The 57,671-nt window shown below is 43.1% G+C and carries 58 protein-coding genes, 2 pseudogenes and 1 riboswitch; of the genes and pseudogenes, 26 read left to right on the plus strand and 34 right to left on the minus strand.

The window, feature by feature from the left end:
- Positions 1–293: 293 nt before the first annotated feature.
- The 7 genes and pseudogenes from myaer_RS13000 to myaer_RS13035 form a co-directional block, all read right to left on the minus strand.
- Positions 294–736, minus strand: a pseudogene (locus myaer_RS13000) (type II toxin-antitoxin system VapC family toxin).
- Positions 723–995, minus strand: coding sequence for a hypothetical protein (locus myaer_RS13005; protein ID WP_046662405.1), 273 nt, complete (start codon positions 993–995; stop codon positions 723–725). The pseudogene myaer_RS13000 and the gene myaer_RS13005 overlap by 14 nt, the downstream one beginning before the upstream one ends.
- Positions 996–1,229: 234 nt before the next feature.
- Complete coding sequence (locus myaer_RS13010; RefSeq protein WP_046662406.1) at positions 1,230–1,541, minus strand: hypothetical protein; 312 nt, start codon at positions 1,539–1,541, stop codon at positions 1,230–1,232.
- A 318-nt stretch (positions 1,542–1,859) separates the two neighbouring features.
- Entirely contained in the window at positions 1,860–4,910 is a 3,051-nt protein-coding gene (locus myaer_RS13020; protein ID WP_046662407.1) for a tetratricopeptide repeat protein, read from the minus strand.
- Positions 4,911–4,949: 39 nt separating this feature from the next.
- Positions 4,950–5,558 carry a COP23 domain-containing protein gene (locus tag myaer_RS13025; RefSeq protein ID WP_002763038.1) on the minus strand — a complete coding sequence of 203 codons (609 nt, stop codon included), beginning with the start codon at positions 5,556–5,558 and terminating at the stop codon, positions 4,950–4,952.
- 59 nt (positions 5,559–5,617) lie between these two features.
- Positions 5,618–6,718, minus strand: a complete 1,101-nt coding sequence (locus myaer_RS13030; RefSeq protein ID WP_046662408.1) for a S1C family serine protease — start codon at positions 6,716–6,718, stop codon at positions 5,618–5,620.
- A 143-nt stretch (positions 6,719–6,861) separates the two neighbouring features.
- Positions 6,862–7,356: a tetratricopeptide repeat protein gene (locus tag myaer_RS13035; protein WP_046662409.1), complete on the minus strand. Its 495-nt coding sequence runs from the start codon at positions 7,354–7,356 to the stop codon at positions 6,862–6,864.
- 178 nt (positions 7,357–7,534) lie between these two features.
- Here myaer_RS13035 and myaer_RS13040 point away from each other — a divergent pair, with 178 nt between their 5' ends.
- The 4 genes from myaer_RS13040 to myaer_RS13050 all read left to right on the plus strand — a co-directional run bounded on the left by myaer_RS13040 (position 7,535) and on the right by myaer_RS13050 (position 9,016).
- On the plus strand, positions 7,535–8,092 hold the full coding sequence (locus tag myaer_RS13040; protein ID WP_002763043.1) for a Uma2 family endonuclease: 558 nt from the start codon (positions 7,535–7,537) through the stop codon (positions 8,090–8,092).
- A gap of 20 nt (positions 8,093–8,112) precedes the next feature.
- Entirely contained in the window at positions 8,113–8,286 is a 174-nt protein-coding gene (locus tag myaer_RS21345; protein ID WP_155120481.1) for a hypothetical protein, read from the plus strand.
- A 207-nt stretch (positions 8,287–8,493) separates the two neighbouring features.
- Positions 8,494–8,784: a DUF4160 domain-containing protein gene (locus myaer_RS13045; RefSeq protein ID WP_002797746.1), complete on the plus strand. Its 291-nt coding sequence runs from the start codon at positions 8,494–8,496 to the stop codon at positions 8,782–8,784.
- Entirely contained in the window at positions 8,768–9,016 is a 249-nt protein-coding gene (locus myaer_RS13050; RefSeq protein ID WP_002785172.1) for a DUF2442 domain-containing protein, read from the plus strand. Before myaer_RS13045 ends, myaer_RS13050 begins: the two co-directional genes overlap by 17 nt.
- Before the next feature lie 183 nt (positions 9,017–9,199).
- Here the strand turns inward: myaer_RS13050 and myaer_RS13055 are convergent, their stop codons facing one another.
- From myaer_RS13055 to myaer_RS13110, 12 genes are all read right to left on the minus strand, one after another.
- A complete protein-coding gene (locus myaer_RS13055; RefSeq protein ID WP_046662410.1) occupies positions 9,200–9,538 on the minus strand; it encodes a DUF86 domain-containing protein in 339 nt (112 codons plus the stop codon).
- The gene (locus myaer_RS13060) at positions 9,535–9,828 is read right to left on the minus strand and encodes a nucleotidyltransferase family protein (RefSeq protein WP_002763046.1); all 294 of its coding nucleotides are present in this window, start codon (positions 9,826–9,828) and stop codon (positions 9,535–9,537) included. Before myaer_RS13060 ends, myaer_RS13055 begins: the two co-directional genes overlap by 4 nt.
- Before the next feature lie 86 nt (positions 9,829–9,914).
- Positions 9,915–10,166, minus strand: coding sequence for a hypothetical protein (locus myaer_RS13065; protein ID WP_103672713.1), 252 nt, complete (start codon positions 10,164–10,166; stop codon positions 9,915–9,917).
- 76 nt (positions 10,167–10,242) lie between these two features.
- On the minus strand, positions 10,243–10,587 hold the full coding sequence (locus myaer_RS13070; RefSeq protein WP_002763053.1) for a hypothetical protein: 345 nt from the start codon (positions 10,585–10,587) through the stop codon (positions 10,243–10,245).
- A gap of 190 nt (positions 10,588–10,777) precedes the next feature.
- Positions 10,778–11,074, minus strand: a complete 297-nt coding sequence (locus tag myaer_RS13075) for a type II toxin-antitoxin system HicB family antitoxin (RefSeq protein ID WP_002763050.1) — start codon at positions 11,072–11,074, stop codon at positions 10,778–10,780.
- Between the two features lie 11 nt (positions 11,075–11,085).
- Positions 11,086–11,274, minus strand: a complete 189-nt coding sequence (locus myaer_RS13080) for a type II toxin-antitoxin system HicA family toxin (protein WP_002784337.1) — start codon at positions 11,272–11,274, stop codon at positions 11,086–11,088.
- A gap of 17 nt (positions 11,275–11,291) precedes the next feature.
- Positions 11,292–14,471, minus strand: coding sequence for a tetratricopeptide repeat protein (locus myaer_RS13085; RefSeq protein ID WP_046662412.1), 3,180 nt, complete (start codon positions 14,469–14,471; stop codon positions 11,292–11,294).
- A gap of 231 nt (positions 14,472–14,702) precedes the next feature.
- Positions 14,703–17,165 carry a CHASE2 domain-containing protein gene (locus myaer_RS13090; RefSeq protein ID WP_046662413.1) on the minus strand — a complete coding sequence of 821 codons (2,463 nt, stop codon included), beginning with the start codon at positions 17,163–17,165 and terminating at the stop codon, positions 14,703–14,705.
- 15 nt (positions 17,166–17,180) lie between these two features.
- A complete protein-coding gene (locus myaer_RS13095; protein ID WP_046662414.1) occupies positions 17,181–18,308 on the minus strand; it encodes a DUF1822 family protein in 1,128 nt (375 codons plus the stop codon).
- Positions 18,309–18,310: 2 nt separating this feature from the next.
- Entirely contained in the window at positions 18,311–19,558 is a 1,248-nt protein-coding gene (locus myaer_RS13100; RefSeq protein WP_046662415.1) for a hypothetical protein, read from the minus strand.
- A gap of 580 nt (positions 19,559–20,138) precedes the next feature.
- Complete coding sequence (locus myaer_RS13105) at positions 20,139–20,915, minus strand: M48 family metallopeptidase (RefSeq protein ID WP_046662416.1); 777 nt, start codon at positions 20,913–20,915, stop codon at positions 20,139–20,141.
- A gap of 63 nt (positions 20,916–20,978) precedes the next feature.
- Positions 20,979–21,263: a hypothetical protein gene (locus tag myaer_RS13110; RefSeq protein ID WP_046662417.1), complete on the minus strand. Its 285-nt coding sequence runs from the start codon at positions 21,261–21,263 to the stop codon at positions 20,979–20,981.
- Between the two features lie 2 nt (positions 21,264–21,265).
- Here myaer_RS13110 and myaer_RS13115 point away from each other — a divergent pair, with 2 nt between their 5' ends.
- Positions 21,266–21,484, plus strand: a complete 219-nt coding sequence (locus myaer_RS13115; protein WP_046662418.1) for a hypothetical protein — start codon at positions 21,266–21,268, stop codon at positions 21,482–21,484.
- 518 nt (positions 21,485–22,002) lie between these two features.
- Here myaer_RS13115 and myaer_RS13125 read toward each other — a convergent pair.
- The 4 genes from myaer_RS13125 to pilM form a co-directional block, all read right to left on the minus strand.
- Positions 22,003–24,093, minus strand: coding sequence for a secretin N-terminal domain-containing protein (locus tag myaer_RS13125; RefSeq protein ID WP_046663768.1), 2,091 nt, complete (start codon positions 24,091–24,093; stop codon positions 22,003–22,005).
- A gap of 184 nt (positions 24,094–24,277) precedes the next feature.
- Positions 24,278–25,069 (minus strand): hypothetical protein, encoded by a 792-nt coding sequence (locus myaer_RS13130; RefSeq protein ID WP_046662419.1) that lies wholly within the window; start codon positions 25,067–25,069, stop codon positions 24,278–24,280.
- Positions 25,066–25,836, minus strand: coding sequence for a PilN domain-containing protein (locus tag myaer_RS13135; protein WP_046662420.1), 771 nt, complete (start codon positions 25,834–25,836; stop codon positions 25,066–25,068). Before myaer_RS13135 ends, myaer_RS13130 begins: the two co-directional genes overlap by 4 nt.
- 9 nt (positions 25,837–25,845) lie before the next feature.
- Complete coding sequence (gene pilM, locus myaer_RS13140) at positions 25,846–26,961, minus strand: type IV pilus assembly protein PilM (protein WP_046662421.1); 1,116 nt, start codon at positions 26,959–26,961, stop codon at positions 25,846–25,848.
- A 505-nt stretch (positions 26,962–27,466) separates the two neighbouring features.
- Between pilM and ilvC the strand changes: the two genes are divergently transcribed.
- The gene (gene ilvC / locus myaer_RS13150; protein ID WP_046662422.1) at positions 27,467–28,459 is read left to right on the plus strand and encodes a ketol-acid reductoisomerase; all 993 of its coding nucleotides are present in this window, start codon (positions 27,467–27,469) and stop codon (positions 28,457–28,459) included.
- 105 nt (positions 28,460–28,564) lie between these two features.
- Here the strand turns inward: ilvC and myaer_RS13155 are convergent, their stop codons facing one another.
- The gene (locus tag myaer_RS13155; protein WP_046662423.1) at positions 28,565–29,353 is read right to left on the minus strand and encodes an ECF transporter S component; all 789 of its coding nucleotides are present in this window, start codon (positions 29,351–29,353) and stop codon (positions 28,565–28,567) included.
- 146 nt (positions 29,354–29,499) lie between these two features.
- Here myaer_RS13155 and myaer_RS13160 point away from each other — a divergent pair, with 146 nt between their 5' ends.
- Entirely contained in the window at positions 29,500–29,844 is a 345-nt protein-coding gene (locus myaer_RS13160; protein ID WP_052734183.1) for a transposase, read from the plus strand.
- A 203-nt stretch (positions 29,845–30,047) separates the two neighbouring features.
- Here the strand turns inward: myaer_RS13160 and myaer_RS13165 are convergent, their stop codons facing one another.
- Both myaer_RS13165 and myaer_RS13170 read right to left on the minus strand, forming a co-directional pair.
- On the minus strand, positions 30,048–31,094 hold the full coding sequence (locus myaer_RS13165; protein ID WP_046662424.1) for a S66 peptidase family protein: 1,047 nt from the start codon (positions 31,092–31,094) through the stop codon (positions 30,048–30,050).
- 249 nt (positions 31,095–31,343) lie between these two features.
- Positions 31,344–31,811, minus strand: a complete 468-nt coding sequence (locus myaer_RS13170; RefSeq protein ID WP_046662425.1) for a CBS domain-containing protein — start codon at positions 31,809–31,811, stop codon at positions 31,344–31,346.
- Positions 31,812–31,972: 161 nt separating this feature from the next.
- Here myaer_RS13170 and myaer_RS13175 point away from each other — a divergent pair, with 161 nt between their 5' ends.
- Together myaer_RS13175 and nadC are read left to right on the plus strand one after the other, a co-directional pair.
- Positions 31,973–32,539, plus strand: a complete 567-nt coding sequence (locus tag myaer_RS13175) for a Uma2 family endonuclease (protein WP_046662426.1) — start codon at positions 31,973–31,975, stop codon at positions 32,537–32,539.
- Positions 32,540–32,610: 71 nt separating this feature from the next.
- The gene (nadC, locus tag myaer_RS13180) at positions 32,611–33,459 is read left to right on the plus strand and encodes a carboxylating nicotinate-nucleotide diphosphorylase (protein WP_046662427.1); all 849 of its coding nucleotides are present in this window, start codon (positions 32,611–32,613) and stop codon (positions 33,457–33,459) included.
- A 54-nt stretch (positions 33,460–33,513) separates the two neighbouring features.
- Here nadC and myaer_RS13185 read toward each other — a convergent pair whose 3' ends face one another.
- Positions 33,514–34,311, minus strand: coding sequence for an SAM hydrolase/SAM-dependent halogenase family protein (locus tag myaer_RS13185; protein ID WP_046662428.1), 798 nt, complete (start codon positions 34,309–34,311; stop codon positions 33,514–33,516).
- Between the two features lie 135 nt (positions 34,312–34,446).
- On the opposite strand from myaer_RS13185, the gene myaer_RS21685 reads away from it, so the two are divergent.
- The 6 genes from myaer_RS21685 (at position 34,447) to myaer_RS13205 (ending at position 40,797) form a co-directional block, all read left to right on the plus strand.
- A complete protein-coding gene (locus myaer_RS21685) occupies positions 34,447–34,608 on the plus strand; it encodes a hypothetical protein (protein WP_002733724.1) in 162 nt (53 codons plus the stop codon).
- 155 nt (positions 34,609–34,763) lie between these two features.
- Positions 34,764–34,928, plus strand: a complete 165-nt coding sequence (locus myaer_RS21690; protein ID WP_002732944.1) for a hypothetical protein — start codon at positions 34,764–34,766, stop codon at positions 34,926–34,928.
- Complete coding sequence (locus myaer_RS13190) at positions 34,921–35,376, plus strand: GNAT family N-acetyltransferase (RefSeq protein WP_046662429.1); 456 nt, start codon at positions 34,921–34,923, stop codon at positions 35,374–35,376. The genes myaer_RS21690 and myaer_RS13190 overlap by 8 nt, the downstream gene beginning before the upstream one ends.
- A gap of 311 nt (positions 35,377–35,687) precedes the next feature.
- Positions 35,688–37,694: a PP2C family protein-serine/threonine phosphatase gene (locus tag myaer_RS13195; protein WP_046662430.1), complete on the plus strand. Its 2,007-nt coding sequence runs from the start codon at positions 35,688–35,690 to the stop codon at positions 37,692–37,694.
- A 146-nt stretch (positions 37,695–37,840) separates the two neighbouring features.
- The gene (locus myaer_RS13200) at positions 37,841–38,890 is read left to right on the plus strand and encodes a hypothetical protein (protein WP_002765465.1); all 1,050 of its coding nucleotides are present in this window, start codon (positions 37,841–37,843) and stop codon (positions 38,888–38,890) included.
- A gap of 308 nt (positions 38,891–39,198) precedes the next feature.
- Positions 39,199–40,797 carry a SpoIID/LytB domain-containing protein gene (locus myaer_RS13205; protein WP_046662431.1) on the plus strand — a complete coding sequence of 533 codons (1,599 nt, stop codon included), beginning with the start codon at positions 39,199–39,201 and terminating at the stop codon, positions 40,795–40,797.
- Positions 40,798–40,945: 148 nt separating this feature from the next.
- On the opposite strand, the gene myaer_RS13210 is transcribed toward myaer_RS13205, so the two are convergent.
- The 4 genes from myaer_RS13210 to myaer_RS13225 form a co-directional block, all read right to left on the minus strand.
- Positions 40,946–41,635: a potassium channel family protein gene (locus myaer_RS13210; RefSeq protein ID WP_046662432.1), complete on the minus strand. Its 690-nt coding sequence runs from the start codon at positions 41,633–41,635 to the stop codon at positions 40,946–40,948.
- Between the two features lie 80 nt (positions 41,636–41,715).
- Positions 41,716–43,050 (minus strand): TrkH family potassium uptake protein, encoded by a 1,335-nt coding sequence (locus tag myaer_RS13215; protein ID WP_046662433.1) that lies wholly within the window; start codon positions 43,048–43,050, stop codon positions 41,716–41,718.
- Positions 43,051–43,059: 9 nt separating this feature from the next.
- On the minus strand, positions 43,060–44,208 hold the full coding sequence (locus myaer_RS13220; RefSeq protein WP_046662434.1) for a glycosyltransferase family 4 protein: 1,149 nt from the start codon (positions 44,206–44,208) through the stop codon (positions 43,060–43,062).
- Between the two features lie 169 nt (positions 44,209–44,377).
- Complete coding sequence (locus myaer_RS13225; RefSeq protein WP_071846465.1) at positions 44,378–44,533, minus strand: DUF2256 domain-containing protein; 156 nt, start codon at positions 44,531–44,533, stop codon at positions 44,378–44,380.
- Between the two features lie 36 nt (positions 44,534–44,569).
- Here myaer_RS13225 and myaer_RS13230 point away from each other — a divergent pair, with 36 nt between their 5' ends.
- Both myaer_RS13230 and myaer_RS13235 read left to right on the plus strand, forming a co-directional pair.
- Positions 44,570–45,370: an RNA methyltransferase gene (locus myaer_RS13230; RefSeq protein ID WP_046662435.1), complete on the plus strand. Its 801-nt coding sequence runs from the start codon at positions 44,570–44,572 to the stop codon at positions 45,368–45,370.
- A 27-nt stretch (positions 45,371–45,397) separates the two neighbouring features.
- A complete protein-coding gene (locus myaer_RS13235; protein ID WP_046662436.1) occupies positions 45,398–46,579 on the plus strand; it encodes a serine hydrolase in 1,182 nt (393 codons plus the stop codon).
- Positions 46,580–46,582: 3 nt separating this feature from the next.
- On the opposite strand, the gene myaer_RS13240 is transcribed toward myaer_RS13235, so the two are convergent.
- A complete protein-coding gene (locus myaer_RS13240; RefSeq protein WP_002750529.1) occupies positions 46,583–46,849 on the minus strand; it encodes a glutaredoxin family protein in 267 nt (88 codons plus the stop codon).
- An 8-nt stretch (positions 46,850–46,857) separates the two neighbouring features.
- Between myaer_RS13240 and myaer_RS13245 the strand changes: the two genes are divergently transcribed.
- The 8 genes and pseudogenes from myaer_RS13245 to myaer_RS13280 all read left to right on the plus strand — a co-directional run bounded on the left by myaer_RS13245 (position 46,858) and on the right by myaer_RS13280 (position 55,219).
- Positions 46,858–47,097 (plus strand): hypothetical protein, encoded by a 240-nt coding sequence (locus myaer_RS13245; protein ID WP_046662437.1) that lies wholly within the window; start codon positions 46,858–46,860, stop codon positions 47,095–47,097.
- Positions 47,098–47,613: 516 nt separating this feature from the next.
- Positions 47,614–48,339 carry a Uma2 family endonuclease gene (locus myaer_RS13250; protein WP_046662438.1) on the plus strand — a complete coding sequence of 242 codons (726 nt, stop codon included), beginning with the start codon at positions 47,614–47,616 and terminating at the stop codon, positions 48,337–48,339.
- 183 nt (positions 48,340–48,522) lie between these two features.
- Positions 48,523–49,597 (plus strand): annotated as a pseudogene (locus myaer_RS13255) (ParA family protein).
- Positions 49,581–50,342 (plus strand): HEPN domain-containing protein, encoded by a 762-nt coding sequence (locus myaer_RS13260; RefSeq protein ID WP_046662440.1) that lies wholly within the window; start codon positions 49,581–49,583, stop codon positions 50,340–50,342. Before myaer_RS13255 ends, myaer_RS13260 begins: the two are co-directional and overlap by 17 nt.
- Before the next feature lie 146 nt (positions 50,343–50,488).
- Positions 50,489–52,207, plus strand: a complete 1,719-nt coding sequence (locus myaer_RS13265; protein WP_046662441.1) for an ABC1 kinase family protein — start codon at positions 50,489–50,491, stop codon at positions 52,205–52,207.
- Between the two features lie 36 nt (positions 52,208–52,243).
- Positions 52,244–52,621, plus strand: coding sequence for a hypothetical protein (locus tag myaer_RS13270; protein ID WP_002801269.1), 378 nt, complete (start codon positions 52,244–52,246; stop codon positions 52,619–52,621).
- A 127-nt stretch (positions 52,622–52,748) separates the two neighbouring features.
- A complete protein-coding gene (locus tag myaer_RS13275; RefSeq protein WP_046662442.1) occupies positions 52,749–54,086 on the plus strand; it encodes an anthranilate synthase component I in 1,338 nt (445 codons plus the stop codon).
- 167 nt (positions 54,087–54,253) lie between these two features.
- Positions 54,254–55,219: a permease gene (locus myaer_RS13280; RefSeq protein WP_046662443.1), complete on the plus strand. Its 966-nt coding sequence runs from the start codon at positions 54,254–54,256 to the stop codon at positions 55,217–55,219.
- Between the two features lie 192 nt (positions 55,220–55,411).
- On the opposite strand, the gene myaer_RS13285 is transcribed toward myaer_RS13280, so the two are convergent.
- Complete coding sequence (locus myaer_RS13285) at positions 55,412–55,660, minus strand: type II toxin-antitoxin system RelE family toxin (RefSeq protein ID WP_046662444.1); 249 nt, start codon at positions 55,658–55,660, stop codon at positions 55,412–55,414.
- Between the two features lie 59 nt (positions 55,661–55,719).
- Here myaer_RS13285 and myaer_RS13290 point away from each other — a divergent pair, with 59 nt between their 5' ends.
- On the plus strand, positions 55,720–56,709 hold the full coding sequence (locus myaer_RS13290) for a transposase family protein (RefSeq protein ID WP_046660511.1): 990 nt from the start codon (positions 55,720–55,722) through the stop codon (positions 56,707–56,709).
- Positions 56,710–56,811: 102 nt separating this feature from the next.
- Here the strand turns inward: myaer_RS13290 and myaer_RS13295 are convergent, their stop codons facing one another.
- The gene (locus myaer_RS13295; protein WP_046662445.1) at positions 56,812–57,021 is read right to left on the minus strand and encodes a hypothetical protein; all 210 of its coding nucleotides are present in this window, start codon (positions 57,019–57,021) and stop codon (positions 56,812–56,814) included.
- A 500-nt stretch (positions 57,022–57,521) separates the two neighbouring features.
- Positions 57,522–57,656, plus strand: a riboswitch (guanidine-I (ykkC/yxkD leader).
- The last annotated feature ends 15 nt before the right edge of the window (positions 57,657–57,671 follow it).

Below are 57,671 nucleotides of genomic sequence, written 5' to 3' on the forward strand. Positions count from 1 at the left end.
TGGGAAAAAAATTTTTTAATATCATTTTTCAAAAGTAATGGCAGAGATGGTTAATTTCCCTCACCCCCAACCCTTCTCCCCTTCTGGGAGAGGGGAGTAAAATACCTGCCAGGAATCAAGAAAAATGATATAAGAAACCCCACAAAAAGTAATGAGAGGAGGGGAATAGCGAGTGCCGATTCAGACGGATTTAGGTGTTGGGTGTTGGGTTTCCCTTTCCCCTAGAATTGAGAGGTTTTCTTGAACATATTTATTCGCTCAAACCAACCTACGGACTACGGACTAATGATTAACTAGAAATTTGGGAAAAGATTAATAAAGGGTTTTTTATTTTTCCAGCGATAGGTATTAAAATCTCGATTATCAATTGATAAGATACGTCCATTTCCTAACTCTTCTGCTAAGATAACTAGAGAGGCATCGGCTAAGTCCATTGGCAGACTTTGATATTGTTTCATAAGGTCTTGAATTCTTTCTAGATGAGTATTTTCAAGGTGGAATAATAGAAATTTTTGGGGATGTCTCTCAAATACGTTCATTAATTTTATTTGTTTTTCAACTCCTGTATAGAGATTGGAGAACGTTGTAAAAGAAGATGACAACTTTCTGTTAAAACACACCAAGTTGTAATTAGTGGTTGAGAAGAATACTGTGCTAAGGTTTGCTGTGCTATTAGATGATATTGATCTTTATTGTTAAATAAAGCCACCCAGAACCCGGTATCAACGATGATCATATTTAGCTTTTAATCCTTCTTTGAGAACAGATTTATAATTAGTAGAAAGGTCGGATTCTGCACTAATACAACCGATTAATCCAGATTCTTTTAAAATGTCTAGGGTACTTTGAGCTTCAGGGTTTATTTTTGCTGCAATCTCTGGATTTTTTGCCAAGGAATAGCGTTTTTTTAATAACTCAATAAAATCAATCAGTAAGTTTTGTACTTCTTCAGGTAATTGGTTAATATCTTCTTGAATTTGTTCTAAGTTAATCATTAATTTTCCTCCGTTAAGATTTTTAAATGGGCTGCTAATTTTTAAGCCACATAACGAATAATTTTGACTTCTGCTCCTTTATTAACAGGAATAGAATTATCGTCGGTTGGGTTGAACCAAGGAAACCCAACAAAAAGATTCAGACTGATTTAGGTGTTGGGTGTTGGGTTTCGCTTTTCCTGAGAATTGAGAGGTTTTCCTTAACATATTTATTCGCTCAACCCAACCTAGTAACTACGGGCGCTCACTACTTAATTTAATCACTTGTTGCTCAGAAAATTTAAGGGTAAGTTCCCATTCTCCCCCTAATTCCCTCATCATACGGGTTAAATTTTCTAGGGTAAGATGTTGTTTTAAATCATCCGATTTTGCTGAGAAACAGGGCTGTTCACTTTCGCTTTCCGTGATTTCTTCTGAAGCAAGTCCTAGGCGTTGAAGAAGTTCATCAATGATTTGCATTTCTTGTAAAAGCTCTTGGGTTTTAGCTTCAATTTTTGCCCTTCTTTCAGAGGGCAGTTTATCCATTTCTTCATCAAAGGTAATCATAGATTTTGCTCCGTTAAGGTTTTTAAATAGGCTTCAAATCTTTTTTCAGCGATGGGAATGTTTTTTTCATACCATCTTTTATCGCCAGTTTTATTTCCTCCTACTAGCTAAAGTCGATTGGGTTGAGGCACGAAACCCAACAATACACCCAAGTAAACTACTGTAGGTTGGGTTGAGGCACGAAACCCAACAATACACCCAAGTAAACCCAACAAAAAGATTCAGACGGATTTAGGTGTTGGGTGTTGGGTTTCGCTTTTCCTGAGAATTGAGAGGTTTTCTTTAACATATTTATTCGCTCAACCCAACCTACGAAACTTATCCCCCTAATTGTTGTAAAAGTTGCATCACCTTTTCATAAGCAGCCATATTATTCTGTTGGCGGAATAATATAGCTGCTTGTTGTAGATCAATTTTTGCTTTTTCGGGTTGTCCTAATATGGCATATAAACCACCACGACCTAAGTAAGCCTTAGCATCATTAGGATTAATTTCAATAGCTTTGTTGTAGTCAGAGAGGGCTAATTCGTATTTTTTTTGCTCAAAGTAAAGAACCCCCCGATTGACGTAAGCCTCAGCATAATTAGGATTAATTTCAATAGCTTTGTTCCAGTCAGCTAAAGCTAAATCGTATTTTTCTTGGAGACGGTAAAGAACCCCCCGATTGTAGTAAGTCCCAGCAAGATTACGATTAATTTCAATAGCTTTGCTGTAGTCAGAGAGGGCTAAATCGTATTTTTCTTGGAGACGGTAAAGAACCCCCCGATTGACGTAAGCCTCAGCTAAATTAGGATTAATGTCAATAGCTTTGCTGTAGTCAGAGAGGGCTAAATCGTATTTCTGCAAGTCTTTGTAAAGAAGCCCCCGATTGTTGTAAGCCTCAGCATAATTAGGATTAAGTTCAATGGCTTTGTTGATGTCAGAGAGGGCTAATTCGTATTTCTGCAAGTCATAGTAAATATTCCCCCGATTGTAGTAAGCCTCAGCATAATTAGGATTAATGTCAATGGCTTTGTTGATGTCAGAGAGGGCTAATTCGTATTTCTGCTGGTTATAGTAAACACCCCCCCGATTGTAGTAAAGTATAGCAAAATTAGGATTAATTTCAATGGCTTTGTCGTAGTCAGCTAAAGCTAAATCGTATTTCTGCAAGTCATAGTAAAGATTCCCACGATTGTTATAAGCATTAGCATGATTAGGATTAAGTTTAATAGCTTTGTTGTAGTCATCTAATGCTAATTCGTATTTTTGTTGGCGACGGTAAAGAATCCCTCGATTGACATACCAAGCAGCACGGGGAGCGAGATCAATTGCCTGAGTAATCGCCGCTAATCCCTCATCATAGCGTTTTAATTCACTTAATACTGCCCATTTCTCATTATAGTAATTGGGGTTATTGGGAACCAGAGAAATCGCCTGATTAATCACCGTTAATGCTTGCTCATAATTTTCTCTGGCTTCTCTTTCTGTACCTGCAATTTTTGAGAAGTCACCTAAAAAGCGATAAACTACACTTTGCCGTTGTAAAATACTACTGTGAAACTTCTTTAAATTTTCCCGTTTAGGTAAGGTATTAATCGCTTGTTGCAAAGCTTCTATAGCTGGTTGATGTTCGCGTAATTCAAATAACGCTAATCCCTTACCATACCAGGCTAAATAGACATTATCGGGGTCATTTTGCTTAATCGCTTCATCAAAGGCTTTAATTGCTTCCTGATCCCTTGCTAACCGCCATAATTGTCCCCCCCTTTGTATCCAAATATCCGCCTTCGCATTGGTATTAGGGACAATAACACCAGTAATCGCTTGAATAATTTCTTGTTGTTGTTGCGGACTAACTTGGGGTTGAGCAGTGGTTAATAATTGCGGTTTTACCTTCAATCTTTCTTGCAATCCGATAAAAGTGCTAATAGGAATCCCTAAACTATACCCTAACTGAATTTCCGTTACCCCTGCTCCTTCTGAACGTCCATGAATCCCTATTACTCTCCCCTGAGAGTCTAAGACTGCACCGCCACTCATGCCCCCAAATGTGATGCTGGTATAAACTAATTCATAGCCCCCGGTTAAAGAAGCAACACTTTGTAATGTTCCACTTTGTTGCGTGCTTAAGTCACTTTGGCGGGTTAGTAGTAATCCCAGTTCTTTATCGAGAATTATACCGCCACTAAACAACCATTTCGAGGGATTGTCGCCAATTTTGGGGAAGCCTGCCGCAAAAACAAAATCACTGGTATTTGGGTTATAATTCGCTATTTCCGCAACGGGATAATTGTCCTGGCTTTCAAACTGAAAAACTGCTAAATCTACCCCTTTCTGCCGGATGATGGTGCTTTTCTCGATGTTTCGAGTTTTGCCGTCGCTGGTGACGACGGTGTAGGTGAAATTGAGACAAGGTTTACTTGCAGCATCTTGACTTTTTTTCTTCTCACATAATACATGGTCTGCGGTTAAAACCGTGTAAATATTGCCTTTTTTAGCGATAATTACGCCACTTCCATTGGCTGTACTGCTACTATCAATCCGCACGGTGAAACCCTTGGCTTTTGTTTCTAATTCGGCGATATAGTCAGTAGGGGCGGTGGTTTCTATATCGGGGTTCACCTGCGGTAGGGGCAGGTTATAGGCGCTGAGGATTTCGGGCCGGATGTAGGTTAATAGGGTATGAAGGGAAATGCCCCAGTTAACCGCTCTCATCTGTTGGATTTCTGCGTCTGTGGGTTTCGTACCGTCTTCGTAGATGTAGTTAGAGAGAATCGGATGGGCCGATCGCCCGTTAATGCCGATTAACTCCCCATCGACAAAAATGCCGCCGCCACTCATTCCCTGCACGATATCGCCACTATAACCGACGCTGTAGCCTTCCCGGAGGGGTCGATCGCTCACCTGTTCGAGGGTTCCCTTTGTCGTCCGATACTGTCCCGTTTCGGCAACATATCCCGCGGCCACCACTTCTAAACCGATCCTGTCTTGATTGGGGGTAAACTCCGCGATGGTGGCGATCGGATAATCCCGGGTATCGCTAAACTCCACGAGGGCCAGATCCTTATCTTCCAAAAGGGAATTCGGCGCGATCGAGGCTGTGCGGGTTTGGCCGTCGTGGGTTTGGATCTGTAGGGTGGTCGCGCCGCGGGTAACGTGAGCGTTGGTCAAAACGAGGTATATACTGCCTTTTTTCCCGATAATGATTCCCGATCCCCGATTTATCTCGCTAGTAATCTTAACAGTGACTTGACGGATCGATCGCTCGATCTGCGCGTTTGGGCTGTCTTCCGCCACGATCGCCGGAGCAGAGAAAGGGGATAGCGCTTTAACTGGTACGACGGGCAGAAGTAGGAGGCTTAGGAGTAGGGGAAAGGGTTTCAACATGGTTATTATGGGGAAATTCGGGGTAAAACAGCGAAAATTCTAGCGGGTGGGAACGCAATTATTTTGCGGGCCAGCAGATCTCGTACCACAGGGTGCGTCGCGATCGGCGAGTGGTGCTTTGGCGAAAAACTCCGTCATCGAGATATAGGTTTTATCTCCGGAATTCTGGAGGAGCATATCCGAGCTTTTCCCCTCTAGGATGTCCATGAGTTGTTGCAAGACTAAATCTGGATTGTCGTGGGGTTTAAGGGTAAAAAGTTGGCTATTACCATCGCAGGGATCGCCGGATCGTGAAACGCTGCAGATGATCGGGTATCCCTTCGCCCGGCCGGTGGTGAGATAGTTAAAACGCCCTTGATTATAGGCTTCCTGGAATTTTTTCGTGACTTCCTCGCAACGAACCGGGGAACGTTTGGAGAAATATTCCGATTTCCAGCCGATAATCCGCACATTGCCGCTCCTTTGGGGAATCCAAGCCAGGGTAGCGGGGATTTTTCCTCCCGATGCGCGATCGAACACCTCTTTACAGAAGAAGGTGACGCCATTCGGGGTGGTCGATTGGCTGAAACCGGGGGCGATACCACCGAGGAGGACAGTGGCGAGGAGGCCGACGCAAGCGAGACGGTGGGAAATATATCTAGAGTTCATAGGGATAGTTCCTCAGAAAATAGGGATTAGAATCGTGATTAGGGTCAAAATGGGATTATTTAAGGGTTAGCGGCGGCGTTGAGGGTGTAGCGACCCGATTCACCCCCTTCGCGAGAGGTAGCCACTAGGATATAAACTCCATCGGCAGGTAATTCGGTTACAAGTCGAGCGTTAAAATCCCCGGGGGCGCGATCGACGCGCTGGTTACTACGGGCGACCTGTGGGTATTTTGTCCCCTCGGAAGATTGGAAAACGCGATAGAGGACAAGATAGGGAGCGATCTCGTTGCTGTTCATATCCAGAACGATTTTCTGTCCGGCACGACCCTCGAACCCGTAATATTGTTGGTTTTGGTCTTTGGTCAAGTTGCCTTGAACGGTCTGACCGTTAAGAGGGAGGGCGAGTAACTGTACCTGATCGTCCTGTCCTAATGTTGAGACGGTGGAGACATCACCTGTTTTAACTGCGGTGAGGAAAGCTTGCAGGCGATCGAGGGAAACGGCGAAATTAATGCCGCTCTGGGTAAGGCCGATCGGGTTTCCCGCACCGTCGTAAACGTAACTCCCGATATCGCCTGCGACGTTAACCCCCACCACTTCCCCCCGTGAATTCAAAAGCGGCCCGCCGGAATTGCCTTTGTTGATATTAGCGTTGTGTTGCACAATGCCTTTTTCGGGGTCGAGACGGCTGATAATGCCCTGGGTGAGGGTGTTTTGATAGTCCTCGTTTAAGGGTGTGCCGATGACGAAAACGCTTTCGCCGACTTTGGCGGAGTTCGCACGGGCCAGGGGAAGATAGGGCAGGTTTTGGCGGTTATAAATCCGCAGGACGGCTAAATCCACGCCATTTTTAGCGAAGCCGATCACGTCTGCCGAGGCCTGCTGTCCGTTGGAAAATTTCACCGTCACCACCCGCGGTCCGTCCGCAACAACGTGGGCGTTGGTAATGATGATACCGTCGGGACTGACGAGAAAGCCGCTACCGTGGCCGCTGCCATTTTTGACGGTGACGACGGCGGGGCTGGCTTTCTGATAGACTCTAGAAGCGGTCTGCTCCTGCGCGAGGATGGGTGGAACGTTTTCCATCAGGAAGTTTCCCGGTTGAACGAGTAGGCCAGTGGTGGCCAGTAGCACCGATAGGGTGAAAGTAATTGGTTTCATCGGGTTGGCTCCTCTTTAGTCGAGGGATACTTGCAAGGATGTTATCGTTGGTTTTTTCCCAATTATGCGATTAAGTTTTAAGTCTTCAGATTGCTTTTTTCACAAAAGTTTAGAGGGGGAGAGCGATCGCTCTCCCTTGCAACTTACGCACCTATCTGCCGTAGTGCTTCTATGGCGCTGTTGTACATTTCTGGGTTTCCCTGCTGGCGAAATAATTCGGCGGCCGTTGTTAGATCGGCGATCGCATTTTGTCTCTGGTTAAATGCGAGATGGACGTATCCGCGGAAATGGTAAGCGTAGGCAGCGCGGGGGTTTAGTCGGATCGCGGTGTTCAGGTCTTGAAACGCCGGCCGCCATTGTTCACGAATCGTGTAAATCATGCCCCGACCGAGGTAAGCTTCGGTATAGTCCGGATCGAGTTCGATCGCTCTGTTGAATTGAGCGAGGGCGAGATCATATTTTTCCTGTTGGATGTAGTTAATTCCCCGGTTAAAGTGGGCGATCGCTTTTTTGTAGTTCGCTTGAGTGATCAGGGTTTCGACTGGTTGTCGGCTTTCTAGGGCCATAACGGGGCGAACAGTGGCGAGGGTGGAGAGGCCGAGCAGGCTGACGGTGGTGAGAAGGGCAAAGGATTTCATGGGTAGTGCCTCGGTGAGGGTGATTTGAACTTCTACCTAATTCATCGGTTGTTTTTTTGGGAATATGCAGAATAGGGCAATCAATTTTTTTTCCTTTCGGGTACAAAAGGAAAAAGCGCGGCAATCGGCATCGCTTTGTTATCATTTAGTGAAAAATACTTGTTTTTTTTGATGCAATATGGTAAGCAAATCCCCGACGATTACTGATGCGGAATTAATTCGCCTCAGTTGTCAGAACCCGGAATTAGGCTTTGAACGCAATGCAGATGGAACGTTAGTCACTATGCCCCCGATCGGAAGTATTTCAGCGAATCGAGAACTGAAAGCCGGCGCTCGCCTGCTCTACTGGGTCGAACAGAACGGGTTAGGAGAGGTATTTAGTTCTAGCGGCGGTTTTAAACTGGCCAATAGCGCGGTACGCTCTCCCGATGTGGCTTTCGTGGCGAGAGAACGTTTACCGTCCGGTTGGCAGGAAAGGGAGGATGAATTTCTCGATCTCGCGCCGGATTTCGTGATCGAGATCCGTTCTAAAACCGATAGTTTATCCAAGTTAAAGCGGAAAATGGAGGAGTATCGGGAGAACGGGGTGAAGTTAGGATGGTTGATTGATCGCCACAATAAACAGGCTTTCGTCTACCGTCAGGACGGGACGATTACCTGTTATCCCGAGAACGCGATTTTAAGCGGGGAAGATGTGGTTCCGGGGTTCACCCTAGCGCTAGAAATCTTGCTGTAAGATCGATCGCTTTTTTCGGGGTGAGATTCAAAATCGATCGAGTATCTAGACCGCGCCTAATTGCCGTAGGAATTGCAGGGCTTTTTCGCGTGCTGGCGCGTTCCCTTGCTGGCGGAACAGTTCGGCGGCTTGTCGGAAATCCTCGATCGCTTTTTCCTTGTCTAGCCGATAGACGTAAGGAACCCCAACAATAGACCCAAGGAAACCCAACAAAAAGGAAACCCAACAATACACCCAAGGAAACCCAACAAAAAGATTCAGACGGATTTAGATTTTGGGTGTTGGGTTTCGCTCCGATGACCCAACCTAGGAAAGGATGCGATCGCTTTTCGTTCTCTAAAACAGTGATCGCACCAAGATGACAAGCACTGTAGCATAACCCACCGAATATTATAAAATTGATGGTGCGTTACATTTCATGCTTGGCGAAATCCGGCAAAATAAGCTTTAACCTCATGCCAGAAATTTTCAGACTGGAAGGCTATGTTTTCTTTTTCTATGCCAATGAAGGCAATGAACCCATGCACGTTCACGTTCGACGGGGCGGCGGATATGCTAAATTTTGGCTAGAGCCGCTAGAATTGGATTATGCTAAAGGTCTAAAAACCAAAGAAATTGTTCGGGCTGAAGTTATCATTACAGAAAATATAGAAATAATACGGAGGAAATGGCACGATGTATTTGGTACATGAAAGCATAGTAAAAGCTCAAAAAGTTTGGGTTGAAGATAAATGGATTTGTATTCGTTTAGAAGACGATAGAGAAATTCGTTTTCCTGCTTATAAAAATAAACGCTTATCAAAAGCAACCTTTGAACAATTAGCAGAGGTTGAGTTAATTTGTGATGGCACGGGATTACATTGGGAAACCTTAGATGAGGATTTGTCCATCATTGGCATTTTAGAAGGAAGATTGGGTGCTTAAATGTTAAATGCTTAAAAAAAATCGGCTCTACCGAACCTAGTAATCATAGCAATTATCGTCGATTGGGTTGACCCAAGGAAACCCAAAAAAAAGATTCAGACAGATTTAGGTGTTGGGTGTTGGGTTGCGCTTTTCCTGAGAATTGAGAGGTTTTCTTTAACATATTTATTCGCTCAACCCAACCTAAGAAACTGATTCTAGATATCTTAAAATCTGTTCTTTCAAATCATCCAAATAATTTTCTACCACCTCCCAAACTGTATTAAGGTCAATTCCCCCTAAATAATCATGTACTAAAATATTCCTAAAACCAGAAATATTACGCCAGTCAACATCGGGAATATTGACCTTTAATTCCTCCGAAAGCCGTTGAGTTGATTCTGCCAAAGTTTGTAAGCGTCTAATGATAGCATCGCTGATCATTGAATTAGCAAAAAACTCCTGTTTTCCTCCTTGGGAATAGTCCTTAATTTTATCAATACAGTCTAAAATGTATTCAAGATAAACTTGATCTTCATTCATAACTTAATTGCCTCCTTTAAGATTCGCTGTTTAATTAGATGATGAAGGCTTTTTTCAGTTACTACATCCACTTTACACCCTAAGAGAGCCTCTAAATCAACTAATAATCCACCTGGAAACCAAGGGGACGTTTTAGCTAAATCATAATCAATTAAAAAATCAATATCACTATTTTCGGTTTCCTCACCTCTAGCAACGGAACCAAATACACGCACATTAAAAGCACCATGTTTGGTGGCAATTTTTAGGATATCCTCTCGTTTGTCTTGTATGAGTTGTTTTAAGGTCATAAAATAACATCCCTCCCGAAGGTTTTTAATGAACAATTAACAGACTAGACTAGAAAAAACTAAATACTGATAACTCACCCCCCCACTTATTGCCCTAATTTGCGTAAAAGTTGCATCACCTTTTCATAAGTTGCCATATTATTCTGCTGGTAGAATATTATAGCTGCTTGTTCTAGGTCAATTTTTGCTTTTTCGGTTTGTTTTAATTTGGCATATAAAAGACCACGACTACTGACCTTATGAACGATGGCTAAATAAGGGACTTGCGTGCGAATAATATCCCAATTGATCGGAGGGCGCAAGCTTTGCGCCCCTACAGTAACCGATTTTGTCCACAATGTAGGGGCGAACTGCGTTCGCCCAAAAGGTACATTATCAAAGCGCAAGTCCCTAAGTAATCATTGATTTCTCATTTCAGGTTCGCATTAGATTATATTCTTCGCGGATTGATGAAGTTAGAGATTCCACTAAGATTAATTTTTCCTCAATTGACAGGTTTTTTCCTTGTTTAATTAATGTTTGTAAAGTCATTTTTTTTAAATCAAATTCCGGCACAAGTAGAGCCAATTCTTGTGTTTGTTGATTTTGTAAGTCAGTAATTAATTCTTGTAAAAATAGAGAATCATTACTTAAGTCCGAAATTTCATCTTCATAGTTTTCGAGAGCTTCTATTTGTTGAATACGGTCACTATAATTTTTGAGAAGGGATTCGAGAGCTTCGATAATAAATTGGATGTCTTTAAATGATAGAGTTTTCATAGTTTACCTCAACTTACTTTTTTAAATCCTATAGTAATCATAGCAATTATCGTCGATTGGGTTGACCCAAGTAAACCCAAAAAAAAGATTCAGACGGATTTAGATTTTGGGTGTTGGGTTTCGCTTTTCCTGAGAATTGAGAGGTTTTCTTTAACATATTTATTCGCTCAAACCAAGCTAGGGACTGCACCTAGTTTTTTACACACAATTCCTGATGGTTTAAAATAGCTTCTGATACCTCAATGAGCAGAAAAGCGATCGCATCTTGATGATCCGCGTCGGTTAAAATGGTTTCGAGGGTGCTAGGGGTGGGAATTTCGTCCCCATCTGCCAACATGAAGGAAATATGACCTTTTAAGGCTTCAGTTGCCATTTTTTTCGCTTCTTCGATGGTTTCTCCTGCACTAATACAACCCGGAAAGTCATAAAATTGTACCCCATAATCACTATGGTTATCTTTATGAACGGTGGCTAAATAAGTAATCATTTATTTCTCCTTTATCGTAATTTAATACCAGCTTGTTTTTCGATACTGATTAGGGTTTTAAGGGGAATATCCTTTTTAGGGTGAGGAACAGTCACTTTCCCTTTTTTATGGGGATGTTTAAAATGATGATGACTTCCTGTTGTACCTACTTGATACCATCCCTCATCCTTCGGTTTTTTGATAATTTCTCGACTTTCCATAATTGATGATTTCTATTTCACCCCCCTAATTGTTGTAAAAGTTGCATCACCTTTTCATAAGTTGCCATATTCTCCTGTTGGCGGAATAATATAGCTGCTTGTTGTAGATCAATTTTTGCTTTTTCGGTTTGTTTTAATTCGGCATATAAAAGACCACGATTGCCGTAAGCCTCAGCATGATTAGGATTAATGTCAATAGCATTGGTGTAGTCAGCTAAAGCTAATTCATATTTCTGCTGGTTATGGTAAAGAACCCCCCGATTGTAGTAAGCATCAGCATCATTAGGATTAATGTCAATAGCTTTGTTGAAGTCAGCTAAAGCTAATTCGTATTTTTGTTGGCGACGGTAAAGAAGTCCCCGATTGTAGTAAGCATTAGCATAATTAGGATTAAGTTCAATAGCTTTGGTGTAGTCAGCTAAAGCTAAATCGTATTTCTGCTGGTTATGGTAAAGAAGCCCCCGATTGTAGTAAGCATTAGCCAAATTAGGATTAATTTTAATAGCTTTGTTCCAGTCAGCTAAAGCTAAATCGTATTTTTCTTGGAGACGGTAAAGATTCCCCCGATTGTTGTAAGCCAGAGCAAAATTAGGATTAATTTCAATAGCTTTGTTGATGTCAGAGAGGGCTAAATCGTATTTCTGCTGGTTATGGTAAAGACCCCCCCGATTGTTGTAAGCCAGAGCAAAATTAGGATTAATTTCAATAGCTTTGTTGATGTCAGAGAGGGCTAAATCGTATTTCTGCTGGTTATGGTAAAGACCCCCCCGATTGTTGTAAGCATCAGCATCATTAGGATTAATTCTAATAGCTTGGTTGTAGTCAGCTAAAGCTAATTCGTATTTCTGCAAGTTATAGTAAAGAAGCCCCCGATTGTTGTAAGCCAAAGCAAAATTAGGATTAATGTCAATAGCTTTGCTGTAGTCAGAGAGGGCTAATTCGTATTTCTGCAAGTTATAGTAAAGAAGCCCCCGATTGTTGTAAGCCAAAGCAAAATTAGGATTAATGTCAATAGCTTTGTTGAAGTCAGCTAAAGCTAATTCGTATTTTTGTTGGTTATAGTAAAGATTCCCCCGATTGTAATACCAAACAGCACGGGGAGCGAGATAAATTGCCTGAGTAATCGCCGCTAATCCCTCATCATACCATTTTAATTGACTTAATACTACATATTTCTCGTTATAGTGATTGGGGTTATTGGGAACCAGAGAAATCGCCTGATTAATCACCGTTAATGCTTGCTCATAATTTTCTCTGGCTTCTCTTTCTGTACCGGCAATTTTTGAGAAGTCACCTAAATAGCGATAAACAACACTTTGCTTTTGTAAAATACTACTGTGAAACTTCTTTAAATCTTCCCCTTTAGGTAAGGTATTAATCGCTTGTTGCAAAGCTTCTATAGTTGTTTGATATTTACCTAACTCACCTAACGCTAATCCCTTCCCATACCAAGCTAAATAGACATTCTTGGGGTCATTTTGCTTAATCGCTTCATCAAAGGCTTTAATTGCTTCCTCATACCTTTCTAACCGCCATAATTGTCCCCCCCTTTCTATCCAAATATCCGCCTTCGCATTGGTATTAGGAACAATAACACCAGTAATCGCTTGAATAATTTCTTGTTTTTGTTGCGGACTAACTTGGGGTTGAGCAGTGGTTAATAATTGCGGTTTTACCTTCAATCTTTCTTGCAATCCGATAAAAGTGCTAATGGGAATCCCTAAACTAAACCCTAACTGAATTTTCCCTACCCCTGCTGTTTCCGAACTTCCATGAATCCCTATTACTCTCCCCTGAGAGTCTAAGACTGCACCGCCACTCATGCCCCCAAATGTGATGCTGGTATAAACTAATTCATAGCCTCCGGTTAAAGAAGCAACACTTTGTAATGTTCCACTTTGTTGAGTGCTTAAAGGACTTTGGCGGGTTAGTAGTAATCCCGTTTCTTTCTCGATAATTCTACCGCCACTAAACAACCATTTCGAGGGATTTTGTCCAATTTTAGGGAAGCCTGCCGCAAAAACAAAATCACCGGTATTTGGGTTATAATTCGCTATTTCCGCAACGGGATAATTGTCCAGGCTTTCAAACTGAAAAACTGCTAAATCTACCCCTTCCTGCCGGATGATGGTGCTTTTCTCGATGTTTCGAGTTTTGCCGTCGCTGGTGACGACGGTGTAGGTGTAATCAGCACATCTGGTGGTGCCTTTGATTTTTTCGCAGAAGACATGGTCTGCGGTTAAAACCGTGTAAATATTCCCTTCTTTAGCGATAATTACGCCACTTCCATTGGCAATTACGCCACTTCCATTGGCTTTACTGCTACTATCAATCCGGACGGTGAAACCCTTGGCTTTTGTTTCTAATTCGGCGATATAGTCAGTAGGGGCGGTGGTTTCTATATCGGGGTTCACCGGCGGTAGGGGTAGGTTATAGGCGCTGAGGATTTCCGGACGGATGTAGGTTAATAGGGTATTGATGGAAATGCCCCAGTTAACCGCTCTCATCTGTTGGATTTCTGCGTCTGTGGGTTTTGTGCCGTCCTCGTAGATGTAGTTAGAGAGAATCGGATAGGCCGATCGCCCGTTAATACCGATTAAATCCCGCTCGACAAAAATGCCGCCGCCACTCATTCCCTGCACGATATCGCCACTATAACCGACGCTGTAGCCATCCCGGAGGGGTCGATCGCTCACCTGTTCGAGGGTTCCCTTTGTCGTCCGATACTGTCCCGTTTCGGCAACATATCCCGCGGCCACCACTTCTAAACCGATCCTGTCTTGATTGATGGTAAACTCCGCGATGGTGGCGATCGGATAATCCCTGGTATCGCTAAACTCCAGCAGAGCGAGATCTTGATTCTCCGATAGGGAATTGGGGACAATGCGGGCTGCACGGCTGTGGCCGTCGTAAGTTTGTACCTGTAGGGTTTTCGTGTTGCGGGTAACGTGGGCGTTGGTTAGGATAAGGTAATTATCGCCTTTTTTAGCGATAATCGTCCCCGATCCCCGATTTGTCTCGCTAGTAATCCGAACGGTGACTCGTTGTAGGAATTGCTCCTCGGTAAGCTCCCGATCGCCCTGTGCCGTCAGAATGGGATGATTAGAAATATTTCCGGCAGCCGGGGTGACAAGGGTTAACCCGGGTTGAGGCAGTAGGGAGAAAAGAAGGATGAGGGCGATCGAAGGTTTGATCATTGTTGTTACCTAGAGTTTGCTGAATAAATGTGAAATGTAGGCAAGGTAAGAGTTTTGTCGTTTTTCTCGTGAAACAGGTGCAAGATTTTGAGAGAATCGTGCCTCAAAACCTTGCGTCTTCATCAGCCCGGATCCTGTAGGGGCGAAGCATTCGGGCAATAACCTATCGGTGAAACCGGAGATTTTCTATCCGAATGCTTCGCCCGTACTTTTTCAGCAAGCCTTACCTTGCTATTTTAAGTAGTAAGAACGAAGAAAAAAGAAGATACCGGAGGTGGTGAGAAGTGCGATCGCTGGGGGAATAATCGGAACCCAGAGACCGAAATAACTAAAGAGAAGCCAACCGATACCAGTAAGGGAAATCACAGCGATCGCCACTGTCAAAAGTACCGTTTTTACCCGAAGAAAACGCCACGTTAATAATCCCCCCACCAGGGACCAACCCAACACCCAGAAAGCCTCCTGTAGGGGATTCCAGAAAGCGATCGAGGTACGTTTTCCTTCCATTGTATCGAGAATTTGACTGACTGCGTGCGCGTGCAAATAAACCCCCGGAATTGCTTCCGATGGGTTGCGACTAAAGGGGGTTAAAAAATCATCAATCCCGGGTTCTGTTACTCCAATCAGGACAATTTTTTCCCGGACTGATTCGGAATTAAAACCCGGATCTAAAACCTGTCGGAGAGATTTTTTCGGGGCAATTTTTATGATTGCATCGCTGCCATTATCGGCGATTCGACGGTAAGCGAGCATAACTTGACGGCCGGATCGGGTATCGGATTGACTGGTTCTATAGGGGCCGCGGTTGGATTGTAGCCAGTCACCGAGATGAGTATCCCCGATATTAATTTCTAGAATTCCCCGCTCCAGTTTATTGCAGTCAAAATCTTGATTCTGGGATTCTAGATATCGTTTGGCAATTAGGAGACTAAAACTAGGAGCATAATCTTTAAAATTACAGGACATTGAGTCAACTGTGGCCAAAGAATCCGGGGGAAGACAGGGAGAGGTGCGATCGAGTTTTGCCTGATATAAAAAACGACGAATTCGGGGAACTCCGGCAATGGTTTCGTCTGGGACTATGTTACTAAAACCACTCTGATTTTTTGGCAGTTCCGGGGGTGGGGGAAATCCGTCCGGTTGCGGGTAATTATTAAACTTACAAATCGAGATAAAATTAGGAGTATTTTGTAATTGTTTGGCTAGGGGTGGATAATCTTGACTGGCAGCGATGGGACGGAGGATATCTAAGGCGATAATTTGCGGTTCGTAGGGCAGTAATTTATTTAAAAGCTGCGATAATGCTTCTCCTGCGAGGGAACGTTTTTGATCGCTTCCGGGTATTGTTGGTCTTTTCATACCCATGCGATCTTGATATTCCCAATCTTGGCGATCGATGGTAATAATTAATAATCTGTCATCGGGTTTATCTTTGGGTTTTAGTTGCATCAGGCGATCATAAATATTTAATTCTAAGGGTTCTAAAATTCCTGTTTCTCTTATTGCCAAGACTGTCATCGTTACGGCTAAACCTAAACCGAAAGTTAGAGCAAATCTTCGCCAATTTTGTTGTTTTTGAGGGGAGTTACTGAAACTATGCCAAGTGGGGGGTTCTTCGGTGGGATTGGGGCAAACTACGGGCAGCCAACTGGCACAGGGATAGTCTTTTTCCCAATCATCGTGGAGATTTTTTTGGGCTTCATGTACGGCGCTATAGAGAGATTTATTATTGGTAAAAGCGGTTAAAAAGTATTGCAGAAATTTGGGAGAAACAGGATCGGGTAATTTCTCGCGCATAAAGATTAGATGGGGTAATGCCATCCCTTTTTCCCGTGATAGTTGTTGTGCCAAACCGATACCATCACAGGAGTTAAATATCGCTAACTTTAACCCGTTTTTAGTGGCTTCTCCCAGGGAAAAGCTAAAATCAGCTATCTTTAATTTATGAGTTTCTGTTAGTTGAATTTCGCAATTTTGACCATCTTCTGTACTGGCACTATGACCGCTAAAAAAGAGAATATTCCAAGTTTCTTGACGCAATAACTGATTTAATTTTTGCGGGTGAGGGGCTTTTTCCCAGATAATTTCTGCTCCTGCTTTTCCCGCAATATCGTCTAAAGTTTTGCGATCTTCTTCGAGAAATCTTAAGTCGGTGGCATAGCCTAAAATGGCTAAAATCCGAATTTTTTCATGATTTCTTAATTGTCTGGTTAAGGTATCGTATTCTGAGACAATAATGGCTATATCTGCGCCAGTATTTTGGAGGATTTCCCATTTTTCCCAGGGGAATCTTTGCAGCCAAATATTATCGGTTTGTAACCAGATACGAAAGTTATTGCCAGAGCGCAGAATTGCGGTTTTGATCGGTTCAAATTCTGGGCTATTATTCAACCATCTGTTTAAGTTATCCTCAAATAATTCGGCTTTTTCTTGGCAGTTTTTAAAGACTAAACTCTGCTGAGAACTATTGGTAATTTGTTGGGGATTGCTATCTTTTAAGACTTTAAAAAATCCCTCTAGTTCACTATAGTGACGTTGCCATTGACGGTAAAGAGTTAATAACTCTAAATTAGCTGGTAGCCTTGCTTTGATCACAGTTTGGGGACGAGAATTAAGATCGGGACGAATTTCTAATTTTACTTTAAATCCCCGATCAAATGTGCCATCTAGTTCGAGAGTTAGGAGTTTAATCATTAAGTTTTTCCTCGCTTATACTTGTAAATATTCGGTTACTCTTGCCGATTCTAAAGCCACTTCAATAAAGAATTTATCCCCCAATTCAGCATCAAATCGATAACGAATAAATTCATCGTTATCTGTGGCAATTACTTCTCGAAAAACCTGACCAGTTTCGGTGAGAATAGTTAATTTTAAATGGGGGGGTAAAGTGCTTGTTTCTCCCGTGGGGTAAACAGTCGCTTGCAGGCTAAATATTTCTTCAATTTTAGCGATAGTAATCATCAAAGCGAGGGGATTTCCCAGTAATTCTACTCCTAAATCTTTGATGCGTTTAATTTCTGTATTTTTGAATGCTGGAACCAGTGACAGTGAGCTAAAATTGAGGATACTTTGCCAATCAATGGGGAAATTATCAGTAAACCAATTGGTTAACTTGACGGGGGATTTTTGCCGACGGGTAATTAAAATTTTTCTCCAGTTACTATTGACGATTACTGCTGCCCATTCCTGAAAAGTAACGGCTTTTCTGGGAAAGATTAACTGAGGATTAGCTAAGATGTCTAGTAAGGTTGTCAATCTATCTAAAGATAGTTTTTCCTCCATCTTTTCCCGTTCAATCTTAACTGGTTGCAATTGATACTCTCCCCATAAATCCAAAGAATCTGATCCTGATTGCAGTTGATTTCTCGGTAGAGAGTAGTTAAGATTACGCTTAATATATTGTCCTTTTTCCTTAATATCTTTATGGGTAGTACAACCCCAAATTCTCAGATGACTTTCGGCAGTGTTTACCTGTACAGCTAGATAATAATCACCAATTAATTGAGGAATATCTACCCATTCTTGAGGAATTTCGATCGCTTCTAGATCCAGAGTTTCGCTGGCAATAAATATTACTGACTTTTCGCCTAATTTAACGGTAAAACCATTAACTCCTAGTTGCCAGAAATCCTCTTGATTTTCTACTAAGCTAACCCCAGGCATCCCTGACTGTAGATAGTTAAAAATAACTTGTTGACAGAGATAATTAATATAAAATCTCTGACGAATACTGGCATCAGTAAAACTGGCACTTTTTGCCCAACTTATCTCTTGAATATCTGCGGGTATTTCTAGCCAAATGCTATCAGGAGTTAGTTCTAACCAATCATTAACCATAATTAATCCTCCTGAGTTGTTGCGCTGGTTTGATAGTAGTATGTTAGCCATGGTTCTATTGCCTTACTAATAACTTCTCTATCGTGAGACTGGAAAGAAATATGCAGGTTTTCGCTGGCCCAGGGTAAAAACTTTTTAGCGAGGTGACGATAAACTTTATCCAGTTCCCTAGAAACCTGATATTGTTTGATAACTACCGTGGTAATTTCTGTAATCTTAGCGGCAATTGCCACTTGTCCCAACCCTGAACCATAAGTCATCTCTAGAATTAACTGAATTTGCGGATGCAGTTTTGCCTGTTGCGGCTGCTGACAAATCTGTTGAATTTCTGCGCGTAACCAAGCTAGAATTTTTTGGTGGTTTTGTTGCGACTCGCGAAAATTTTCCGCCGCTTCTAATTGCTGCCAAGGGTTATTATGGAGAGTATCTTCGATCATTTCCTCCCTCGTGCTACTTTCCTCACCCCCTAAAGGTTGCTGTAGAGAAATTGTTTTTCCTTGGGGAAATAAATAATCAGAAATAGCTTGTCCCGCATCCTTTAACCATCGGGTAATTGTCGCAGAATTGATTTTGATGGTAGAGTGGCTATCCGAGTTATAAGCAGCGGCGATTTTTTGCCAGATTTCTGGACTAGGTTCCTGAATTTTACCATCGGTTTTGATTTTTGCCTGGGCATAAATTTCTTTATAGTAATCCCAAGCTAAAAGGTAATTTTCGAGAGTTTCCCCCACTAATCCCCTCGCCCGGAGAGCTTGGCTGAGACGCGCTCCGGTAGAATTAAGTAGTAGGCTCCAAGTATTATGGCCGAATGCTTGACTAATCTGGCGGATGCGATCGATTAAGCGATATTTAATCCTCTGATTGGCAAAATTATCGAAGCGAGTGGAGAATAAAGGCTTAAAGTCAGCTAAGATAGCCTCAAAACCAAGAATTCCTTCGTTAAAGTAGTCTTCGATCTGATAATCTAGTTTAGCTTGATATTTTTGATAGATTTCGGCAGCAGCCCAGTAGCAAGGTTCCTGCAAATAAGCGTATAAATGCCCACGAAAAAGATGATTTTGGGAACCGGGATTCTGATACTGTTGCTGAAAGAATAGGGACCAATACTCCTCGGACTCGACATTAGGATCGATTGGGCCATAGCTTTCCATGTTACGACGCAAACGCCGATCACAATTCCATTGTGTCCTATTTTGCTGCAAAACTAAAAAGCAACAAAACTTCTCCAGCAAAGTCTCTCGTTTTTTCATCTAGCTACTCCCCGTGGAGGTCAACTAAACTCTCTATCGTTCCACTTCGAGATTTTATGCAGTATTATAGCAGTTATCTTAATGGTGAGGTACAAAGTTTTCGTTTTAGAGAGTCGGTTGTCGGTCGTCAACAGCAAATTAGATTATACTTGATCTTGATAAGAAAGGCTGTAATATTTATCTATTAATTGTCCTTCTACAGCCAATTGAGTCAAGTAGAAAAAGAGGAATGGAAAAAGGTTAGTCATGGAAATGCCGATTTAGTGGGGGAAATTTGGCACGATTTTATAGAACCATACCAAGTAAGGAAGAACCCTATCCCTACTCTCAAAATTATCCTTTGATGGAATATCCAGAGGAGTTTTTATGTTTAGAAAAGAAGTAATCTGATTTAATCAATTATCTATTAGCGTTAATTCTGCTGTGTTTAACAGAATTATTTATGATAATTTTTCCTTAATTACTCAATTAGGAAACTGGGTATAGCAGCATCTATTAACTGCATTTGGTCGGCACTTTTGAGGAAAAAAAAGCCTAAAAACCTTGTTGGATAAGGTTTTTAGATTTTATTCAGCAAACCCTAGTTATTAATCGAATTAAGCTGTTTTTGCAGTGCCACAATGCGATCGCTTGTAGCTGGATGGGTGCTGAGAATTGTCGGGGTAGAACCCCCCTGTTGTGCTAATTTTCGCATAAAGGAGATCATCGCCGTGGGTTCATAACCAGCCCTGGCCAAATTTTTTAAACCCAGTCGGTCCGCTTCTAATTCATCCTTGCGACTGTTTGGTAAACTGTAGGCGAGATTGACTGCCAATTGTACCCAAGTTTTTGTCTCTAGTCCCGCCGCACTGAGAAGTCCTTGGGCGAGGGCAGTATTGCGTAATTGGGTGATAGAATGACGACCGACGATATGGCCGATTTCATGGGCAATCACGCTGGCTAATTCTGCCTCATTATCAGCACTTTTAATCAATCCCGTGTGTAAATAGACAAATCCGCCCATAGTGGCGAAGGCGTTAATGCTATTGTCGCGCACCACTTGAAAAGTGTAGGGAAGGTCAGGGCGATCGCTAGTTGCGGCTAATCGCTGCCCGATTTCGTGGACATATTGGTTAATTCTGGCATCTTTGGACAGTTTCACCTTACCTGATTCTAATAAACCTTGATTAATCTGCCTACCGATGGCGACTTCCTGCTGAGGAGAAATAGTGGAGAGTTGAATAACTTGCACACCCCGAAAAAGTAAATCCATCCACGAGAGCGCGAAACTGGTTTGGGGATTGATAATCCCGATATTCAGGCTCAGCAGCAGAGAAATTATTGTTAATAACCAAAAACGGTAGAAAATAGGGCGCATAGACGATTCGATCCCATAAAAACCTCATTCTCATTCTAGACAATGCCTATTACCCTTTGTCTGTTACTGTCCCCGATTGGTTTGATAGACGTAAAAGTTAAATAAATCGAATAAACTGCCAACAAAAGCAAAAGTAACAGCGATGGTTAACATTCCTTGTAGGGGATAACCGCCACCGAAAATAGTTAAAAATTGCAGGATTTGGCTAAAACCCGCCTGACAAACCCAAGTAAAGCCGGGGACGTGACTGGTGGCCAATAAAGCAGTTAAAATAGAACCCACCAAGAGGACGGGGGCAACAAAACTTAATAGGGTGGAAAATAGCAGAGAACGGAGCAAAGTAAGCATGGGTGCTGATCTCCAGAGAATTGGGGGGCGATCGAACGGGAATAAGAATTTATACTCGCTCCCCTATAGAATATACGTTCATCTCGGCCAAGGGCGGTTTTTTAAAAAATCTTAAAATATCATTAAGATTCTTGGTTAAGGAAAATATGGCACAGGAAGTCCCCACAGGAGCGCGCACCGGTGGGGATGCGCCGACCGCCTTCGGTCGGCACGAGGAATAAGCGGTTGAGAGTTTTTTGAATTATCAAGATATGTAACTTAAGTGCGTCTAAGCTGATAACGTTGATCATTAAGTGGGTGGGTGAAATTAAATAGGGTTTGCTGAATAAATCTAAAAACCTTGTTGGGTAAGACTTTTAGACTTTTTTGACCTCAAAAAGTGCCGACCATTGGAGTGATTGGGGGGAAAATTCCTGGACTTTTTCCCTAAAAATTAGGTCATTGACCCCCTCAAAATCGGTAAAACCCCACACCCCACACCCTGCCCCCACCGAAAAACTTTTTCAGCAGACCCTACTTATATAGGAGCGATCAATCTTTGTGTCCTTTGTGCCTTTGTGGTTTGTTCCACTCGGTCTCGCGTAGCGAGCGCGTTGCGACCGCCAGCAGGACTGTATCTTAGAATACATTTTACCCACCAAACCTAAGAGAGCCGTTATGAGGAGAGGCACTCATGCAAGAGGCAAAAGCTTCAGAAACTGATTACTGATTACTGATTACTGATAACTGAAAAAGCTGATTACTGTCGCGGTTGTACGGGGAAACCTTGACGCTGAAGCATTTCCGCCGCATCTTGGCCCGGTTGATAGTTGATACCGAGGGTAGAGGTGGCCGTATCTTCCATGATTTTGGGAGTGAGGAGAATAATCACCTCACTGCGACTATTCTGATTGGTACGACTGCGGAATAAAGCCCCTAAAATGGGAATATCGCCTAAAATAGGCACTTTTGTCTCAGAACTTTGTTGTTTTTCTTGGATAATCCCAGAAAGAATTAAACTCTGTCCATCCCGGAGACGAATTAAACCAGAAGTTAATTCCCGACGAATCAGAGGGGTAAGGGTGTTGACCGTGAGACCACCGCTATTAAATTGAATCGGAGACCCCGGAGAGGCGATGGTAGGGCTAACCGACAGGGAAATAAAACCGTTATCATCCACCTGATCGACGTTTACCGCTAAAGTTAATCCAGCCTCGGCCAGTACAGGGACGGTGGTACGTTCGCCACTGAGAGGATCTACACTTGTCTCGACACTTTCTAGCACTTTCTCGGTGAGCTTAACGGTGGCCTGTTGACCTTCCTGCACCACCAGGGAGGGATCGGTAAGAATCTTGGCATTTCCTGTCTGAATTGACGCTTGCAGGGTCATCAGGAATCTTTGGGGATATTGGAAGAGGTCGGGTAGCGTAAAATCCCCTCCATCCGCGTCTGTTGCACCGGGTTGAAAGGGGTTATTAAATGTTCCAAAATTAGGACGGGCATAGGGAACAACCAGCCCAGTATTTCGATCTGTGACTCTTCCCTGAGTTATATTACTAAAAGGAGCATCCTGAACATCAAAAAAAGGTTCTAGGGCGGGTGTTCCCTCCCCAGAGAAAACATTATTTAAAGGAACTATCGGCTGTGCAAAAGCCCCCGGTTTGGATGCAGTTGAGCTACTAGGTGGGTTCATATTCCCAAAGTTCACCACTGCCGCCCCGTTATCTTGAACGAAGAAACCATCGTTAAAACCGAAGGAAAAACTACTGTTAAAACGGTCTGTATTGAGCAGGTTGACATCGATAACTTTGACGTTAACCACCACCTGACGGCGACGAGCATCCAGTTGGGTTAATAAAGAGGTGGCGATCTGGACTTGCCGCGCTTCGCCGATTAAATTGATAGAATTAAGGCGATCATCGGCGGCAATTCTTAAACCAGTTAAAAGTAGGGCAGCCCTTGAGCCTTCTGTTTTTTGGGGTTCCAGTGCCTCTAGGGTGGCGGGAACATCCCGGCGGCCGATGACTCGTCCGGTGAGGGGATCGACGATATCCTCGGTTTTCGAGACTAAACGCTGGTATTCTGCCCCTTGGGTGGCGAGGAAAGTGGCGGCATTAACGGCCTTAACTTGGTTGAGACGCAGGGTGCGGCTAATCAGATTACGAGCGCCCTGGGGTAATTGCGCCCCGACAAAGATGGTTTTACCCTGACGGTTGGCCTGGAGTCCGGAAATTAACAACACGGCGTTAAAAATGTTTTCCACCGATTCGTCAGTAAATTCCAAGGAAACTGTCTGAGAAGTGGCGTTAGCTTCCCCCTGGGCGCTGGTGAAAACGACGTTATAACCGGCAATGTTAGCAAGGGTCATTAACACTTCTCTAGCGGGAGCTTCCCGCAGTAAAATGCGAGGTATAGTGATATTACGCTCGAATTTGACCTTTTCGGCACTAGCATCGATATTAGAGATGGCAATATCTCCCACCGGTGGGGCGACGGCCCGGGGTAGGGTGGGAACGCCGGGGGCTTGGGGTGCGCCTTGAATGATAATTTCCGGATTGGGGACAAGGGGCGCACTTTGGGCAAGTAGTTTTTCACTGCCTAAAATGCTGATTTCCTTTTCTACGGCCGCGCTGGAAGGGACAAGCTGATTTAGCGATTTTTGTAAAGTTTCTTTACTAAGCCCTTGCGAAAACTTGCCCTGAGCCAAGTCGAAGGGTTCAATTTTTGATGTAAGGGATTTTAACTCTGCATCATGGAAGGAAATGGGGGTTTCGGCCAAGACGCTCAGGGGAGCCATCAATAAAAACGAGGCAATTGGGGGGATAAACAGGGCATAGCGGGACGGATTCACTTTTAACTTCACTCCTCAACGATTAAGCGATTCAACGGACAAAAAAACACAATACTCATACTAAATCTGGTTATTAAAAACTGATTATTTATTCCCCCTTTTGCCTCTTGCCTCTTGCATGAGTGCCTCTCCTCATAACTAGCCTATACTCAACGGATTTAGTATCACACCGGATGGAAGACTATTATTGGGGCGGACTGGCGGGGGGTTGACCTTCGGCGGCGGGTTGACCTTCAGCAGGTGGGGGTGGTGCTAATTTCGCTAATTCTTCGGCACTGAGAGGAATAATCACATCGAGGAGAAAGGTGGTAGTCACGGGTTTATCGCCTTGGGGAACGATAGTGGCTTTATTTTTGCTGGTACTAACCACTTTAACCGTCGATCCTTCCTTGTCCACTTGGGTATTGAGACTGTTCAGCAAAATGAGGGGCTGTAATCTTTCTAAATCCCGAATAACCTCTTGAGTTTTAGCATAGTTCCCTTCCATCTTGACGTTAAAAGTTTGACGTTTGAGCTTATTATTAACCTCACTACCGAGGGAACCATCGGATATCACCACCGGTTCTAGTCCTTGGGGTTGAAAACTAACCAGCTTAACATCGCGAGACTTAAAGATATTACTAACATCTAAGAGAATTGTGTTTAAGTCCCTTTCTTTAGCAAAAAGCGAGAGAATTTTCTGTTTAATAGCTTTTTTTTGTTGTAACTGACCCTCGATTTTTTGGAATTCTGAAAATTCCAGACGGCTTTTTTGTTGATCTACCAGTTGTTGTTTGTTGGCTGCATCGGTTTGCAGTTGCTGCAAGGTATTATAAGCGGGCATCACCCAGTTAAAAAGCAGATAGAGGGAGCCAAGTAAACCTAGCATAGCGGCAGCGATGCCACTATTGCGGGGAGTAAAAGTTATCCCGAAAGCGATAGGATACTCCTCAAATTCCTCTAATTTCAGCTTCTCAAATTCTTCAGTAAAGGTCATGGTTGAATAACTCCTTGGCGTTTGAGAGTATTAATCCTAGTGATAACTCCATCCGCTCCATTCCTGGCGAGATTGGGCAGTTGTTGGGTGGTGGGAGTATCACTTAATTGGGTGGTGATCACAAATTGAACCACTTGGGGGAAAGTAATATTAATATTCTTGTACTGATTATCCACCTCTACGGGTAAATCGGCCAGGGCAGCACTTTCGATCGCCGTTTGCTTACCCTGTAAAAAAGGGGAAGCTTGTAGGGTTAAAAGATAATCATTGACTGCTTCGTAATTACTGGCAAAACCACTGATTTTTAAGCGAGTAGCCGGATTGGCTTGCCCTTGATTGGGGTTCGCGGGAACCTCCACCTGTTGCACACTATTTAACTGCACACTAGAAGGAGTTTGTTGGCGAATTTCTTGGAGAATGGCTGACCAAGGCCTAATCTGATTAAATACACCCACCAGAGCTTTATTTTCTGCTTCTACCGCCTTTAGTTGCCCTCTGATGTCTTCTAGTTTTTTACTTTGGACTTGTACTTGACCTAATTCCCCGTCCAGTTGCTGAATTTTGGCCTGAGTTTCGCTGGTTTTCCAACCGACGGTTAAACCGAGTAATCCCGTCAGTGCCAATAATCCGGCCCCCACTCCCACACCGATGAACAGGGGTACTTGTTTACTCAGGTTAATAAAGGTGGAAATCTCGAAGTTAGAGGTTGTTTGGACTGTTCGGTTAGGATGGCGATCTTTGAGAAAATTAACGTCAAGACTATACATAATTTTTGTCTATACCTCCCGCAATCCTAAACCGAGAACTGTTCCTAAACCAGGTCTTTGGGTATTAGGAATCTCTTGATCGATATCTAGGTTCAGTGATGCGATCGGATCGATTGGCATAGTAGTGATGCTAAGACGTTGAGTAAAATATTCATCTAGTTGTGCTAAACCGCCCCCGGGACCTGCTAAAAGTAACTGGACAATTTCCAGTTCATCACTTTGGTTAAGATAGAAATTAATCGATCGCCGCAATTCATCGGTTAATTCCCCCAAAACCCGCATCAGTGCCGCCATCCCGGCGGTAGTAAAGCTTCTGGAAACACTGGTATTGGTGCCAAGACTATCAAAGGCAGTAGTCGGGATTGTCATCCCCAAAAGAATCTCAGGACTGCGGGAGGTGGGCAAATTCATCGCCCTGGAAAGGGCATTTTGTAGCTGGAAAGTGCCGATGGGGACAGTGCGGGAAAATTGGGGAACGCCGTCCACCACGATGGCGATTTCCGTGTTATCAAATTCTATATCGACAATAACGGTAGCTTCATTGGAACTAAACTGTCGCAACTGATCGCGAATCGTCCGAATTAGGGCAAAACTATTAATTTCTAGCACATCTACCTGTAATCCTGCCTGTTGCAGGGTTTCCAGATAGGCATCGGTGATCTCCCGACGAGTAGCTACCAGCAAAACCTGCACCTTTTCGATCCCGTCCTCGTCCTGAAAGTAGCCCAGTTTTTGGTAGTCGATATCCACTTCCTCACGCGGATAGGGAAGGTATAAATTAGCTTCATGATTTAAGACCAGATCGCGTAATTCCTCCTCGTCCAATTCCGAGGGAATGGCGATAATCCGGATAATTGACTCGCGCATGGGGACACCAGTAGCGACTCGTTTGCTAGTAATTTTATTTTCCCTGAGGACTTCTTGGATTAATTCCGCTAAAGCGGCGGAATCGACGATTTTTCCCTCCTCAAAGATGCCTTCTGGGATATCCGACGAACAATATTTAACTAATTTATAATTTTGTTTCTGTTTGGCGATCTGAGCCACGTTAATGCGCTCTGGGGTAATCTCTAACCCAACACCTTGAGTTTTTTTTGTCAATAGCTTTTTAAAAAAACTTACCATAGATTTTCTGGGGCAGCTCTAAGGGAATTGGTGATCAACAAAGCCAATAATTTTTTGACTTGATTTTATCTAGTATCGATCAGGGCAGTAAATTAGTCTATAAACGATCCTGAACGGTTAAATTACCTAGAAAAGGCGAAAATCGAGGGGGAGAGAAGCTATTTCTGTACTCGCTAACCCGATTATCTGTGTTCAGAGCGAGGTTAATCTTGACTGGGTGAGGGGAGAGGAAGCACCTATTGATGATGATATTGTAATCAATTTTGGTGAAAGAACCAAGTCGAAGCTAAAAATTGGCCATTACCCCCCTTTTTTTTCTGCTCCACTAGATCAAGTCAGCCAACCCTAGTTAGAGTACCCAAATATCTCGAGAAAATTTGAATTTTTCTAGACACTATTTTTTCGTGACTTCAGGAAACCGGCGATCGAATGCTTCTGACAGGCGTGATTTTCGCGTATAATTAGGAGTTTGCACAGTGACAAAAGAAGTTAAGGAGCGAGTTCGATGGCACGAATGTACTATGATGAGGATGCCAATTTAGATTTATTAGCGGGAAAAACGATCGCTATTATTGGTTATGGTTCCCAGGGTCATGCCCACGCATTAAATCTCAAGGATAGTGGCGTTAATGTGATTGTTGGTCTATATCCCGGCAGTAAATCGGCAATCAAAGCCAAAGAAGCTGGTATTCCGGTTTATGATGTGGCCGAAGCCGCTAAAATTGCCGACTGGATCATGATCCTCTTACCGGATGAAGTGCAGAAAACGATTTATCTCAACGAAATTGCTCCCAATTTAAGCGCAGGCAAGGTGTTATCTTTTGCCCACGGCTTTAATATTCATTTTGGTCAAGTGGTCCCCCCAGCTAATGTCGATGTGGTTATGGTCGCCCCCAAAGGACCGGGCCATCTCGTCCGTCGCACCTACGAACAAGGTCAAGGGGTCCCCTGTTTATTCGCCGTCTATCAAGATGCTACCGGCCAAGCACGCGAGCGGGCGATGGCCTACGCTAAAGGTATCGGTGGCACTCGGGCCGGGGTTTTGGAAACCACTTTCCGCGAGGAGACAGAAACCGACCTTTTTGGCGAACAGGCAGTATTATGCGGCGGTTTAAGTGCTTTAATTAAAGCTGGCTTTGAAACCCTCGTGGAAGCTGGTTATCAGCCCGAATTAGCCTATTTTGAGTGTTTGCATGAAGTGAAACTGATCGTCGATCTGATCGTCGAGGGCGGTTTAGCCAAAATGCGCGATAGTATTTCCAATACAGCCGAGTACGGTGACTATACTCGCGGTCCGCGGGTGGTGACGGAAGCGACTAAGGCCGAAATGCGAAAAATCCTCCGGGAAATTCAATCGGGACAATTTGCCAGAGAGTTTGTCCTCGAAAATCAAGCAGGTAAACCGGGGTTCACCGCTATGCGTCGTCAAGAAGCAGAACATTCCATCGAAGAAGTCGGTCAAGATCTGCGGGCGATGATGAGTTGGCTAAAACGCTAGTTCTCTTTTTTTTCGCTGTCGGGTTGGGTGCGACTCCGGAATTCTTGCCGTTGTGTCCGCCCCGATACCCGACCCCCCCCACTCCCCAAAGGGAAAACTTTCTACCTAGTAGATCGCCTCTCGTGATTTGACCAAACCGATCGCCCGTAAACCGGCAATCACACCACAGCCGATCACCATACCGACGAGGGAACGAATCAGATTTTCTACGGGAATGATCGGAATTAAAGCGATCCAGACTTCTTCGGGCCAGTTAAAAATCGAGTAGGTAATGGCGGCGACCCCTAAATGGGAGAGTCCGCTGGCGGTCCAAGTCCCGCCAAAAATTCCTGCCGCTACTAGGACAAAGTTACTACCTTTGATCCAATGGGTAAACAGAGTCCGGGTTGGTAGGATAAATAATACCAACGCCGACCAATCGACGAAAGCCCCGGCGATAAAGACCCGTGGCGAAATACCGTTCAGTCCGATCGCCCGGTTAGCGTAGATAAATAGGGGAATCAGAAAAATTAACGTTAATCCTAACCACCAATAACGGCGTTTTTTGCCTAAAACCATCGTTCCCGCCACAAAACTGGACAAAATAGCCCCAAAGACCGAAATAGCGGGAATTCCTGCCGTGTAGGGGGCGAGGAAAGCCCCAATTAAGGACCCAATACCACTAGCGATCGACCCAGCGATCGGGCCGAGTAACCAACCCAAGAGGGGAAAAACCGCTTGACTGAGGGGCATACTACCGCCGGAAGCGAGGACAATGGAGAAGGGAATAAAAGAAAGGGTAGTGACAATTGCCGCTAAGACGACAATATAGGCGATCGGCGCACCATCAATAGCGGCACTACTGACAGCTTCCACTTTGCGTTCTTCGCCTTCGGGGATAATATCTAGGGTCATAAGTAGGGAGGCACAATTATTTCTAGGATGGGTTAGCGGTAGCGTAACATGAGCGGGCGTTGGGTGTAGGGTTTTACCGATTTTCAGGGGGTCAATTACCTAATTTTCAGGGAAAAAGTACCTGAATTTTCCCCCCGATTACTCCAATGGCCGCTACTTTTGGACTTCAAAAAGGTCTAAAAGTCTTATCGAACAATGTTTTTAGATTTATTCAGCAAACCCTACTTAATCATCCCATTCATACGAGTAAGCAAGTCAGAGAATATTGGGATAAGTGGCAGCAGCAAGGATTATTTTTCTTTCAACTGCCCAAATATTCCTCTGAAATGAATCTTATTGAAACTGAATGGCATCAATTGAAAACTCACGAACTGGCAGGTCAAATTTTTCCCGATGAGTACGATTTAGCGATCGCTGTTAAACAAGGGATCGAAGCTCGCGCTCAAAAAGGAGGACACGAAACTCACTGTTTTAAGTTTAATTCTGCCTAGCTACTTATAACTTAGGAATTAATCAACAACGAAAGCTTATGCTTGTAGCTAAGTGAAATCATTGATTAAGAGACCTGTACTTTTCAATAACTTTTTGCCGCAAACCCTACTTAACTAGCCTATACTCAACGGATTTAGTGTAACTTCGCCAGTCTAAATATTCCGTTATCAGTTAAAAAAGCGAATAGCAACAGTCAGCTATTTTACGCTTTACTAACCGCAGATTCTAACATAGTAATCGTTCCCCGATTAGCATCAAATTCTACTGCAATGCCGATGGGAATAGTTTCAATAATTTCCAAATGTCCGATCATTAAACCCAAACAAGCGGGAATTTTTAAGGGTTGGATATATTCTCGGATCACTTCTTCTAACGTCAAGGAACCATAGTCACTATTGGCGCTACAATTGCTACATTGACCGAAGATAAATCCAGCTAAATTATCGAAAATTCCCGCTAATTTTAATTGATTTAACAGGCGATCAATTTCATAAACATCTTCACCAATATCTTCTAAAAATAGGATAGCTCCGGTAAAATCGGGTAGATAGGGAGAACCCGCGATCGAGGCTAAAGTGGTTAAATTACCGCCGATTAATTTACCTTTGGCTTGACCTTTAGTAATAGTTTGAATGCGATTTTTTACCTGCATTAAACGATTAGCATCATCGGGATCGGGAACATTTCTAAAAGTCAACTTTTCCCCAGAAAATAAAACTTGTCGAAAGCTTTCAGTTTGAGCGGTGCGCCAACTAGAAAAGCCATTGGGAGCATGGAAAGTAACTAAACCAGTTTTGGCATAAATAGCCAATAATAAGGAAGTTATATCACTAAAACCACAGATGATTTTAGGATGACGACGAATTAAATCGTAGTCGAGATAAGGTAATAAACGAGCGCTTCCCCAACCGCCGCGAATTGGTAAAATTAAGGCAATAGTATCATCGGCAAAAAATTGATTTATATCCGACGCTCGCTCGCCATCTTTACCAGCTAAATAACCATAACTATCTAAAGCGTATTGACCAACTTTTGGCACTAATTTTAGGGCTTTAACTGCTTCGATAACTATGTTCAAATCATCTTCTTTAAAAGTTGCCCCTGCCGGACTAATAATACCCACTCCGTCCCCCGGTTGTAAATGTGGTGGTCTAATTAGAGGAAAATTACTGCTAAAAACTTTTCTAGGAATTAGGGAAAAACTAACAGCAGTTAGGGCAGTAGTAGTAAGAAATTGACGGCGCTTCATCCTGATAGTTTTTAGAGAAATTGCCAGGGAAATAAGAATTTAGGGATTAAGTAGATAGGTGTTAAAAATTGTCAGATACCCCCCTTATTAAGGGGGGATCGAGGGAAAAAAAGTTTTCACAATTGCCCCAGCTAAATCGATTTTTCCCTCAATCCGCATCAAGATAGTTTCTAGGGAATAAGTAACCGTTTCTTGAGATTGATTCATTTGTTCAAGATCTTTTAGTTAATTGTTGCCCTAGAAAAGCAATTATGCTTCCGATTTTGCCATATCGCGAATGATATCGCCGCGAGTGATAATACCGATTACTTTGTGGGTTTCTTCCTCAATCACTGGCAAACGACGCACATGACGATCATACATTAACGAGGCCGCTTCTTTCAAAGGGCGATCAGCTGTGATACTAATAGGTTTATCGGTCATTACTTCCCCCACGGTTTGACCGAGAGCTTTATGGAGCAATTTCTCGTGACGGCTAGGATTTTGTAGATAGATGACGCTATCGAGGAGCATAATGTAAGGAGGAGCTTCTACTCCCGTTTCCTGCCACATAAGGTCAGTTTCGGAGATAACCCCAATCAGTCGCATCTTGTCATCCACCACGGGTAAACCGCTAAACCGCTTTTCGGCCAAAATCTTCACTGCTTCCGACAGAGAAGTGTTAGCGGTGACGGTGATGGGATTGGGAGTCATGATATCGGCAACTGTTTTCGTCATCTTAGCGACCTGCGACAATAATGCTTTCTCTCTCCATCTTATCATTAGGGTAATCAGTCACCGCTTAATTATGACTATTCTTCAATCTTCGGGCGAGAAAATGGTATAAGATAAAAAGGACATGGGATATTAATTTAGTTAGTTGACAAGGAAAAATAAAAATGATTGCTCAACCTCAATACCCAGAAAGAATGACCCCAGAAGAGTATCTAGAATGGGAAGCTACCCAGTCCGGTCGCCATGAATATATTGATGGGGAAATTATCGCCATGACTGGGGGTAGTCTGCCCCATAATGATATTACCTTGAATTTTTACAGAACTTTATATTCTCATCTCCGTCCGCGAGGCTGTCGGGTGAATGTATCTGATGTGAAAGTACAAGCTAATAATAGTCGTTATTTTTATACCGATTTAGTGATTAGTTGCGATTCTAGGGATAGAGAATCTCGTAATTTTATTCAACATCCACAAGTAATTATTGAAGTGCTTTCCCCTAGCACAGGCAACTATGATCGCACTAAAAAGTTACAATATTATCGTCAGATTGCCAGTTTACAAGAATACGTTTTAGTCGATCCCGAATCGATCAGTGTTGAGGTTTATCGTCGCGGTGAAGATAAAATTTGGTTTTACTGCGCTTATAGTCAAGGAGAAGAAATTATTCTATCTAGTCTCGATTTTCACTGTGCGATCGAGTTAATCTATGAAGGGATAAGTTTCGATTAAAGAAAGTTTACAAAAAGGTCAAACCTTCCTAGACTTAAAATAAATACGTCCCGATTGTTTCGATAAATTCTATGTTACCGCCCCTATTAGTCCTTGATCCCTTGTTAGAAAACTGGTTACGAGAAGATCTCGGTAGAGGCGATCGCACCACCCAAGCAATTTTCTTCGGTCATGCTAAAATCGGTCAAGCCACTTGGATTGCCAAGGAAGCGGGAGTTATTGCCGGTTTACCCGTAGCTGAACGAGTTTTTCAACTGCTTAACCCCACTATTCACTTTACCCCCACCGTTGCCGAGGGGGAATTCTGCCCGAAGTCTAAAGTTATTGCCGAGATAGAAGGTTCCTTCGATGCGCTGTTAATCGGGGAAAGAGTCGCTTTAAATCTTGCCATGCGCTTGAGTGGGATTGCTAGTGAAACTCGCAAATATGTGGATAAAATTGCCGATTTATCGACAAGATTGGTGGATACTCGCAAAACTACCCCCGGATTGCGAATTTTAGAAAAATATGCCTCCGGTATCGGTGGCGCTATTAACCATCGTTTGGGGTTAGATGATGCAATTATGATTAAAGATAATCATATTCAAGCTGCCGGCAGCATCGAGGAAGCAGTGCGTCGTGTACGGCAAAATATGCCCTATCCTCTCACAATTGAGGTAGAAACCAGCCAATTAGAAGAAGTGAATCAGGCCCTACAGCAGCAGGTAGAGATCATTATGTTAGATAATATGGATTTAGAGATGATGCAAACTGCTGTGGAGATGATCCGCAATTTTAATAGTAAAACCAAAATAGAAGCATCGGGAAATATTACCCTCGATCGCATTCGCAACGTTGCCGAAACAGGAGTAGATTATATTTCTACTAGCGCCCCGATTACCCGTTCTACTTGGTTAGATATTAGTATGAAAATTGATTAAAAGGCTATATCAGTTATCAGTTATCAGTTATCAGTTATCAGTTATCAGTTTTGATCACTGACTCCTATCTATTCTAACCTCGATCGCATCGCCAATATTTAGGTCTAATTGCCTTTGAGCGCTGCCAGTATTGACGGCAACTTCTAACCCCCCGTGACTACCGATAAAAGCGACTATTTCCCCCGAAGGAACATCACTGTAGGTGTTTTTTGTGGGGATAATTTTTGGACCCAACTGCACTGACCAATTTTTTCCCTCTAGGAGATAATCGGGAATATTGCTGATTAAATTGCCGAAAATGTCAATATATTGAATTTGACCCCTAATTTTATCTTCCTCGATTTGCGGAACAGCGATCGCTAATTGTTGCAAGCTATCGGGATCAATAATCTCACCCAACATTTCTAGGGGTACTCCCCGGGCCAAATAAGCGGCCACAGCAGCAAAAATATCACGACCGTGAAAAGTAGTGCTAGGGTTAGGGGTGCGCCAATAGGAAGAATTATCGAGATTAACGGCAGATATAGCGGGAGATTGACTTAAAATGCCACTAAATAAACCATTATCTGGACCAACTAAATAACCACCGGCAAAACGAATCCCTACCCCGCGTCTTTTGCTTCCTACCCCCGGATCTATAACTGCCAGATGAATAGTGCCTTGGGGAAAATACTGATAGGCATTCAGGAGAATAAAACGACCAGCGTAGAGGTCTTGGGGCGAAATTTGATGATTAAGATCGATCGTGCGAGCATGGGGGGCAATTTCTGCGATTACTCCCTTGATCATGCCTACATAACCGTCCTGTAGTCCAAAATCGCTAGTAAGGGTTATTAGTGCCTGTTCCGTCATTAGACTTGTCACTATGGTGGCCAACAGCTTTAATAAATCTTAACGCTAAATTCGGTAACTAAAGATACAGTTTACTAAGGAGAATGTTATGATTTAGATATAAGGTAAGTTAAGTCGCTCAAAAGTCTGTCCATCATGAACAAAAATCGTCAGCAAGTCCTAACACAGGCCACCGTCGCTCATAGAGAAACACTCCGCAGAAATTTGCAACACCGACTGGAAGTAGCTAGAGCGCAGGGAAATGAAGCTTTAGTACGTCAATTGGAAGCAGAGGCGGCCTATTTGCACCTTCGTTAGATTTAATCGGTGTTTAGTCATAGTCTAGTTGTCGGTTTTTGGTGATCGGTATGCCGGTCACTTTTTTTTAGGCGAATTTTTAGGAAAAAAATTGCTGATATCTCCACTGGCAATCCCTAAAATAGAAAGAACAGCAGTTTACAGATCAAATAATTATGGCTTTTTTCCGGCAATATATCGCCCCGCTCCTGACTATCTTAGTGTTTTTAGTTGCTCTGGTTGCCACCGGCATCCGGATTTTTTTACCGGCAGATTTAGCCGCACCCGCTCCGATCGAGCCATCCCTGGGCATAATTTTCTCTTATCCTTGGCATGGCTAACCTTCCCGAAAATTATCAGCTGCGACTGGGAAAACCCAGCGATCGCTATCTACTAATTAATTTTCTCACCCGCAGCTATCAAGAATTTTTTCCCGAACAAAAAAACCTCTCCCATCTAGCTGATACAGTCAGACAGTTTTTTGGCCTCGATACTCCCCTGTGGATCGTCGAAGGGCAGCAAACAGCGATCGCTTGTCTCTGGATGGGGAGTGCCGTCGATCAGGTGACAGGCGATCGCTATGGTCATATTTTCCTAATTTACGTCGATCCCCAGCATCGTCGCCAAGGTATCGCCAGCGCACTAATCGATCGAGCTAAGGATTGGGCAAAAAGTCGCGGACAAACCCGCATCGGCTTACAAGTCTTCATCAATAACGACAATGCTCTCAATCTCTACCAAAATCTCGGCTTTCAAACTCGATCTTTGCTGATGTGGAAAAATATTTAAAAACTGTTATCAGTCAGGAGATAGGAGTCAGGAGACAGGAGGCAGCTTTACTCTCCCCACACCCCACACCCCACACCCCACTTCCCACTTCCCACACCCCACACCCCACACCCCACACCCCACACCCCACTTCCCACTTCCCACTTCCCCAGATATACCTATAGAGATGGCACTGTCAGCATTAATTATTCCCGATCAAGCCACAAAGGTTAAAATTTGAGAAACACTGGAATACACTGGCAGTCATCGTGGGTAAAAACACGCTATTTTATTAACCTATACTAATCGCGCTTTAGGAGTAAGCAGTTTTCATGGATTCCGTGACAACCCTCCAATGTCAAAACCTAACCTGTCTATCCCCGAACGCTCTCACTAATAGATTCTGTGAAAAATGCGGCACTCCTTTAGTTAAGCGCTATTTATGGATGATGGGTGATTGGGTGAGAACCTATTATCGTGTTGGCGAGCTAATTGATGATCGTTATTTGGTCAAACAACCACAAATTGTTCTTGATACTAAACCCGCTCAAGCACCCCAAGCGCCGGACGAACCTCCTAGCTGGATTTCCCTCTACCTAAAATTGTTACCCTTCCATCTCCACATTCCCCAAGTCTATGGCTATATTCCCAGTCCCGATGAACGCTTAAATATGGACATCTGGCTGTTAGAATACGGCACTATTCCCCTCGACGAAACAGGAGAATTAATTTATCCAGAACTATTGCCCACTCTGGCCGAGGTTTGGTCGCAGGCTTCCGATTTAAGGCAAATTCACTGGTTATGGCAAATGGCCAAACTTTGGCATCCCCTCCAGAAAAAAGCTGTGGTTTCTAGTCTGCTTAACCCTTCTCTGACAAGAGTGAATAATCAGCTGCTGCAATTGCTAGAATTAAGCAAAGACGAGGCCACCGCTCCCAATTTACGAGATTTAGGGACCCTGTGGGCCGGTCTGATCCCGACGGCAGCTGCTAATATTCAAGATTTTCTCACATCCCTAACCCAAGAGCTAGAATCCGGTGATCTCGATCGCCCGGAATCCCTGATCACTATTCTCGATTATGCACTACAGCACTACGGTAGAGGTCAAGAACGCACCTATGAGATTTTTACCTGCACCGATACCGGTCCGCTGCGGGAACACAACGAGGATGCCTGTTATCCCCCAGCTAATCAGGCCATAACCCTGTCTAATGGTCAAAATCCCCTGGCGATTGTCTGTGATGGCATCGGCGGTCAAGAAGGGGGCGAAATCGCTGCTCAATTGGCGATCAAAACCCTGCCTAGGGAAATTAATCGCAGTCCCACGAGCGATATTGAATTCTATCCCGATAGTCACAGTCTTGTCCTCGAACAGGCGATTCGTGTCACCAATGATCTGATCAGTCAACGCAATGATCAGGAGTTGAGACAAGATCGTCGGCGCATGGGTACTACTCTAGTCATGGCCTTTGGCCAGGCCCAAGAAATGTACGCGGCCCATGTGGGGGATTCCCGCATCTATTGGATTACTACCCACAGTTGTCATCAAGTGACGGTAGATGATGATCTCGCTGACCGGGAAGTGAAATTAGGCTATCTCCTCTATCGTGATGCCATACAGTATCCCAACGCGGGGGCCTTGGTGCAAGCTTTGGGGATGAGTAGCGCCAATAATCTCCATCCCACCGTTCAGAGGTTGATTGTTGATCAAGATTGTGTTTTTCTGCTCTGTTCCGATGGTTTAAGTGATTATGATCGGGTAGAACAATACTGGGACATTGAAATTCTGCCTCTTTTGCGGGGAGAGAAAAGCGTGACGGCCGTGGGGGAAAGTTTATTACAACTAGCTAACCAGAAAAACGGTCACGATAACTCCACCATCGCCCTAGTTTATTGTCGGGTAGTTCCTGCGGCTGAAACTGTCAGTCCTTTAGTTTATGCTCAGGCCAAAGAACGAATTATTCCCGATCTTGATGACCAAGATTTTGATCACAGCGGGGACACCTACCCCGGGGAAGAAGTGGTGACGGCAATACCCACTCCCCCCCCCGTATCTTCTTCGGTTCCTAGTCCTACCCCTCCCCCTCCACCCGCACCCACTACCGTTTCACCCCTAGGGGTGGTAGCGATCGCCGTCGGTGTTCTCGGTTTGCTGGCTGCGATCGCTTGGCAATTCCTGAGTCGTGATCCCGCTTCCAATCCATCGATTTCTCCCGCACCTGTCACCAGTCCCACTCCAGTGAAGACACCCCCCGCACCCGTTACTGGTCCCACGACCGGGACGACACCTTCCGCACCCGTTACTGGTCCTAGTCCCCCCAATGCTTCCCCTAACTAGGGTTGGCTGAAAAAGTTTTTCGTGGGGACAGGGTGTGGGGTGTGGGGTGTGGGGTGTGGGGTTTGACCTGACGATTGATCGGCTTGTCGGGGGTTGCCAGAGCGAGTTAAGATAAAATGCCTGATTAACTGCCGAGTCTATCATATATGGTTGATGCTGCCACGTTCCCCTCCGACACCTCCGCGATCATTGATGCCTTTGAAACGCCTCTAGAGTTTAACTTTCAACTGCCGGATCCCGAAGATGAAACCATCCAAGATCACGACTTTCAGCAGCAACTGGATTCTTTTTGGAAAGTCTGCGATCGCTTTGATTTGCAAACGGAAATCTGGCGTGGGCGAATTTTGCGAGCTATTCGCGACCGGGAGAAGCAAGGCGGTGATAGTCGCGGTACAGGCTTTTTAAACTGGTTAAAACAGCGAGAAATCACTAAAAGTCAAGCTTATGCTCTGATTCAATTGGCTAATAGTGCCGATACTCTCCTGGCAGAAGGACAACTGGATCCCGATAGTATCAATAATTTTAGTAAACGCGCCTTCGTAGAAACGGCCAAATCTGCCCCCGAAATTCAAAAATTAGTCAGTGATGCGGCCCGACAAGGGGAGAGAATTACCCGTCGGGAGGTGAAGCAATTGGCCGATGAATGGACGGCTATGAGTTCAGATTTACTACCCGATGAAGTGAAGGAAAAAGCCAGCGACGGCAGTTTACCGGCGCGTCATCTCGCCCCTCTAGTGAAAGAATTAGAAAAGTTACCCGATACTCATATCGACACTCTCCGTCAAGAAATCGCCGCTAATCCCGATGTGGACACGGTAAAACTAATCACCTCGGAAGCACGCAGTTTAGCTAAATATCTCGATGCGGCGGCCCAAGTACAAACTCTCCGACGGGGTAATTTAGATATCGAAATGGCTTTAGAAGAAGCTTTGCGCGTCGATTGTCTAAATACGGCGGCGGATCTGGTTAAACAAGCCACACAATTAGAGCAGGCCGTGGCTAAACTTTATACTACTTGGAAACGTTTGGGTAGTTTGTCTGATCGCCTCTATGTGGATACGGGAGCAAGTAATCCCCATCTGCGCTCGATGTTAACCTGTTTGGAAAGTTTAACCAGTGAAGTGATCGAAGTAGAACTGGATGAAGGTGGTCAAAAAATGGTACGTTTACGCATTATCAGCGATGGGGGAAGTTAGATGGGAATTATGAATTATGAATTGGCAAGTGGGGAGACTTTTCAGTTATCCGTGAGCAGTAATTAAGTACCTAAGCAAAATTAATTACACATATCTACCCCCCCTTGCCTCTTGCCTCCTGCCTTTTGCCTTTCTTCACTAGGAAATTTATTTTGCACGACTACTTAGTAATCAGTGGGAAGTAGGGAGCAAAAAGTGTTCGACAAAAGCTCACGCCGAAGTCTGACGGCTGATAGCTGATAGCTTGCTGCTATAATCTCTGAATATCCTCAACTTTTATGAAAACTTATTAACAGATACTTGACTTTATGCTAAAAATCAAGGAAAAAAAACAAATAATTAGCATCAGTTCCATAACTGCGGCGATCTTGCTCAGTTTAACCCTAATTCCTGCCGCTATAGCCAAGGATGTCCTTCTGAGAGTGGGCATTGTCCAACGTTTTGGCGATGAAGCCAAGGAAAAATTAACCCTGAGCAGTACCAGTGGTGATAATCTCACCCTGCGCGTGGTGGGAGAAGATGGCCAATCCCAAACCCTGCAAACCAATCGCCTACAATTAGAAGTTATTCCCCGTCCCCTCGCTTCTCCCATCCTCCAAGAAAAAGTCATTTTGAGCGACCACGCCACCTTTGAAACCGCCGAAAATAGCGCCAAAAATTGGGCAAAAATGGGCATTAAAGTGGAAATTACCCAACCCGGACGCTGGCAGGTTTGGGCAAAGCGAGAAGTTTATGAAAATCCCCTAGTGCGGCGTTGGTTGCTGACCAGTTTGCAAACCAAAGGCCACAATCAACCCTATATTAATACTGTTTTACTCAAAGAAAAGCCGCAAGTTTCTTTCCAGATCAACGGGGTGCGCTATTTTCCCAAAGAATTAGAAATCGAGAGCCAAAAAAACCTGATTCAAGTTACCCATGGCCCCGATCAGGTACGTTTGTACGGGGGAACCATGCGCCTACAGCCCAACGCCTACGGCACTTTTACCCTAGTTAATAACGTTCCCCTCGAAACCTACCTGCGCGGGGTTGTACCCCACGAAATCGGTCATGATGCCCCAGAAAGTGCTACCCGGGCGCAAACTATTATCGCCCGCACCTACGCCCTCCGCAATCTCCGCCGTTTTCAAGCCGATAATTACGAACTCTGTGCCGATACCCATTGTCAAGTTTATTATGGATTGACGGGAACTAATCCCCGGGCTGATCAAGCGATCGCAGCCACGCGAGGCCTGGTTTTAACCTACCAAAATGAGTTAGTGGATGCCCTTTATTCCTCCACCACCGGCGGGGTAACTGCCCTCTTTAGTGATGTGTGGGATGGGGAAGAAAGACCTTATCTCCGGGCAGTGGTGGACTCCCCTAATCGAGTCTGGGATCTGTCGAAACAATCTCTCGCTAATGAGACAACTTTTCGCCAGTTTATTAATCTTAAAGATGGTTTTAATGAGACAGGCCGACGGGTCTTTCGCTGGCAAAAACAAGCTTCTTTAGCTGATTTGAGTCAAGACCTAGAAACCTATTTAACACGCAGAAAACATCCCCTTGCCGACTTCCAGAAAATTCAATGGATGGAAGTGACTAAGCGCTCTCCTTCCGGTCGGATTCTGACTATGACTATTCAAACCGATAAGGGGATTTTGGAACTGCATAAAAATGAGGTGCGTAGTGCCTTAGGACCACCTCGCAGTACCCTATTCTACATCGATCCTATCTACGATACCAATCGACAGATCCAGGGTTATAACTTTATTGGTGGCGGTTTCGGCCACGGGGTAGGATTAAGTCAATTTGGTTCCTATAATTTGGCCCGTTTGGGTTGGTCTCCCGAACAAATTCTCGCTTTCTATTATCCCGGCACTATCATCCAACCTCTCAATAATTCGATTGTCTTTTGGCGAGGAAATTAATCAGTTATCAGTTATCAGTTATCAGTTATGAGTTATCAGTTATCAGTTATCAGTTATCAGTTATCAGTGAACAGGGATATCAGGAGAAAAAAGCTGACGGCTAAAAGGCTAACGGCTAAAAAATCGCCTTCATCTATTTGACTAAATTTTACATCGGTAAACGCTGAATATCTCGGTTAGAACCAATTACCACCATGGCTAAATCCTTGTGTAATCTTTCTTGGGGATTGGGGTTAATCTTGAATTTTTCCGCATTACCGACAGCGACAATATTTAACCCATAACGATTACGAATTTCTAACTCTGCTAGGGTTTTACCGTGAAAAGCTTCCGGGACTTTTAACTCGACAATACTATGTTCGGGATCGAGATCAAATCGTTCTAAAATTGATGGTCTAGTTAAACGGTGCGCTAACTCACAACCGGCATCGTATTCGGGAAAAACTACTAAATCTGCACCAACTTTTTTTAGTAATTTTCCATGGATTTCTGTGGAGGCTTTAGCGGCGACAAAATTAACCCCCGCTTCCTTACAATTGAGAGTAGTAATGATACTTTCTTCCACGTATTTACCAATAGCAACAATCACCGTATCGGTTTCAAAAATTCCTGCTTCTCGCAGGGCGTTAGGTTTGGTAGAATCAAGCTCGATCGCATTATCTACTATTCGATCAGATAACGCTTGTGCTACTAATCCTTCGTCAATATCTGTCGCTACCACTTGATAACCTTGTTTGCGTAAGGTTTCACAAACGGCTCGCCCAAATCTGCCTAATCCGATGACGGCAAATTGACGATTTTGGGGACGCATACTACTAAAAAATTTAATTGATTGCATAATTTTAAGTTAAACTGTTAGGCATTTAAAATGCTGGTGTCAATAGGTACTGATAACTGATAACTAATAACTGATATTAATTATCCCACTAAAAGGTTTTCTTCGGGGTAATTAATAACTGTTGGTTTCGGATCGCCGATAATAGCCGCTATTAAAAGTATAACTCCTACCCGTCCCAAATACATCATAAAAATAATAATTAACTTAGAAATCGGCGATAAAGCGGCGGTTATACCCGTAGATAGGCCGACAGTTCCAAAGGCAGAAACCACCTCAAAAAACAGTTGAATCATTTGAAAATCTGTCTCCACAAATGAGATAGCTAGGGTGGAGATAATAATCGCTATAACCGAACCAAAAACCACCGCCATTGACTTTAAAATTAACGGCGTGGGAATGCGTCTTTGATAAAGAGTCACTTCTTCACGACCTCTTAAAACCGAGCGGGTACAATTATATAAAATCCTAAAAGTTGTGGTCTTAATACCGCCCCCTGTACCGCTAGGACTGGCACCAATAAACATCAAAGCCATGGTAATTAATAAACCTTCTACGGAAATTTTACCAATATCAATAGTATTAAATCCTGCTGTTCTAGATGTTACCGATTGGAACCAAGCGGCCAGCAATTTATCTTTAATTGATAAATTAGCCAAAGTGTCAGTATTTCCCTGTTCAGTAAGTAAAAAAGCTAAGGTTCCTATCACTAATAAAAATATAGTTGTGCTGATAGCAACTTTATAGTTAAGGGAAAAAACAAAGCCTTTTCGTTTATATTGAAAGCGGTGAATAAACCAAGTGTAAAACTCGATAATTACCTGATAACCGATACCTCCAAAAATGATCAATCCTGTGATAGATAAGTTAATAATAATTGAAGACTGATAGGACATTAAGTTATCTTTAAACAAGCCAAAACCCGCATTATTCCAGGCACTAATACTATGGAATAAAGATAACCACACCGCATATCTAAAATCATACTGTTGGGCGAAGACAGTTAACATAACCAAAGTTGCTGTTAACTCAAAAACTAGAGTAGTAGCAATCACTGATTTCATTAAACTTTGACTACCTTGCAGGAAAGGTCGATCAAAGGATTCTTGAATTGCTAACTTCTGTCTCAGGTCAAATTTTCGCCCAATTAATAACATTAAAAAAGTGGTAGTGGTCATATATCCCAACCCCCCCACTTGCACTAATAAAGCAATAAATAATTGACCCCAAAAAGAAAAATAAGTACCCGTATCTACTACCGCTAAACCCGTGACACAGACGGCAGAAGTGGAGGTAAAGAGGGCAACAATTGGGTCATTCCAAGTGCCGCTAGTGGTAGAAACAGGCAACATCAACAGGGAAGTTCCCGCTAAAATTACCGCAATAAATCCCAAGCAAATTGTCCGGGCAATCGTCATATAAATTCCTTAGTGAAAGTAGCTAAGAGAAGATTGTTTTTCGGCTAACACTTCTTGATAAACTAACTGTAAGCGATCAATATTTTTACTGAGAGTATAAGAGTCTAAAACTCTTTGACGGGCTTTTTGACCTAAAATTGTGGTTAATTCGGGATGATCTCGTAAGACGGGCAAGAGAGTTTTTAATTGGGTAATTAGTCCTTTAGTATCTAGAACTATTCCCGCACCTTTTAACACTTCCCCATCGGCCCCCACATCCGTAGCCAGACAAGCAACACCGCAGGCCATCGCTTCCAAGAGGGAAATCGATAAACCTTCGACTAATGAGGGTAAAATAAAGCCGTCAACCCCGCGCAAAATTTCAATTCGTTTATTTTCATCGCCGATAAAACCTAACCAGATAATACCATCTTCTTCTCCATAAAAAGGTTTGAGGGAAGGAGTTAACGGGCCATCGCCAACAATGAGCAGTTTGCATCTACCCCCTAAATTGGTTTTTTTCCAAGCTTTCAATAAAGATTCTACATTTTTCTCCGGCATGATCCGACCGAGATAAACAAATAAACAATCGGCATTATATTGAGCTTTAATATTCGATAGTCCTGGACAATACTTATTAACATCAACCCCATTGGGAATAATTGCTAATTTTTCTTCGGGAACTCCCAATTTAACTAAAAAATCCCGTTGAGAGGTGGAAAAAATAATTACCTTATCGTAATTAGCTAAAAAAGGGGCGTGTAGTTGGTAGGTTAATAATTGGGTACTGGAGATGAGATTGCGAATTTTACTATCAAAAGCCGGGTGAAAAGTCGCCACCAGAGGCAAATCTAAAGACTCACAAATTTCCGGTAGCAGAAAATCGAGGGGAGACAGGGGTAAGGACGCATGAACTAGATCCGGTTTCAGTTCCCTGAGTTTATCCTGTAGAACCCGACTCGATTTCAGGGTGGGAATAGTATAGACTTGGGAACTATAGAGACGTGGCAGGGTGATTTCGTCGTAAAAGTCCGGCCAATCGCTTACGGTGGGTTTTTCGGAAGAAAAATGCAGAAAACTGACTTGATAATCTCGATCGAGCAGGGAATTAGTCACTTCTCGCCCATAGGTAACGTTACCGCAAAAAGGAGATTTTTTTCCTAACCAGGCAATGTGCATTCAGATTCTCTTAAGAAAAAGTTAATTTAGCCAAGTATCAGCTTACTAAATTAGCCGTAAAATTAAAAGCCAATAGAGTACCTAAGCAAAATTAATTACCCATCTAAGTCCTCAGCTAAAAATTGCCCTTTGCAAGAGTGCCTATTTGATAGTTAAAATTCTCGGCTTTTTACTGATTCGCCGAGGACTTGCGACGACGACAACGTTCTGAACAGTATTTGACCTCATGCCAACAGTTTTGCCACTTTTTGCGCCAAGTAAAGGATAAACCGCAAACAGGACAAATTTTACTGGGAAGATCGGACTTCGAGATCTGACGTGCCATGATTAAAATTAAAAAGTCAAAAACTGCGCCTTATCTATGAGTGTAGATGAAAATAATCAGAGTTCCCCACTCGATCGCCTGAGAATTATTTTAGTTGAACCGGCCGGAGCCTTAAATGTGGGTTCCACTGCCAGAATTATGCGTAATATGGGCTTAAGTCGCTTAATTATCGTCAATCCCGCCTGTGATATCCTTGCAGAAGAAGCGCGACGCATGGCAGTACACGGAATTGAAGTCCTAGAAAACTGTTCACGGGTAGCCACCTTGGGGGAAGCTTTGCAGGGTTGTCATCGCATCATTGCCACCACCTCGAAACCCCGTCACCTGAATACTCCCCTCGAAACACCCCGGACCGCCTTACCCTGGTTACTCACCCCTAACCTGGAATCGGCCCTAATTTTCGGGCCAGAAGACCGGGGTTTAAGTAACAGCGAACTGAACCACGCCCAGCGTTTTGTCGGTATTCCCGCTAATCCTCAATATTCCTCCCTTAATCTCGCCCAAGCGGTGGCGGTTTGCTCCTACGAACTGTATCAAATGGCGACGGAAAATAGGCTCGAACCCCCGGTAGAAACGCTCCCTAATGCCACTTTTGAGGCTCTAGAAGGCTATTATCAGCACTTGGAGAGCTTTTTGCTCAAAATTGGCTATCTTTACCCCCACACCGCCGCCGCTAGGATGGAGAAATTCCGGCAATTTTATCATCGGGCCCGGCCCACGGTGGAGGAATTAGCCCTGCTGCGGGGCATTATCGGTCATATTGAAAGTATCGGGCAACTTTTTCTCGGTCTTGATAGTCTCAAGGGCAAGAAAAAAAATTCTCCTAGCGATCGATAATAAATCTGGATACCCTTGAGGAAAACCGTGACTCGTCAAGTAACTCGTCGTCCCACTAAAGTCCAATCCGGCCCTGGGTCCCCTAAGTCTATGGACTCAAACAATAAAAAAAGGCCTGTACCAGTTAAAAAGTCGCAAAAACAACGTAAACCTAACCTAATCGCCTCTTTTCTCCTTCAGGTTCTTCGCTTCTCTATCCTTGGTGTCGGTTTAGGTGCGATCGCTGGTACAGTTTTAACGGTGGTGGATCCGAGCAAATTACCCCTACACCCAAAACCCACCGCTACTAATTCCCCGACTCCCCAACCCGTCACCCCAAAACCGACCACGTTAGTTTTAAACGAAAATCTTAGCAGCCTCAACCAGAAATTACAGGCTTTAGCGGTCAAATATCCGAAATTACAGGCGGGAGCTTTATTTATTGACCTCGATAACGGTGCTTACGCTAATTTTCGCGGAGATACTATTTTTTCCGCCGCTAGTACGATTAAAATCCCGATTCTGGTGGCCTTTTTTGAGGATGTGGATGCGGGAAAAATTCGTCTCGATGAACCCCTTGTGGCCAGTAAGGATGTCATGGCCAGTGGATCTGGGGATATGCAGTATCTAGGAGTGAATAAAACCTATACTGCCCTAGAAACCGCCACTAAAATGAACGTAATTAGCGATAATACCGCTACTAATATGTTAATCAAGCGCATGGGAGGCAAAAAGGCTCTTAATCAGCGTTTTCAAGCTTGGGGTTTGACCAGTACGGTAATTAATAACCCTTTACCAGACTTGGAAGGAACCAATACCACAAGTCCGAGAGATTTGGTGACAATCTTAGGAAAAGTTAATCAAGGGGAATTACTCAGTTTACGTTCCCGCGATCGTCTATTAAATATTATGCAGGAAACGCGCACTCGCACCCTGCTGCCGCAAGGTATCGAGAAATCCGCCGATATTGCCCATAAAACCGGTGATATTGGCTCGCTGTTAGCGGATGCGGGGATTATTGATATGCCCAACGGGAAACGCTATCTAGGAGCAGTAATGGTCAAACGTCCCCACAATGATAGTAACGCTAGGACTCTGATTCAACAAATATCGCGCACGGCCTACCAACACTTTAAATGGTATCAAACTCAACCCGCAGCCAAACCGCAACCGGTCGCCCAATCTTCTCCCTCTCCTAGTCCGGTCGTTATTCCTAGTCCGGGTAATTAGCCCCTAGGTTAAATTATTGGCTAAAAGACGGGCTAATTGTTCGGCATTTGCCCGGGGGGAAAGACGAGGAAGGATTTTTTCCCCCGTGGCTAGTTTTTGACAGAGGACGGGGATTTCGTACTGATAAGCGTTAAACCAATCCTCTCGACTGGTAATGTCCCTAATTTCTAACTGCCACTCCGGTTGACGGATTTTTTCTAGTTTTTCTAGCAACCCTTCGCAAAGATGACAGTCCGGTTTACTGTATAAAATTAGTTCTATGGTAGTCATAAATATTTATGTTCATTACCTCCACGATTAGTCTCTCATCAACAATTCTACAAACTCCCACACCCCCACCGACTTTAAATAATAATTTAGTTAATTCAGGTACTCAAGATCTAGTCTATATCGGTGTGTTTCTTCTGGCAATTACCCTAGTCATGGTTATTGGTATTATCAATCAAAAAATTGAATACGCTCTCATTTTTGCCGCCACTCTCACTATTATTTTAATTGCTTTCCTCTGGTTTTTATAAGTCCTTCAACTAAGGGAATTGAGGGCAAATCCCCCTTAATAAAGATTAACGGCTCTCGTTGATTTACCTTCACCTAATTGTTAAGTAATTCGAGTTCAGACTTGACAAAAATCTCCCTAGGACCGAGCGGAAGATTAAGGGCTGCATCCCACATTTGCAGAAATACCGACAATTAGCAATTATCAGTGACTATTAAATTGGTACAAAAATATGAACAATCGCGTGTAAGCATCTCACCGAAAAACTAATGCGCGGTAGGGTTGATTCATGAATCAACCCTACTATGAATCAACCCTACCCCGTTGGGGGGTAGAACCCTCCAAAAGCTTGGATTTAGTGATAAAACCGAAAGTAACGCCCGATTTTAGGAGAAAGTTTCCCCTTAAAAATCGCAACTTAGTAGATTTACAAAAATGAGATGTACCCCAAGCAAAACGATCGGACTTATAATATAATTGTATTGATTGTGGCTTGTTGCTAGAATCACCCCAAATTGACTCAATGGGTTTATAAACGATGACAACCCTAGATATTGCTACTGATATTGTCTGTCCTCCCACCGATTTATGGAGTGATGAACCACCCGTGGAAAGTGATCTGCATTTACAACAAATTATTTTATTATTATCTTGTCTTGATTGGCTCTGGCAAGATAGAAACGATTACTATACCTCGGGCAATTTGACTATTTATTATAACGAAAGACAACTGAAACAGCGAGATTTTTGTGGACCAGATTTTTTCGTGGTTTTAGATACAGAGAAACGTCCCAGAAAAAGTTGGGTCGTCTGGGGAGAAGGGGGTAAATATCCCAATGTAATCATCGAAATTCTCTCCGATTCCACCGCTAATGTGGACAGAAAAGCCAAAAAGGAACTATATCAGCATATTTTCCGGACTCCTGAGTATTTTGGGTTTGATCCCAATACTTTAGAATGGCAAGGATTCACTTTAATCGAGGGACAATACCAACCGATTACCCCTAATGAAAACGGTTATTTATGGAGTAAGCAACTAGGATTATATTTAGGGATTTTTGCCAATAAATTGCGCTATTTCACCGAATCGGGTGAATTGGTTCCCACCCCTCAAGAGTCGGCCCAACAGGAAAGATTAGCGAAAGAACGGGAAAGATTAGCCAAAGAACAGGAAAGATTAGCCAAAGAAAGAGAACAACAACGGGCGGAAAAATTAGCCCAAAAGCTGCGAGAATTGGGCATTAATCCCGATGAAATTGCTTAAATATCCGATTGGGGGTGTTAGGGTGGAAACTATGGCGCAATTTTTCCTTAATTGCTAGGCATTAACACGAGGAATCCGAAGGTTAGCCCTATTCTTCCCTAGAAATCATGGCAAAATCTACTTAACCCCCACTGATGTTATAATAATGACCAAGGGCAACAATCTTCAAATATAATTAATGCCATGGTGCAAAAAATAGCTTTTTTTAATCATAAAGGTGGAGTCAGCAAAACTACAACCACTTTTAACCTTGGTTGGATGCTTGCTGAGAAGGGCAAAAGAGTAATTATTGTCGATACCGATCCCCAATGTAACTTAACTGGTATGGCTTTGGCTAAAGAAAGTGAAGATAGGGAGGAAAGACTACAAGCAATCTACAATACTTACTCTAATATTAAAACAGCTTTAGCACCTGCTTTTGAGTCTCAACCGAGATTAATTGAAGCTGTGGACTGTATTCCTATTGATGGTCGTGATCGTTTATTTCTATTGCCCGGTCATGTGGGGTTAGCTGAATATGAAGTTACCCTAGCTATTGCTCAAGAACTTAGTGGGTCAATTCAGGCTTTAAAAAATCTCCCCGGTGCGATTACATATTTATTAGACAAAACTGCCGAAAGATTTGAAGCTGACTATATTTTAATCGATATGAGTCCCAGTTTGGGGTCAATAAATCAAAATATACTGATGACCAGTAACTTTTTTATTGTGCCAACCACGCCGGATTTTTTCTCGGTTATGGCTATCGATTCTTTAGCTAAAATCTTGCCTAAGTGGCACCAATGGGCTAAGGCAGCTAGTGCTTTACCAATTCTCAAAACAGCCAACTATCCCTTTCCCGAAGTTGACCTACATTTTTTGGGAACTATTGTTCAGAACTATCGAATTATTCGTGGTAAAGAAACAAAAGCCTTTGAAAACTGGATTAACACAATCGAGGAAAATATCGGCAATAAAATGATTCCAGCCCTAGAAAAAAATGGCATGATGCTACCGAAATTTATCTACGATCAGAATGGTGTACCAGACTGCTGTACTCTAGTAAAAATTCCTAATTTTAATAGTCTTATTGCCTTATCTCAAGAGCATCAAATGCCTGTTTTTGCGCTAACTGCTGAACAATTGAAATCAGCTAAGTGGCAGGGTAAAGTGTTAGGTAAAGCCCAAGAAAAACAAGAGGACTTTAAAAGTATTTTTTCTGACTTAGCAGACAAAGTTATCGGTCTTACCTCCGAAGATTTATGCAGTTAGCCATTGAACAATTTCGCCTTAGTATTACCCGCGTTCGTGACTTGATCGCTATCCACAATTCCCTCAAATCTCAGACTACTTCCGCCCTAGATGTATCGGATATCCTCAGAGCCGCTTTAGTCCTGACTGTGAGCGCTTTAGATTATTATATTCACGAAGTGGTTACTCTAGGAATGCTAGAAATTTATCGAGGCCAACGTTCAGAACCTTCTCCCACTCCTAACAGTTCTCAATCTGCCTTTTCTCGTTTTCAAGTCTCCTTGAATGGCGCAGGACAAGAACGATTGATAGCTATTAGTATTGGCTCTTGGTTAGAGAACGAAATTCAACAAAACTACGGTTCTTTTTTTGATCAAGAATCTCGCTCAATTTCCGAGGTACTACCAATGATTGAAAATCTCCTCACCAACAAACTTAATAGTAATTATTGGCTAGAGACTGAAATTAGAGAAAACCTCAGATATAAAAGCTTTCAACAACCGGACAAGATAGCGGAGGCCATTAGATTAATTTCAGCCAAGAAATTGTGGGAAGAAGTGGCCAGCAAACTAAATAAACCAGCCAAAGATATTAAAAGCCAACTTAGCATAATTGTTGATCGAAGGAACAAAATCGCCCACGAAGCTGATATAGACCCGAGTTACGGCATTGGCAGTCGCTGGAATATCGATGAAAATCTCGTTAATGATGCCGTTACCTTTATAGAACAGCTTGTTGAAAATATCCATCAGGTACTTGAGGACATCCACTAGCCGAGAATTTCCCCGGCAGTCAAGCCATAAATACTTATGATTTCTCAAGGAATTATAACAATTATTAAATAATGTGTAGTTTTGTATACTGATGTCAGGAACTTAGATACAATATCAAGTGGCGTAAGATATATAGAGATTAGCTAGTGAGTCGGCATCAAGACAGTCAAACTGACCGGAAACGAGAAGAAACACAGTTCACTCCTTACAGTGCAGCAGCGATCGCTCAACAATACCGTTACAAATCTTGGCAATTGTTCGGCCGCGCTTTCGTGATTATTTGGTCTTTAGGATTATTTCTGCTCAGTCTCCTCTGGGACAAATGGACAAAGCAAGAAGAAGCCAATAAATACAGGCGTGCCAGCGAACTTAGGCAAATTCTCACCCGTTTAGGTCCCACCTTCATCAAAGTCGGTCAAGCTCTCTCTACCCGTCCCGACCTCGTTCGCAAAGACTTTTTAGACGAATTAGTTAAACTGCAAGACCAACTTCCCCCCTTCGATAACGACATCGCTTTTGCCATTATCGAGACAGAATTGGGGATGCCTGTAGAAAAAGCCTATCGAGAAATATCCCCCACCCCTGTGGCTGCCGCTAGTTTAGGACAGGTTTACAAAGCGATACTCCCCACCGGTGAAGAAGTAGCCGTTAAAGTGCAACGGCCCGGGCTGCGGCCGCTTTTAAGCCTTGATTTATACCTAATGCGCTGGGCTGCCCAAAAGTTCGGTCGTTTATTACCCCTCAATCTCGGCCACGACCTCACCCTGATTGTCGATGAATTCGGAACCAAACTCTTTGAGGAAATCGACTATCAAAACGAAGGTCGCAACGCTGAAAAATTCGCCACCAACTTCCAAAATAACCCCGAAGTTAAAGTTCCCAGTATCTACTGGCGTTATAGTGGTCGCCGCGTCCTCACCCTAGAATGGATTGATGGCTATAAACTCACCGATACCGAGAACATCAAAGCTTTAGGATTAGACCCCAATAATATCGTTAAAATCGGCGTAACCTCTGGATTACAGCAACTCCTTGAACACGGCTTTTTCCACGCTGATCCCCATCCGGGTAATCTTTTCGCCACCTTTGATGGTCGCATGGCCTATATCGATTTTGGCATGATGGATCAGTTAGAGGAGGAAACTAAAGAAACCCTCGCTAGTTGCGTCGTCGATTTAATTAACAAAGACTACGAAAACCTAGCCAGCAACTTTGTCAAACTGGGATTTTTAACCCCAGAAACCGATATAAAACCAATTATTCCGGCTCTAGAACGAGTTTTAGGCAATGCCATCGGTCAAAGAGTCGGTGACTTCAATTTCCGCACCATTACCGATGATTTCTCCGAATTGATGTACGAGTATCCCTTCCGGATTCCCGCCAAATTCGCCCTGATTATTCGTTCCCTCGTCACCCAAGAAGGGGCAGCCCTCACCCTCGATCCTAACTTCAAAATCGTCCAAGTGGCCTATCCCTACGTCGCTAAACGTCTCCTGACCGGGGAATCGCCCCAACTGCGCCGACGTTTATTGGATGTACTGTTCAAAGACGGTAAATTTCAGTGGCAACGCCTAGAAAACATGATTACAATGGCTCGATCGGAAAGTAACTTCGATTTACTGCCCACAGCGCAATTAGGCATCACTTTTCTTCTCTCGGAAGAAGGTCGTTATCTGCGTCGTCAATTGCTATTAGCTTTGACGGAAGATGACCGTCTCCACACGGCCGAAGTGCAACGTCTCTGGGGTTTAATTCAAGGAGAATTGCAACCGCGACGACTCTTGGATGTGGCCATGAGCGCTTTTCGGGAATTATCGGCCCAAGGTGTGGCCGCTGTCCTTCCGGGAGAAACCAGTTCGCGTTAAAGTGTTTAAGGTCAACATCGGTTAATCACTTTTTCTATGGATTATTATTTTCTGCCCCAACCGCCCTATTTTCTGGTTGTTGCCGGTTTGTTTATCGGTATTACCTGCGGGGCCGCTTTTGAAGCTAGTCTCAAGCAAGTGGTTAACAATTGGTATAAAAACAAGGGTTCAGACGATCAAAATCTTTTAAAATCCAGTTCCTTACAAATTCCTTTTATTGGTATTTGTGTAGGAATCTGTCTTTTCCTTGCCTCGGGATTAGATATATTTATTCTCAATGGTTGGGTTGCCTACGCTATCTCTCTCCCGATGACTATCTTTATCGGTGGTTTGGTTTGGAGTCAGTTAGGGGAATTATTAGGCCAATTACAGCGCGGCGGTTCTAAAGAAATTGACCTCGATTATCGGGGATAATTGGGAGGCAGCAAATATTTAGGACTAAGATCATCGGTGTTAGCAGATAGGAAAGAGCAACTTCCCCACAACTAACACCAAAACCCTAGTTATACCCAATTTACCAGCTATTTTGGCCCGCAATTAGATGCAAAAACCTTTAGCATGGCATTGGCGATCGCTACCCCTGCATCAGCGCACCGGTTCCGAGGTTTTTGCCTGCTTATTCGCCCAAGATGCGATCGCTACCTTACTAGAAAGTCCCTATCCGGGTAATTCCCTCTCCCGTTACTCTCTTTGTGCTGGTTCCCCGCGTCAGCTTTGGACCCCCGCACTGGGCGAAATTTTGCCCTTTTTAAGCAGTTTACTCCCCCAAACTCGATCGGATGTGCTTCCCGATCATCTTCCCTTCCATGGCGGTTGGTTGGGGTGGTTAGGCTACGATTTAGCTTGGGAAATAGAAAAATTACCCGACAGGAAAGCTGATACTCTCCCTTTTCCCGTCGCTTATTGGTATGAACCAGATAGTTTTGCCCTTCTCGATCACCAAGCACAAATTCTCTGGTTAGCTGCCACTAAACCCGAAGATTTAGATAAATACGAACAATCTTTAACCACTAACCCCGATTTTGAGTTCATCGATCCTCATCCCTCTCCCTTAATCTTTTATACTTCTCAACTCGACTACGAAAAAGCTGTTAAAAAAGCCTTAGATTATATCAGAAAAGGCGATATTTTTCAAGCAAATTTATCCCTAAGATTTCAAAGCACAACTAAGGCAAAAGGATGGCAAATTTACCGCAGTTTACAACAGATAAACCCTTCTCCTTTTGCCAGTTATTGGCGCACACCTTGGGGCGAAATGATTAGTTGTTCTCCCGAAAGATTGGTAAAATTAGAAAGAGGAATAGCCAGCACTAGACCAATCGCTGGAACCCGTCCCCGGGGTAAAACCGAGGCACTCGATCGACAATTGGCCGAGGAACTATTAACTAATAAAAAAGAGCGGGCCGAGCATATTATGCTAGTGGATCTAGAACGTAATGATCTAGGTAGAGTTTGTGAATGGGGATCGGTTTATGTTGATGAATTACTGACGATCGAGCGTTATAGTCACGTTATGCACTTGGTCAGTAATGTTCAAGGAAAATTAGATAAAAAGTATCATGCTATTGATTTAATTAAGGCTCTTTTCCCTGGGGGAACAATTACCGGTTGTCCGAAAGTTCGCTGTCTAGAAATTATCGAAGAATTGGAACCAGTGCGACGCAATTTATTCTATGGTTCCTGTGGCTATATTGACCTACGGGGTCATTTAGATTTAAATATTCTCATCCGTACCCTATTAATGACTACTCAAGGGAATTTAAACACCGTTTGGGGACAGGTGGGAGCGGGAATAGTTGCCGATAGCGATCCCGAAAAAGAATGGTTAGAATCCCTTCATAAAGCTGAGGCACAATTAATCGCTTTACGTTCTTTTTAATTTTTGATTTCAACAAACTAACCTATTGTTGCATCTTGCATGAGTGCCTTTTGCCTTTTGCCTTTTGCCTTTTGCCTATCCTAACCAAGAAATTAATTTGGCACGACTACTTACTTTTTACCTTATCTGCTATTTTGTAGGATAGCTTCCGATCTTGAACCCTATTCATGAATCAAATTTCTATCGCTGTTACTTTTTTTCTTAGTTTAGTCTTGACCTCGCTTCCCTTATTACTTTTGGGGACAGCCGTTTCCAGTTTTTTGCTAGTTTTCGTCAATAAACAGCGATTAGTGGCGATATTTCCCCGCAATCGACTGTTAGGAGCGATCGTTGGCAGTGCCATCGGATTAATCTTACCCGTCGGACAATACGGCACGATTCCCGTCGCTAGAAGATTTTTATTAGAGGGAGTACCCCCAGGGGTGGTGTTTAGCTTTCTCACCGCTGCACCTACCCTAAATATCGTCACTCTTTGGCTAACTTGGCAGACTTTCACCTATTCTAGTATTTTCTTCTATCGATCGCTTTCGGTCTGGTTAATGGCAATTTTTATCGGCACTCTCTTTAGTTTCTACCGGGAAAAACCCCGCACCGATAGCGAAATTCCCCTGGAATCGAGTTTAGTTCTTTCCGGGAGTTTTTTACCGGAGGAAGCAGCCAGTCAACCCCTGCAAAGAGTCGGCAGTCTTGTTTATGAGTATAAAACTAGAGATAGGCAAGCTTGGCCGATTTCTGTGCAGTTATTTCTCGATAACTTTATCGATGAAGCACTGGAATTAGGGGGATTATTAATTATAGGCTGTGCAATCGCTAGTGTCTTTCAGCTATTATTACCTCAGAGTCAATTAATTGCCTGGGGGAATACTCCCGTTACTCAAATTCTCGTGCAGTTGTTCTTTGGTTTCACCCTCGCTGTTAATGCCAGTCTTAGCACTTTTGTCCCCGGTTCTTTAATTACTAATCTGTCCGTGGGTTCCACTCTAGCTTTTTTACTGATCGCTTCCCTCATTGATATTAAAGCTTTTATCCTCCTCCTATCAGCTTTCCGTGCTAAAATCGTCCTTTATTTCGGAATTTTATGGCTGTTAATGACTTTTTTAGTGGCTCTGATCCTCGGTTTTTATCTAGGTTGAATTCCTTCCGGGTCAGAAAATTTTTCTCTTGACAAAAGCCCCTTGACATGATATTATATTCATAATGGAAAATCCGTGCGCCTACAAGCCCTATTTTCCCAAGCATTTAAACTCTAACTCATCTTGATTCTGCTTGCCCGAGTTGCCGGAACATAGTTTTATAGTTCTCACTCCACCCACCTACTGAGAGGTTCAATAAGCATCTTTTCGATGAATACTACTCAATATGATAATCAGCATTTCTTGATCTTGAATTTTGTAAATGATGCGATAATCTCCTATTCTAATTCGGTAGGTTTCATCATATCCTTTGAGTTTCTTGACTCCGCTAGGACGAGGTGTATCGGTAAGTAGTCTAATGGCAGTAATTAAGCGTTCGCGTTGTTGTTTGGGTAAGTTGTTTAGTTGTTTTTGAACTGGTTTCGGAATAGACCTCTCCATAATTTAATTAAATCACAATATATAGGATATAATAAAACAAATAGTAACTCAAAAAAGCCATGAAAAACTACACTTGGGAATACATTCAAAAATATCCGAAACAAACTAAAAGACTATTAGGAATTGACTACCAACAACTAGAACAACTGATGGCACTTGGAAAACTTATACATCGGAAAAACCAATCAGAAATCGAAAAAACCAAAATTAGGATTAATCAACCAGGAAGCGGAACACCTCCTAAATTATCAGAAGAGGAACAAATTGTTCTAATGTTGGTTTATTTAAGACATCATCTAAGCTTTCAAATCTTAGGACTAATATTTCAAGTGAGTGAATCAACGGCTCATAATATCTTTACCTATTGGCAAAAACTTTTTGAAGGAGAGTTACCGCCAAGTTTGTTAGAACAAATAAAGAAGTGCCAAGAAGAGGAAATAATAATTGAACAATTAAGGGATTATGAGTTGATTGTCGATAGCGCAGAACAGCCCGTGGAGAGGCCGACCGATTATCAAGAACAAAAAATATATTATTCGGGAAAGCAAAAAAGACATACTTTAAAAAGTCAATTTATTGTCTTGCCAAAAGCTGAAGATATTGTTGATGTAGTTATTGGTCAACCTGGTCCGACGAGCGACATAAAAATCTGTCGGCAAACTTTAAGCAAATTCGATTCTCAACAAACTTTTATTGGAGATAAAGCTTACCTAGGAGAAAATCAAATCAGAACTCCTGATAAAAAACCTAAGAATGGAGAATTAACCGAGAATCAAATTAAAGAAAATAAAGTTTTATCATCTCGGCGAATTTTTGTTGAGCATTTAATTCGAGTTGTCAAAGTATTTAAAGTAGTTCAAGAAAGATTTAGATTAAATAAAAGTCGATATAAATCGGTTTTACTGACCGTTTGTGGCTTAGTAAGGTTGAGAATTAGTGCGCTAATTTTAGAAGTAATAGAAGGGGAGCAATCAGGGGAAGTAATTGACGTTATAATTAGCCATAGTTTTCCGTCAAAATTGGATTTTGTCTCTTCAAACCCTGATTAATCGGTTTTGAGAGCTAATTTTGACTCTTGGTCTAATCTGCCTCTCTTCCTTGCTGTGACTGACTTATAAATTTTTGGAGAGGTCTAATAATAACTCTGTAGTTCACGCTTGAGTTGCCTCATATTCTTCGAGGGTTAGATAGTCTCCTGCTTGATAAGCTGATTCAGAAGCGATTATGTTAGCTTGCTCTTCTTCTGTAATTTCTATTTCAGTATGTCTTTCTTTGATAAAGAGCAAAAAGTCAAGTAATTCAGTCAAAAGGGTGTCAGGTGTCTGCTCGATTTCTTTAATTAGTTGTTCTTTGAGTGTCATAGCTTTATCAGTAATCAGTTATCAGTTATCAGTTATCAGTGAGCAGTAATCAGTTATCAGCGATTAATTCAATCATAGTCCATCATTCAATCATTCCAATCATAGTCGATGATTGGTGGTGGGTTACTGGACTAGGTAATAGGTGTAGGGGTAATTCATGAATTACCCCTACAATCGGCTAGGTTTTTCTGGATTTTGTCAAATTTTCTCTTGACAAAAGCCCCTTGACATGATATTATATTCATAATGGAAAATCCGTGCGCCTGCGAACCCTATTTTCCCAAGCATTTAAACTCTATCTTGATTCTGCTTGCCGGAGTTGCCAGAATATACTCCTATAATTCTCCATAAGGTTGACCTGGAATAGTCTTCTGATAATATATCCAAAAGTCCCTATAATATCAAATCCGTCGCTTTTTATTGAAGTTATCTAAAGCGGGAAAAATCCCTTTTATGTAGTCTATGATACTGTTTTTTGGATTGAGATCGTCTAAGGTCAAGGAAATTGCTTCTAGGGTTCCGATTTAAACTTCTTTAAATGTCAGGTCCGAGAGGAGCAAGCTAGTCTTAAATGAGCGGATCAAACATTTTTTCCGTCTAAGCTGGCTACACGGCGGGATAAAAGCCCGGGAGACTTTAAGGATAACTGT

The organism is Microcystis aeruginosa NIES-2549 (genome assembly GCF_000981785.2).
Lineage (GTDB): Bacteria > Cyanobacteriota > Cyanobacteriia > Cyanobacteriales > Microcystaceae > Microcystis > Microcystis aeruginosa_C.

Coding starts and splice junctions, on each gene's coding strand:
- myaer_RS13005 (WP_046662405.1), bottom strand. CDS start 995: ATGATTAACTTAGAACAAATTCAAGAAGATATTAACCAATTACCTGAA.
- myaer_RS13010 (WP_046662406.1), bottom strand. CDS start 1,541: ATGATTACCTTTGATGAAGAAATGGATAAACTGCCCTCTGAAAGAAGG.
- myaer_RS13020 (WP_046662407.1), bottom strand. CDS start 4,910: ATGTTGAAACCCTTTCCCCTACTCCTAAGCCTCCTACTTCTGCCCGTC.
- myaer_RS13025 (WP_002763038.1), bottom strand. CDS start 5,558: ATGAACTCTAGATATATTTCCCACCGTCTCGCTTGCGTCGGCCTCCTC.
- myaer_RS13030 (WP_046662408.1), bottom strand. CDS start 6,718: ATGAAACCAATTACTTTCACCCTATCGGTGCTACTGGCCACCACTGGC.
- myaer_RS13035 (WP_046662409.1), bottom strand. CDS start 7,356: ATGAAATCCTTTGCCCTTCTCACCACCGTCAGCCTGCTCGGCCTCTCC.
- myaer_RS13040 (WP_002763043.1), top strand. CDS start 7,535: ATGGTAAGCAAATCCCCGACGATTACTGATGCGGAATTAATTCGCCTC.
- myaer_RS13045 (WP_002797746.1), top strand. CDS start 8,494: ATGGTGCGTTACATTTCATGCTTGGCGAAATCCGGCAAAATAAGCTTT.
- myaer_RS13050 (WP_002785172.1), top strand. CDS start 8,768: ATGTATTTGGTACATGAAAGCATAGTAAAAGCTCAAAAAGTTTGGGTT.
- myaer_RS13055 (WP_046662410.1), bottom strand. CDS start 9,538: ATGAATGAAGATCAAGTTTATCTTGAATACATTTTAGACTGTATTGAT.
- myaer_RS13060 (WP_002763046.1), bottom strand. CDS start 9,828: ATGACCTTAAAACAACTCATACAAGACAAACGAGAGGATATCCTAAAA.
- myaer_RS13070 (WP_002763053.1), bottom strand. CDS start 10,587: ATGAAAACTCTATCATTTAAAGACATCCAATTTATTATCGAAGCTCTC.
- myaer_RS13075 (WP_002763050.1), bottom strand. CDS start 11,074: ATGATTACTTATTTAGCCACCGTTCATAAAGATAACCATAGTGATTAT.
- myaer_RS13080 (WP_002784337.1), bottom strand. CDS start 11,274: ATGGAAAGTCGAGAAATTATCAAAAAACCGAAGGATGAGGGATGGTAT.
- myaer_RS13085 (WP_046662412.1), bottom strand. CDS start 14,471: ATGATCAAACCTTCGATCGCCCTCATCCTTCTTTTCTCCCTACTGCCT.
- myaer_RS13090 (WP_046662413.1), bottom strand. CDS start 17,165: ATGATTAAACTCCTAACTCTCGAACTAGATGGCACATTTGATCGGGGA.
- myaer_RS13095 (WP_046662414.1), bottom strand. CDS start 18,308: ATGGTTAATGATTGGTTAGAACTAACTCCTGATAGCATTTGGCTAGAA.
- myaer_RS13100 (WP_046662415.1), bottom strand. CDS start 19,558: ATGAAAAAACGAGAGACTTTGCTGGAGAAGTTTTGTTGCTTTTTAGTT.
- myaer_RS13105 (WP_046662416.1), bottom strand. CDS start 20,915: ATGCGCCCTATTTTCTACCGTTTTTGGTTATTAACAATAATTTCTCTG.
- myaer_RS13110 (WP_046662417.1), bottom strand. CDS start 21,263: ATGCTTACTTTGCTCCGTTCTCTGCTATTTTCCACCCTATTAAGTTTT.
- myaer_RS13130 (WP_046662419.1), bottom strand. CDS start 25,069: ATGACCTTTACTGAAGAATTTGAGAAGCTGAAATTAGAGGAATTTGAG.
- myaer_RS13135 (WP_046662420.1), bottom strand. CDS start 25,836: ATGTATAGTCTTGACGTTAATTTTCTCAAAGATCGCCATCCTAACCGA.
- pilM (WP_046662421.1), bottom strand. CDS start 26,961: ATGGTAAGTTTTTTTAAAAAGCTATTGACAAAAAAAACTCAAGGTGTT.
- ilvC (WP_046662422.1), top strand. CDS start 27,467: ATGGCACGAATGTACTATGATGAGGATGCCAATTTAGATTTATTAGCG.
- myaer_RS13155 (WP_046662423.1), bottom strand. CDS start 29,353: ATGACCCTAGATATTATCCCCGAAGGCGAAGAACGCAAAGTGGAAGCT.
- myaer_RS13160 (WP_052734183.1), top strand. CDS start 29,500: ATGGCCGCTACTTTTGGACTTCAAAAAGGTCTAAAAGTCTTATCGAAC.
- myaer_RS13165 (WP_046662424.1), bottom strand. CDS start 31,094: ATGAAGCGCCGTCAATTTCTTACTACTACTGCCCTAACTGCTGTTAGT.
- myaer_RS13170 (WP_046662425.1), bottom strand. CDS start 31,811: ATGACGAAAACAGTTGCCGATATCATGACTCCCAATCCCATCACCGTC.
- myaer_RS13175 (WP_046662426.1), top strand. CDS start 31,973: ATGATTGCTCAACCTCAATACCCAGAAAGAATGACCCCAGAAGAGTAT.
- nadC (WP_046662427.1), top strand. CDS start 32,611: ATGTTACCGCCCCTATTAGTCCTTGATCCCTTGTTAGAAAACTGGTTA.
- myaer_RS13185 (WP_046662428.1), bottom strand. CDS start 34,311: ATGACGGAACAGGCACTAATAACCCTTACTAGCGATTTTGGACTACAG.
- myaer_RS21685 (WP_002733724.1), top strand. CDS start 34,447: ATGAACAAAAATCGTCAGCAAGTCCTAACACAGGCCACCGTCGCTCAT.
- myaer_RS21690 (WP_002732944.1), top strand. CDS start 34,764: ATGGCTTTTTTCCGGCAATATATCGCCCCGCTCCTGACTATCTTAGTG.
- myaer_RS13190 (WP_046662429.1), top strand. CDS start 34,921: ATGGCTAACCTTCCCGAAAATTATCAGCTGCGACTGGGAAAACCCAGC.
- myaer_RS13195 (WP_046662430.1), top strand. CDS start 35,688: ATGGATTCCGTGACAACCCTCCAATGTCAAAACCTAACCTGTCTATCC.
- myaer_RS13200 (WP_002765465.1), top strand. CDS start 37,841: ATGGTTGATGCTGCCACGTTCCCCTCCGACACCTCCGCGATCATTGAT.
- myaer_RS13205 (WP_046662431.1), top strand. CDS start 39,199: ATGCTAAAAATCAAGGAAAAAAAACAAATAATTAGCATCAGTTCCATA.
- myaer_RS13210 (WP_046662432.1), bottom strand. CDS start 41,635: ATGCAATCAATTAAATTTTTTAGTAGTATGCGTCCCCAAAATCGTCAA.
- myaer_RS13215 (WP_046662433.1), bottom strand. CDS start 43,050: ATGACGATTGCCCGGACAATTTGCTTGGGATTTATTGCGGTAATTTTA.
- myaer_RS13220 (WP_046662434.1), bottom strand. CDS start 44,208: ATGCACATTGCCTGGTTAGGAAAAAAATCTCCTTTTTGCGGTAACGTT.
- myaer_RS13225 (WP_071846465.1), bottom strand. CDS start 44,533: ATGGCACGTCAGATCTCGAAGTCCGATCTTCCCAGTAAAATTTGTCCT.
- myaer_RS13230 (WP_046662435.1), top strand. CDS start 44,570: ATGAGTGTAGATGAAAATAATCAGAGTTCCCCACTCGATCGCCTGAGA.
- myaer_RS13240 (WP_002750529.1), bottom strand. CDS start 46,849: ATGACTACCATAGAACTAATTTTATACAGTAAACCGGACTGTCATCTT.
- myaer_RS13245 (WP_046662437.1), top strand. CDS start 46,858: ATGTTCATTACCTCCACGATTAGTCTCTCATCAACAATTCTACAAACT.
- myaer_RS13250 (WP_046662438.1), top strand. CDS start 47,614: ATGACAACCCTAGATATTGCTACTGATATTGTCTGTCCTCCCACCGAT.
- myaer_RS13260 (WP_046662440.1), top strand. CDS start 49,581: ATGCAGTTAGCCATTGAACAATTTCGCCTTAGTATTACCCGCGTTCGT.
- myaer_RS13270 (WP_002801269.1), top strand. CDS start 52,244: ATGGATTATTATTTTCTGCCCCAACCGCCCTATTTTCTGGTTGTTGCC.
- myaer_RS13275 (WP_046662442.1), top strand. CDS start 52,749: ATGCAAAAACCTTTAGCATGGCATTGGCGATCGCTACCCCTGCATCAG.
- myaer_RS13280 (WP_046662443.1), top strand. CDS start 54,254: ATGAATCAAATTTCTATCGCTGTTACTTTTTTTCTTAGTTTAGTCTTG.
- myaer_RS13285 (WP_046662444.1), bottom strand. CDS start 55,660: ATGGAGAGGTCTATTCCGAAACCAGTTCAAAAACAACTAAACAACTTA.
- myaer_RS13290 (WP_046660511.1), top strand. CDS start 55,720: ATGAAAAACTACACTTGGGAATACATTCAAAAATATCCGAAACAAACT.
- myaer_RS13295 (WP_046662445.1), bottom strand. CDS start 57,021: ATGACACTCAAAGAACAACTAATTAAAGAAATCGAGCAGACACCTGAC.